This window comes from Bradyrhizobium sp. S3.3.6 (assembly GCF_040546905.1).
GTDB classification, from domain to species: domain Bacteria; phylum Pseudomonadota; class Alphaproteobacteria; order Rhizobiales; family Xanthobacteraceae; genus Bradyrhizobium; species Bradyrhizobium cytisi.
The window spans coordinates 223,429-279,376 of record NZ_JBEPOT010000010.1 but is presented as its reverse complement, the minus strand read 5'-3'; the positions used below and the strand labels follow the sequence as shown (position 1 = coordinate 279,376).

Sequence of the window (55,948 nt, the reverse complement as noted above, 5' to 3'; positions counted from 1 at the left end):
ATCTATCGCGGCTCGCTCGAGCTCGCGCCGGTTATCGCAAGTCTCTAAGTCCTGCTTTCGTTTTCCTGCCTTTGTTTCCCGGGAGTGATCCATGTCGTCTGAACCCCAAGCAGCTTCGGTCGCGCCTTCGCCGCAGCCGCAAATCGGCCCGTTCGCCCAGCTGATCTTCGGCTCGCGCTGGCTGCAAGTGCCGCTCTATGTCGGCCTCATCATCGCGCAGGCCGTCTATGTGCTGCTGTTCCTGAAAGAGCTCTGGCACCTGGTTGCGCACTCGTTCGACGCCAGCGAGCAGCAGATCATGCTGATCGTGCTCGGGCTGATCGACGTCGTCATGATCTCGAACCTCCTGGTGATGGTGATCGTCGGCGGCTACGAGACGTTCGTGTCCCGGCTCAACCTGAGCGGCCATCCCGACGAGCCGGAATGGCTCAGTCACGTCAACGCCAGCGTGCTCAAGATCAAGCTGGCGATGGCGATCATCGGCATCTCCTCGATCTCGCTGCTCAGGACCTTCATCGAGGCAGGCAATCTCGGTACCACCCGCAGCAACTTCACCGAGACCGGCGTGATGTGGCAGGTGCTGATCCACCTGACCTTCATCATCTCCGCGATCGGCATCGCCTGGGTCGACCGCCTCTCCGAAAATGGACATCGCAAGGAGAACGGTCACGCTTGAATGCGTGGCCCGGCCTGATCAGAGACGCCGGCTCCGTGCCAGCGGAAACGACGGCGGCGCTTCATCACGCTCCTTGCGGATAGGCCGCGCTCTCGCGGCGCTCGCGCTCGCCGAGTTCGCGTACGAGTTCCTGGAGGAAGGACTCGGTGAAAGCGGGCAGGGTGCGTTCGGCGCGGACATAGATGCCGAGATCCGACCACACCGGGCTTCCGCCGTTGTCGAGCGGCAGGAACACGAGCTGCGCGTCGCGCGACAGCCGGCCGATGCCGAGCTGGGTCTGGAAGGCGACGCCGACGCCGCGCGCGGCGAGCTCGCGCATCAGGTCAATCGAGTTGGCCTGGATCGCAGGCTCCGGCGTCTCGGAGAGCTGCGCGATCAAGGGCTGGAGCAGATGGTAGATCGACAGCTCCGGCAGCGCCTGGATGACGGGGAAGGCGAGGCATTGCTCCAGTGTCACCGTCTTGCGCCGCGCCAGCGGATGCTCGCGCGCAACGAGCGCGCCGAGGCGAAACCGTTTCAGCGCGACCTGCCGCAGGTCCGGAGGATGCCTGAGCGCGATGGCGATGCCGATATCGGCCTCGCCCCGGCGCAAGGCTTCGAGCACGTCGGAAGATCCCATGATTTCTGCGGTGAAGCTGACGCGCCGGGCACGGGTCCGGTGCGAGGCGATCAGATCCGGCAACACCGACTCCGTGATGGACTCGATGCAGGCGATGCTAACGGCGCCGTGCCAGGCGCCGGACAGGGACGCCACGTCCGAGCGGAAACGGTCGAGGTCCTGGAGCACGTTCATGACGTGGCGGGCGAGCATCTCGCCGACCGTCGTCAGGGTCAGGCCGCGCGCATTCCGCTCGAACAGAGGCGATCCAACCTCTTGTTCAAGCTTGAGAATCTGGCGGCTGACGGCGGACGAGGCGACGTTCAGGAGGCGCGCTGCGGCGCGGATCGAGCCGGTGCGGCGGACGGCATGGAAGTACTGGATGGATGGCGAGTGAAAGCGCATGAAACCCCCGGCGGCACTATAGCTGTTGCCGAAACGGCAGCAACATGTGCGAATTTCTCTGCCTTTTGAGAGCGCTGGTTTCGCCCTAGTGTCATGTGCCGTCGGGCCCTTTCGGGCCCGCGCGGCGATGCGCCCGCAACGATGCGGCAGGGGATTTTGGGGTGAACGAGAATATCGCTTGCGAGCTGGAGCACGGGCGGGATGCCCGTCTCGTCGATCGCCGCCGCGCTGCCGCCTATGTCGGCGTGACCGCCGGCCGCTTCGAGCAACTGGTGCGCGACAATGTCGTGCCGGCGCCGGTCATGGTCGACAACATGCGGCGCTGGCCGATCGCGTTGCTCGATGACGCCAGGGAAGCGGTCGGCAGCAGCATGCCGTTGCCGCCGGCGGCGAGGGCGGACGTCGAGACGCGTCCCAGCGAGCGCGACAGTGCGCCGTCTTTGCGTGAGCTGCCCGATCAGGCCTGGTTCGAGCAGCGCGCGAGCTTCGTGCAGCGCGTCCGCCGCTCGCTGCTCTCTGGCAACGAGATCCGCCTGCTGCGCGAGTTCAAGCTGCTCGGGCAGAACCAGATCAGCATGTACGGCTACTATGGCAGCTTCGAAGCGCTGATGGTGCGCGGCCACATCGTCGAGACCGACCGCAAGCCGCCATCGAGCCGTCCGCTGGTGACCTACCGCCTGACGGCGCAGGGCGAGCAGCTGATCACGGCGCTGAAGGACGAGCCGGTCTTCTGACCGGACGTAATAGTTCGGAGTCTCGCAGGCTGTCGAAATGCGATTCGATGTCCGGCTGCGTGTCGACGGCCGAGACAACGTGCCACCACGCCTCCAGCGCGCTGCGCTCGCAACTGACCTCTACGAGGATTTTCGTGAACGTGCGATGTCGCTCTTGAGCGCTTCCAGATCCTTGTGCACCGCGCGTGCGGCGTCGCGCTCGATCTTCCGGTAGCGCGCCACAAGCTTTTCGCCGAACGGCGTCAGCATTGCGCCGCCGCCGTTCTTGCCGCCGGCCTGGGGCTCGACCGCGGCATGTCCGCAGATTCGGTTGATCTCGTCCACGAGATCCCAGGCGCGCTTGTACGACATGTCCATGGCGCGGCCGGCCGCCGAGATCGAGCCTTGCGCGCGGATCTGCTCCAGAAGCTCGATCTTGCCGGGCCCGATCCGATCCTCGCCGTCGAGGTCGATGCGAAGGCTCAGCTGGGGAAGGGATTTGGCGCTCGCGCGCGACATGATGGGTCTCTTCGGCCAACTGCGGCGGAGATTGCCACTCTTGCCCGTCGCGGACAAGGTGAACGCGCCGGATATCCAGCATGGATCCCTTCCGGGCACCCTGGGGCATTGCGGCAACATCGGCGATTTTACGATTCAGGATCAGTACGTGTCCGCCGCAATCCAGGCGGCGATCGACGAGCGGATTCCCGTTGTGCTGTACCTCGACCCGTGACGCTGACTCCATCGTCGCCGCGAGCTTCGTTGCGGGCGGTACGCATTTCACAGCCTTCAATGGCGCCGTTGATGCCGCGAGGATGATCAAGGGGTGTTTGCTCCCTTGGCTTGGTCGTCCCCCACAAAAACGGTAGCACCTGGCGACGGCGTTCTTGATATTTCGCTGATCATCTTTGCAAGCTGTTTGAACTCGGCATCAGTGATGGGGCGTTCTGGCGTCGGTAACACCTCGTGTTGAGGGGGCCAGAGTTGGAGCACAAGAGGCCACCAGTGTGTGTTCGGCTTGAGATCTGAAAAGTACATGATCGAGCTGTCATCGAGTTTCGCGATCGGCACGTTCTCCTGTGAAGAGATTCCGTAGAAGAAGAGCCCGTCGAGACCGAGCGTCGTAGACTGGATGGTGTGATCTCTCGAAAAGGGCTTGTCAGGAGTGATCTTGGCAAGTGCTGAGTGATAGATCTCTAGGTGATGTTGTCCACCGGCCGCAAGATTGCCGATCCATAGCTTGACGTTTTCGGGCGGTCGCTGCGTCTCCATGAAGTCCCTTCGCTGGGCCGGCGATATGGCGACCCGGTCCTTTGCCAGGAATTCGGCGACCATCATGAGCATCGTTGCCCATTGAGCCAGGACCAATTGGCTATCCGAGGTCAGACCATCCCGCTTTCCTGCAAGGAGATTGATGATCAGTGGCTTGGCTTTGCCTTGAATGGCGGACATCCAACCATTGTTGCATGTGCTGCACACGCGCTTGATGACGATATCCTCGATGCTACCGAGGCGCGCCTGCTGTTTGATGATGAAAGTGCCTTCTTCATTTATGTCAGAGAGCCATTGCGAATGGCTGTTTTTGTCGTAGTTACGTACCTCCAATCGGCTCATCCACAAGGGCCAAAGGTGCTCGCCAGTCATACCGCGACCGTCGCAGAACATGCAGGTCCGTTTATCGGGTGTCGGAGTGGACATGGCGCCTCCTGTTTTTCGGCAATCGCATGATGGGCCAAGCGGCGGTTCTCTTAGGCCAGGCATCAAGTCTTCCGGACGAGAACATTCAGCATAGGCAGATGCTCGTAGGTGACACGCTGGCCTTGCGGTACGCCGAGCCGTTCAGCGAACAAACTGTCAACCGTTGGATGGAAGTTAAACTGATGCTGCATCAGCGGCGCCCGCTGGCTCTCGAGAAGAAGAGAGCATCGCTTGATCATCGTTTTTGCCGATAGAAGGTTGTCGACGTATTTCAGGGTCCCGCTCAGCTGGTCGCCCGGAAGGGACTCCCCTCCATCGGAGCTCGCAAACTCGGCCGGAAATCCCGAATTCGGAACACCGTTCGTCGCGGAAGGGCGCGTGAGCGGCACGTTGAAGTGGCCGAATACATCGGCCGGAAAATTCACGTAGGTCGAGTAGATACCGATTTTCCACCTGTCGAAGTCGAGCACCAAGATCGAGTGACCAAGCACGAAGGGCATGAGCACGTCGTGATTGGCGACGACAATGTGATAGATCAAACTCGCCATGTCCGCACGATTGAACTGGCCTATCCGCGCGAGAGAGTCTCGGGCTCGCGGTTTAGACAAATAGTGGGCCTCACCGAGATCAGGCAGCAGCATGCTGTAGACGAGGCAGAAAAGGGATTCCTTGGAGTCTTTGATGAATTGAGCGCTGGTGATCCGGCGTCCATCGGCCAAGCAAAATTCCCTGGTGATCGTCGTGCCGGCGCTATTGGGACTTCCGTGTATCGACAGTTTGTGCCGTCGAATCTCTATGTTCTTCGATCCAGCCTCCTCATCCTCAAAGTTCCTGGCGTTCTGCATCAAGATAGTCAAATCTCCGCTGTTGCGGTTCTGACGGACCGAAAACAGTGCGCGATCGACGCCCTCATAACCGACAACAACTCTGGTCTTGGGTTCCGATCCCATTTTGCGTTCCCCAGCTCCCGATTGATTTGCCGGAAAATAGAGCAAACTCACTGTGACCACCAGCGCGTGGCATCATCGCACCGCGTGCATCTCCAGAAACGCCTTCACGCCGGTCACGGTACCGGTATCCGATGGCACGTAGCCGGGCAGGGTGGCGACGGCGGCACGAAAATCGGCGCTGCGCATGATCTCGAGGATGCGTTGCATCGGCGCGGTCTCAAGGAAGGCGCGCTTGCAGACGAAGAAATAATCCTCGGTGAGGATGCGGATGAAGTCGAGGCCGAACTGGCGGGCGGCCGCCTCGACACCGAAGCTTGCATCGGCCATGCCGCTCGCGACGTAGGCTGCGACCGCCGCATGGGTGAACTCGATCTGCTGCGCGCCGTTGATCCTGCTTTCGTCGATGCTATGCGCGGCGAGCAATTGGTCGAACAAGAGGCGCGTGCCGGAATCATGGTCGCGATTGACGAAGCGGACGTTGGGCCGGGTGAGGTCATCAAGCGAGGCGATCCGCCGCGGATTGCCGCGCGCGACCATCAGACCCATCTCGCGCGTCACAAAACTGATGATGCGGTCCTCGCGCGGATCGAGCCATTCGCGCGCGGCCTTGATGCCCTGGGCGCGTAGCGCGCCATGCGGCAGATGCAGGCCGGAGAGGTCGCAGGCGCCCTGCGCCAGCGAGACCAGCGAATGCTGATTGCTGACATAGCGTAGATCGACGCCGATGCCCGGCTCGCGATCGAGGAATTCGCGCAGCTTGGCGACCGCAAAGCCGTGGCTGGCATGGACGCGGATCACGGAGGGCCGCTGTTCGAGGAACGGCTTGATCTCGCTCGCGAGCTCCTGGGCCAGGTTTTCGAGCTGCGGTCCGAGCCGGGCCTGCATGCGCTCGCCGGCCCACACCAGCCGCTCGCCGAATGGCGTCAGCTTCGAGCCCTTGCCGCGCCGGGTTTCGACCAGGGGCGTGCCGAAGAACTCGGTCCACTGCTCGATCAGATTCCAGACGTGCCGGTAGGACAGCTGCGCATCGCTGGCCGCGCTCGTGATCTTCCCGGTCTTCCGGATCTCGTTGAGCACGCCGATCATGATGACGGCGGTGCGCGGACTGCCTTCATGGCGAAACCGCCAGACAGCCTCGATCTCGATCTGAAGCATCGGCTCTCCTTATGAATTACGCTTCATATGCGGGGCGTCCATCGGCACATCATATCATATTTAACTCCAGCAAATAAGGGCTTAGCCTGGCATGCCAGAATCGGAGGAAATATGATGTCTGTTGCATATGACTTTGCCCACTCGCCGGCCAGCGAGTTCATGTCCCGGCCGCAGCATCTGCTCATCGACGGCCGCCGCGTCCCCGCGAGCTCAGGTCGCACCTTCAAATCTCTCAACCCCGCCACCGGGCGGGTCATCGCCACCATCGCCGAGGGCAACGAGGCCGATGTCGAGCACGCCGTGGCCGCCGCCCGCCGGGCCTTCGAAGGCCCGTGGCGCACGATGCGCGCCTCCGAGCGCGGCCAGATTCTGCTGCGCTGGGCGGACCTGCTCAAGCAGCACGCGGAACAAATCATCGAGCTCGAGTCGATCGACGCCGGCAAGCCGATCTCCGCGACGGCGCGCCAGGACTTTCCGGCTGCCGTCGACACGCTGATCTACTACGCCGGCTGGGCCGACAAGATCAGCGGCGACGTCGTGCCGGTCCGGGATGATGCCCTGACCTACACCGTGCGCGAGCCGGTCGGCGTGGTTGCGGCGATCGTGCCGTGGAATTTCCCGCTGATGATCGGCATGTGGAAGCTCGCACCAGCGCTGGCCTGCGGCTGCACCATCGTGATGAAGCCGGCCGAGCTGACCTCGCTATCGGCGCTGCGCATCGCGGAGCTCGCGCTCGAAGCGGGCCTGCCGGCGGGCGTCTTCAACGTCGTCACCGGTCCCGGACGTGTCGTTGGTGACGCGCTGGTCAATCACCCCGATGTCGACAAGGTCACCTTCACCGGCTCGCCCGGCGTGGGCCGTGGAATCATGAAGGCCGCGGCCAGCAACTTCAAGCGCGTCTCGCTCGAGCTCGGCGGCAAGTCGGCCAACGTCATTTTCGACGATGCGGATCTTGAAGCGGCTTCCAAGGCTGCGGCCTCCGGTATCTTCTTCAATGCCGGCCAGGTGTGCTCGGCCGGCTCCCGCGTGCTGGTGCAGGAGAAGGCCTATGACGAAGTCGTCGAACGTCTCGCCGCGCGCGCGAAGTCGATCAGAATCGGCGACCCGCTTGACCGCAAGACAGCGCTTGGTCCCGTGATCTCCGAGAAGCAGATGAAGTCGATCCTCGACTATGTCGATATCGGACGGGCAGAGGGCGCGACCCTCGTCACCGGTGGCGAGAAGGTCGGAGATCGCGGCTATTTCATCAGCCCAGCGGTGTTCGCGAATGTCGAACACGAGATGCGGATCTCACAGGAGGAGATCTTTGGCCCCGTCGTCAGCGTCATCAAGTTCAGGGACGAGGCCGATGCTTTACGGATCGCTAACGGCACGGCCTACAGCCTCGCTGCCGGCGTCTGGAGCCGCGATATCGGCAAGCTGCAGCGTTTCGCCAAGCGGGCGCGCGCCGGCACGGTCTGGATGAACACCTATGGCTACACCGACGTGCGCCTGCCCTGGGGCGGCGAGCGCGACTCCGGCCTCGGCCGCGAGCACGGCACTGCTGCGCTCGACAATTTCACTGAGCCGAAGGCTGTCTGGATGAATTTGGCCGTCTGATACCTCCCGAGCGGCCAATCCTGGAGCCCGCCTGATCCGTCCGGTCAGGCGGGCTCTCTTTTCGGGGATCGATAAAAGTGTCTGCAATCCGCTCACGCGCGGCAAACCCTGCGGACAAGAACCGAAGCGGCTTAAACCTCCGCTTTGGAACCGACATGCATCCTGCCTGCAAAAGGTTGGGGCATCAGCATGTCAGTTCTCAAGGAGATCGTCGCTGCGGTCGCAGGAGTCTACGCGCTCCTGTTCGTCTGCGACGCAGTGTTCGGCGTCGGCGAGGCGCGCTTCGACGACGCCTATTACAGCGCCAGCTACTACGCGCCGAAACCGAAGGAATTCCGCTTTGCCAGCGACACGCCACCGGCGACCCGCGTCAGCGAAGCCTTCGCGCAGTTCTCGGCGGCCGAAGCCAGGCCGAACAAGCGCTACTCGTCGCTGACGACGATCATCCGGTAATCGATTTTTCAGGTTTGCTCCGCTGTTCGACTACCGCCTGGATGCTGTCCCGCGCGTTGCGGGATCAGCAGCAGGCAGCCCACCATGAACGCCGCGATCACGGCCGAGGCCAGCGGCCGGCTCAGCGCGAGGCCGCCATGATCGAGCGGCTTGTCGAGGAAGTCGCCGACGGTCGCACCCAGCGGTCGCGTCAGGATGAAAGCGGCCCAGAACAACGTGACGCGAGAGACGCGGGTCCAGAAATAGAGTGCGGCGATGACGGCAAGCCCGGTTGCGAAGATCAGCGCGCCGCCGCGATAACCCATCTCGCCGGTATCCGCGATCCAGTCGCCGAGCGCGGTGCCGAGCGTCTGCGAGAAGGTGATCGCTCCCCAATAGAAGACCTCGACCCGCGGCGTGCTGACGCTGTTGACCGAGATCGTTCCCTCGGTGCGATACCAGAGACCAAGCACCAGCACGAGGCAGGTGAGAAGGAGCGTCGCGCCGCCGGTATAGCCGATGCCGAGCGAGCGGTCGGCGAAGTCGGCCATGGTGGTGCCGAAGGTCGTCGAGGCCACGATGGTCGTCCAGTACAGTGATGGATGGAATTTGCGCGCGCGGATCTGTGCGGCGACCAGCACGATCATCGCCGCCAGGAAAAGGCAGGTGCCCGCGAGATAACCCCAGTTCAGCGTCATTGTGACGGTGTCGCCGCCGGTCTCGCCGAGAGTCGTGGCGGCGATCTTGATGATCCAGAAGCCGAGTGTGACTTCAGGGACCTTGCTCTCGCTGACGAGGTTGCTCTTCGTGTAATCTTGCATGGTGTCCTCGTTGTCGTCTCAGGCCTTGGCGACGCTATCCATGATCGCGAGCAGATCGGCGATGGCCTGCTTGCATTTTGCAGCGTCCGGCGTGCCAGCGCGCAACGCCTCCAGCGCGCGATCGATCGCCTTGTCGACCGTGTGCCAGTCCGCCGCCGCACGCGGCTTCAATCCGGCTTCGGCCTCGTCCCATTTGGTCTCGAGATCCTTGATCCTTGTCTTGGCGCCGGGCAGGTCGCCCTTGTCGACCAGTGCGGCGACATCGACGACGATGCTGCGGAACGGCGTGAGATCGCCGAGCTTGGCGGTCGCGGCCTCCGCGAGCGGCACGAAGGTGAAGCGTTGGCTGGCATGCATGTTCGGTTCGCCCGTGAAGGTCGTCAGCAGGCAAACGACGACGGCGGGAATGAGTTTCATCATGTGGTTTCTCCTGGTGTGGCTCCTGCGTCCGTGCAGGCTGCGTTGAAACTGTGATTGGCGTTATTGCGCCGGACCGGCGCGGCGCGCGCCGTCGCCTTCGAACGTCACCCAGGCAACGAGGCCGACGATCACGGTGAGGAAGGCGATGCTGGTGTGGATCGTGCCGAGGCCCATGCCGCCATACTCGCGCGATTGTGACAGCAGATCGCCGAGCGAGGCGCCGAGCGGGCGAGTGAGGATGTAGGCGAGCCAGAAGGTGAGAACGGGATTGGCGCCGATGGTGTAGGAGAGGGCCACCGCCACGATCAGCGCGCCGAAGGCGACGACGCCGAGCTGAAAGCCGAGACCGAGTGCTTCGGTCGCAAGATCGCCGGCGGCGGTGCCGAGTGCGAAGGTGAACAGGATCGCGGTCCAGTAGAACAGCTCGCGTCGCGTCGTGACGATGCTGCGGATCGACAGTGTGCGTTCGACGCCGAACCAGACCGCAAAAGTCGCAGCCAGCGCGGAGGCGAAAACGGCGGTGCTGACATAAAGGCTGATCTCGAGCTTGTCTGTCAGCAGATCCGTGAGCTGCGTGCCGACGATACTGACGAGGACGACGGTGAGCCAGTAAATCCAGGGTACATAAGCGCGGCGGCTCAGTTGCAGCAGCAGCGCGGCGATCAGCAGGCCGGTCATGCAGATCGCTGTCAGGCTGGCGCCAAGGCCGACATGCACCGCGAGATAGTCGGCCCCGGTCTCGCCGACCGTGGTCGAGAGGATCTTGATGACCCAGAAGGTCGCGGTGACCTCCGGAACCTTGTTCAGCATCCGCCTTGCGCCAAAGCCTGAATGTTGCGACACGCCCAAATCTCCCAAAGCCGAAGTGATGTCGGAGCGTCGCGCAGGGGACTTAGCCCCGGCTTAGGGATGAGAAAATTCCGGGCAGGCTGGCCTTCGCCGCAATTTGGGCCTGCTGGCGTTTGCTAACTCTGCGCTAAGTCGGAATGGCCATGATCTTGACGGCCGGATGGCCAGCGGTTGAGGATCAAGTCTTGCGGGTTCTGCTGGTCGAGGACGACAGGATGATTGGCGCGGCGATCGAGCAGGCGCTGAAGGATGCCGCTTACGCCGTCGATTGGGTCAGGGACGGCGAGACCGCGCTGCTCGCCGCGGAAAGCGAATCCTACGAGGTGCTGCTGCTCGATCTCGGTCTGCCGAATACCGACGGCCGTGATATTTTGCGGCGGCTGCGTGCTGACGGCCGCAAGCTTCCCGTCATCATCGTGACGGCGCGCGATGCGCTTGACGACAGGATCGAAGGGCTCGATCTCGGCGCGGACGATTATCTCGTCAAGCCGTTCGAGATCCGCGAACTGCTGGCGCGGATGCGGGCGGTGCTTCGCCGTGAAGGCAGCGGTGCGCCCGCTGTGCTTGGCAACGGCAAGCTCAGTCTCGATCCTGCGACCCGCGAAGCCTCGCTCTACGGCCAGACGTCCATTCTGACCGCGCGCGAGTTCGCGCTGCTCCAGGCCTTGCTGACGCGGCCCGGGACTATCCTGTCGCGGAGCGAACTCGAGCGGCAGCTTTACGGCTGGAACGAGGAGGTCGAAAGCAATGCAGTCGAGTTCCTGATCCACTCCATCCGAAAGAAGCTCGGCACGGAGGCGATCCGTAACGTGCGCGGGATGGGATGGATGGTGGATCGGGGGCCATGACCAAGTCGTTGCGCGGCCGGCTGTTCATCAGCTTGACGACGATTGTCCTGCTGACAGGTCTTGTGGGGGGCGTGTTTGCGCACCGGTGGGCATTCGACGAAGCCATCGAGACCCAGGACTCCGTCCTGATCCAGATCGCAGATCTCGTTCGGGGCGGTGGTCTCACGGGAACTCAGGACCTCCATGGGGTCGATGAGGATTCCGAAGTCTGGTTGATGGAGCTGGGCAAGGCGCCGCAAGGCACGCCCGAGCAGCGCCAGCTGTGGCGGCTTCAGGACGGGATGCGCGACGCGACGCGAAACGGAAAGCCGATCCGCGTGGTGTTGCGGACGCGGTCCGACGGCAGCCGCTTTGCAGTGGCGCAGAGCACGGGCGTTCGTGATGAGATCGCGGGCGACATGGCGTTCCGTACCGTGCTTCCGATTGCAGCGCTCATCCCCTGCCTGATGCTGGTGATCGCCTTCGTCATCGCGAGATCGCTGCGCCCGATGGTGCGTCTGGCAGACGAACTCGATGCCCGGCCCGCGGATGACATGACGGCGCTCCCGCTTCACGGCCTCCCGAGCGAACTCAACCCGTTCGTGTCCTCGATCAACGGCTTGCTGCGCCGCGTGCACGACATGATGGAGCAGCAGCGCAGGTTCGTCGCCGATGCGGCGCACGAACTGCGGACGCCGCTCACCGCGCTGAGCTTGCAGGCCGAAAATCTCGATCAAGTCGAACTGCCGCCGGCCGCGCGCGAGCGCCTTGCGGCGCTTCGGCAGGGCATGCGTCGCAGCAAGCATCTCTTGGAACAGTTGCTGGCGCTGGCACGGCATGACGTAACGCCCTCCGATCGCGTCCAATGGGAGGTCGTGGAGCTCGATCGCACGGCGAGAAGGGTGATCGCTGATCTCTTGCGGGAGGCGATCGGCCGCGGCGTCGATCTTGGCTTCGCACGAGCTGAGCTTGTACCGGTGCGCGGTGAGCCTGTCATGCTCGCCGCCATGATCCGTAATCTCATCGACAACGCGCTCCGGTTCACGCCGGAAGGTGGCAGGATCGACGTGGCGATTTACCAGGACGACACGACGGCCGTGCTTCAAATCGAGGACACCGGGCCCGGCGTTTCCCCCGACGAGATCGGCCGGATTTTTGAGCCGTTCTTCCGTGGTCAGCGTCCGGAAGGCGATGGCGTCGGTCTCGGCCTCTCGATCGTGAAGCGGATCGTCGATCGGCTCGGTGGGACGATAGAAGCGGTGAACATGACGGAGGCTGGACGATCAGGGCTGCGGATCGTCGTCAAACTGCCCGCGGCCGCCTGACGATCACTCCCCCTGAATCCATTCCGCCAGGCCGCGCCACAGCGTGTCGCGGTGCTCGGTGCGGAAGAAACCGAAATGGCCGATCGCCTTGGCGCCGACGTCGGACGGCTTCACCGTCAGCACCTCCGGCTTGATCGCTGTGAAGCCTGCCGTGAGCAGCTCGACCGCCGGCCGCGTCGCCCAGGGATCGTCGGAGAAGCACAGCGCGCGCAGCTCGCCCTTGAATTTTGCGAAATTCGCCAGCGCCGGCAGTTTGGAATCGAACAGATAGCGCGGGCTCGAGACCCAGTCCGCCCATTGCAGGAAGACACCCTTGGGCAGATCCTCGCCGATGCCGACCCAGCCCGGCGCGTAGCCGAGTGCGTGGACCAGCGGAACGCCGACGAAATTCATGAATGCGAAGACGCGGTATTTCTCCGGCGACGTCATCAGCCGCCAGGTCGCGGCCTGCGAGGCCACGAACGCGGCGCGCGAGATGTCGGTGTTGTTCGCGATCAGCCCGAGCGCCTGGCCACCGAAGGAATGGCCGAAATAGGCAAGGGGGAGCGTGTTGTAACGCTCGCGCATCCAGCTCACCGCGGCGGTGATGTCGAGCGTGGCCCAGTCCGACATCGAGGCCTTGAAGCCGACCAGCGATTTCGGCTGGTTGTAGCCGACCATGGCCGGCAGGCGGGAGTCGCCGATGCCGCGATAGTCGTAAGTGAGGACCGCACAGCCGCGATGGGCGAGATAGGAGGCGAAGCCGCGATAGATTTTTCGCGGGACGGCGGTCGCCGAATTGATCAGGACGGCATGGCGCTTGGCGCCGCGCGGCAGGAACAGGGTGCCGGTCAGCGCATACCCGTCGGTCGCCGGGAAGCTGATCTCGTCGATGAAAACGTCGTCCAGTGCCGCGTCCATGGATCGAAGCTGTCTTGCCGGTTTCCTCTGCCACCCCCAGCAAATGCGAATTCGGCTTTGCCCGCAAGGGTTTGCCTTGCGGAATGGATTTACAACTGGCGGTGTCGCGCCAGCCTGTGTATAAGGCGGCCCTCGCAACCCACAGATCAGGTTGCACTTTTTGCTTCACGGAGAGATTGCGATGTCCGAGCGGTGGACGCCCGAGTCCTGGCGCAGCAAGCCGGTGCTACAGGTGCCCGATTATCCCGACGCCAAGGCTTTGGCCGACGTCGAGGCGCAGCTTGCAACCTTTCCGCCGCTGGTGTTTGCCGGCGAGGCGCGCAATCTGAAGAAGGCGCTGGGGCGCGTTGCGGCCGGCGACGCCTTCCTGCTGCAGGGCGGCGATTGCGCCGAGAGCTTTGCCGAGCACGGCGCCAACAACATCCGCGACTTCTTCCGCGTGCTGCTGCAGATGGCGGTGGTGCTGACCTATGCCGGCGCGGTGCCGGTGGTGAAGGTCGGCCGCATCGCCGGCCAGTTTGCAAAACCGCGCTCGTCGCCGACCGAGAAGATCGACGGCGTCGAGCTGCCGAGCTATCGCGGCGACATCGTCAACGACATCGCCTTCACCAGGGAAGCGCGCGTGCCGGATCCGCAGCGCCAGCTAATGGCCTATCGCCAGTCGGCCGCGACGCTGAACCTGCTCCGCGCCTTCGCCACCGGCGGCTTCGCCAACCTCGGCAGCGTGCATCAGTGGATGCTCGGCTTCCTCAAGGACTCGCCGCAGTCCCGCCGCTACAAGGAACTGGCCGACCGCATCTCGGACGCGCTCAACTTCATGCGTGCCTGCGGCCTCGATCTCGAAAGCCATCCCGAGCTGCGCGCTACCGATTTCTACACCAGCCATGAGGCGCTGTTGCTCGGCTACGAGCAGGCCATGACCCGCGTTGATTCCACGACCGGCGACTGGTACGCGACCTCGGGCCACATGATCTGGATCGGCGACCGCACCCGCCAGCTCGATCACGGCCACATCGAATATTTCCGCGGCATCAAGAACCCGATCGGCCTGAAATGCGGCCCGTCGCTCAAGCCCGACGAGCTGCTGAAGCTGATCGACGTGCTCAATCCTGACAACGAGCCGGGCCGGCTGACACTGATCAACCGTTTCGGCTCCGACAAGGTCGCCGACCATCTGCCGGGCCTGATCCGCGCCGTGAAGCGCGAGGGCAGGGTGGTGGTCTGGTCGTGCGACCCCATGCACGGCAACACCATCACCTCCACGTCGGGCTACAAGACGCGGCCGTTCGACCGCGTGCTGTCGGAGGTGAAGTCGTTCTTCACGATCCACGCCGCGGAAGGCACGCACGCCGGTGGCGTGCATCTGGAGATGACCGGCCAGGACGTCACCGAGTGCATCGGCGGCGCCCGCGCCATCACGGACGAGGATCTCAACGACCGCTACCACACGGTTTGCGATCCCCGCCTCAATGCCGAGCAATCCATCGACATGGCTTTCCTGGTCGCCGAACTGCTGAAGCAGGAACGCGTCGGCAAAGCCAAGCCGATGCCGTTTGCAGCGGGGCTCTAAAACCTTGCTGCGGATCTGGAAGGCCACGATCAACTCCCGCAACGGTCTGGCCTTTGCGTTCCGCTCGGAGCAGGCCGTCCGCGAGGAGATCTTTGCGCTGCTCCTGTCGCTGCCGGTGGCCTGGTTGGTCGCCGCCAGCGCGACGCGCGCGGTCGAGCTGGTCTGCTCGGTCGCCTTCGTGCTGGTGGTCGAGTTGCTCAACACCGCGATCGAGAAGCTCGCCGATCGCCTGACCATGGATCACGACAAGCAGATCGGGCGGGTCAAGGACATGGGCTCGGCCGCGGTCGGCGTCGCGCTGCTGATGGCCGGCGCGTTCTGGATCATCGCGATCATCGAGCGTCTGGGATTCCTCTAGCCACGAAATTGGAGTGCGGTGGCCATGACCGAACGTCTCGACGCATTCGCGGTCACGCTCGCCCAGCTCAATCCGACCATGGGCGATATCGATGGCAATGCCGCGAAGGTTCGCTCGGCACGCGAGCGAGCGATCGCCGATGGTGCCGATCTGGTGCTGTTTCCGGAATTGTTCATCGCCGGTTATCCGCCGGAAGATCTGGTGCAGAAGCCGGCCTTCCAGGCCGCCTGCCGTTCCGTCATCGAAGCGCTAGCGCGCGAGACCGCCGACGGCGGCCCGGCGCTGCTGGTCGGCACGCCCTGGGTCGAGGACGGCAAGCTCTACAATGCCTGTGCGCTGCTCGACGGCGGGCGCATCGCCGCGTTGCGCTTCAAATGCAATCTGCCGAATTACGGTGTGTTCGACGAGAAGCGGCTGTTTGCGCGCGGGCCAGCTGCTGGTCCGGTCACCGTGCGCGGCGTGCGGATCGGCGTGGCGATCTGCGAGGACATCTGGCTGGAAGAGTCCGAGGACTACGAGAACGTGATCGAGACGCTGGCCGAGACCGGCGCCGAGATCATTCTGGTCCCGAACGGCTCGCCCTATGGCCGCGACAAGAACGATGTGCGTCTGTCGGTGGCGGTCGCGCGGGTCACCGAGAGCGGCCTGCCTCTGGTCTATCTCAACCAGGTCTGCGGCCAGGACGAGCTCGTGTTCGACGGCGCGTCTTTCGCGCTCAATGGCGATTTCTCGCTTGCCGCGCAACTGCCCGCGTTCGAGGAGAACGTCACGACGTTGCGCTTCATCAGAAACGGCGGCGATTGGCGTTGCACGGGTCCGATCGCGGAGCAGCCCGAGGGCGATAAGGCCGACTATGCCGCCTGCGTGCTGGGCTTGCGCGACTACGTTACCAAAAACGGCTTTCCCGGTGTGCTGCTCGGCATCTCGGGCGGCATCGATTCCGCACTCTGTGCGGCGATCGCGGTCGACGCACTCGGCGCCGACCAGGTGCACGGCGTGATGCTGCCTTATCGCTACACGGCGGCACACTCGATTGCCGATGCGGGCGAGCTCGCCGGCCATCTCGGCATCCGCTACGAGGTGTTGCCGATCGCGGAGGCGGTGAATGGTTTCGAGACCATTCTGTCCGGCATCTTCAAGAACCTGCCGCCCGATATCACCGAGGAAAACCTCCAGGCCCGGACCCGCGGCACGCTGCTGATGGCGATCTCCAACAAGACTGGGCTGATGGTGGTGACGACGGGCAACAAGTCGGAAATGTCGGTCGGCTATGCCACGCTCTATGGCGACATGAACGGCGGCTTCAATCCGATCAAGGACATCTACAAGACGCAGGTGTTTCGATTGGCGGCGCTGCGCAATGCATGGAAACCGGACGGCGCGCTCGGACCGGGGGGCGAGGTGATCCCGCCCGATATCATCACACGACCGCCGACTGCGGAGCTGCGTGAGAACCAGACCGATCAGGACTCACTGCCGGCTTACGAGGTGCTCGACGCGATCCTGGAGCGTCTGGTCGAACGCGAGGAGCCACTCGACCAGATCATCGCCGCGGGCTTCGACCGCGAGACGGTGACCCGCATCGACCATCTGCTCAACGTCGCCGAATACAAGCGCCGCCAGGCCGCCCCCGGCGTGAAGGTGACGCGGAAGAACTTCGGCCGCGACCGCCGCTATCCCATCACCAACCGCTTTCGCGACAGAGGCGAGAAGTTGCCCGCGCCCGACGAGACGCTGGTCTCGCCCGGCAGCAAGGCGTCGATCGACGCGTTCGAGGGGTAGGCGATCCATTCCGCTGTCATCATCCGCGAAGGCGGATGATCCAGTACTCCGCGGCGGAAATCGCGAAAACCGACTGCTGCTGCGGCGTACTGGATGCCCCGCATTCGCGGGGCATGACACTGAGTTTGGAGCCGCTTACTTCTGCTGCTGCGGCAGGAAGCTCGGGCCGACCGAGCGGATCGGCTTGTTCTCCGACGCGGTCGCGGTGCTCGCGTCCGCAGGCGGCGTCGCGGCCGGTGTAGCCACCGTCGGCGCAGCGGCTGCGCCCTTCTTGGCATTCGCCGGCGCGCCCTTGGTGAGCTGCCGCTGCTGCATCTTCTTGGCGCTCTCCTCGGTGACGATGATGTCACCCTGCTGCTCGGCGGCCGCCTTGTCGTCGGCCGATTTCAGCGCATCGGCCCAGGTCTGGCCCGCCGCTTTGCACGAGCAGGACGGGTTGAACTCGCTGCGGAATTTGAAGGCGGTCGGCAGCGCCGTGTAGGGCTGGCCGCTGATCGAGACCGCGGAGCTCATGTCCTCGCCGGGATTGCGGTGGGCGTAGAGCGCGGCTTCGGCCGCCGGGCACAGCGCCTTGCAGGTCCTCTCGTCATCGGGGAAGCGCGCTGGCACGGTCGCAAACGAGATCGGGAAATACGCGCCGTCGCAGGTGCGCACGCAGACGGTGCGGTAGGTGCCGGATTGCGGGCCGCCGAGATCGGAGGGCGGCGCGCCCGGCGGATTGTTGGCGTTATTGCCGCCGAACAGATTGCTCAGGAAGTTGCCGCCCTGCGACTGCACGGCGTTGGCGTATTGCGGGCCGCAATTGTTTTGCGCGAGCGCAATCAGCACCGAACGGCGCTGGCTGTCGCGCTCAGGGCTGCCGCCGGCACCGCCGCCGCGCAGGCGTTCGAGATTGCCGGTGATCTGGTCGAGATTGGCACGCATCTGCTGGATCTGGGTGTTGACCGGACCGCATTGCGCCGACTGGCCGTTGAACAGCGAGAAGAAGCCAGAGGAATCGCAGCCCATGCGCTTGGCCTGCATGGTGACGCGGTCGAGCTCGGCTTGCTGGCGGGTCTGGGAATCCTGGTAGCGGCGGATCTGGTCGTCGCGCGCGGGATCGCCGCTCGCCCCACCGTTGAGCGCGGCGAGTTGTCCTTCGAGCCGCACGCACATCGGGTTCGGCCCGAGCCCTCCCTGGGTGGGCGGAGGCGGCGGTGCTCCGGGCGGGCCAGCCTGTGCAAAGGCGTCAGTGGCGAGCACGATCGCACTCAGAAGCACGGTGCAGGCAAGGAAGGAGCGGGGACGGGACAGGGACAAAAATTCAGGCATATCCGCCATTCTAGCGAGGTCACGGCCCCAAGTGACTTTTCAATGTGATTTGGGGGCCGAAGCGCGCCCTCCAATAGCCGCTTCCTGCGGCAGCGTCACGTCGTTTCAGGGGCGGTAAACGGGTCCTAAGGTCCGCCAGCTCCGAGCGAATTCAGCGCTGGCAGGTGATTGCGACATATTCATCGCAATGGCCATGGGAGCAGTTTGCGCCGGATTTGGGGACAGAGCCGGTAATTTCGTCGGGATCGACCCGGCGGTAGCTTGATGCCTGTGCAAAGTCCCGTGACTGGCAGTACATGCGGGCGACCTGCGCGCCGCACTTCTCGCCCTTGGCCAGGCACTGGTCGACGCCGTAGCCGTCGGCCTGGTTGGCGATGATGAAGACGCGGGTCTCGGCGAAAGCGCTGGATGCCGCGAGAAGAGAGGCACAGGAGACAAGCGCGAGCAGGGATCGCATGGGTGCACCGGGGGCTGGGGGGACCACCGGGTTCCGAATTAAACCCAAAAGGTTAAGGATGACGAACCATCAAGGCGGTGCGGCCGCGCATTGCGGAAATAAAGCGGCATTTTCGCGGCTCTCTTGACGAAAGGCGCCTTCGTGGCCCATATGTCGCCGCATGAACGGTCTCCTCGCCATCTGCATTATTTGCCGCGAGATTACGAGCTAGCGATTCGCTGGCTGGAGCCGTCTTTTCTCAAAACCATTGAGAGCACTGGACGCCCGGCCAACAGCCGACGGGTATCCATATGGAATTGCGCCTTTACGATACGATGACGAAGGAGAAGCGCACCTTCGTGCCGCTTAAGCCAGAGAACGTCCGCATGTACGTCTGCGGACCGACCGTCTACGACTTCGCCCATATCGGCAATGCGCGGCCGGTGATCGTGTTCGACGTGCTGTTTCGGCTGCTCCGCCATCTCTATGGCGAGGCGCACGTGAAGTATGTCCGCAACATCACCGACGTCGACGACAAGATCAACGATCGCGCCGCGCGGGATTTTCCCGGCTTGCCGCTGAACGAGGCGATCCGCAAGGTCACCGAGCAGACCGGCAAGCAGTTTCACGCCGACGTCGATGCGCTCGGCGCGCTCCGGCCGAGCGTCGAGCCGCGCGCGACCGAGCATATCGGCGAGATGCGCGAGATCATCGAAAGGCTCATTGCCGGCGGCTTTGCCTACGCTGCCGAGGACCACGTGCTGTTCTCGCCGCAGGCGATGAACGCGGCCAATTCCACGCTGCCGCGCTATGGCGCGCTGTCGAAGCGGTCGCTTGACGAAATGATCGCCGGCGCGCGCGTCGAGGTCGCGCCCTACAAAAAGGATTCGACCGACTTCGTGCTGTGGAAGCCGTCCAAGCCCGGCGAGCCGTCCTGGCCGTCGCCGGCCGGCATCGCCGCGCAGGGACGTCCGGGCTGGCACATCGAATGCTCGGCCATGGCCTGGAAGCATCTCGGCGAGCAGTTCGACATCCATGGCGGCGGCATCGATCTCGTGTTTCCGCATCACGAGAACGAGGTCGCCCAGACCTGTTGCGCCTTTCACCAGCAGCGCATGGCGAACTACTGGATGCACAACGGCTTTCTGCAGGTCGAGAGCGAGAAGATGTCGAAGAGCCTCGGCAACTTCATCACCATCCACGAGCTGCTCGCGGACTGGCCGGGTGAGGTGCTGCGCCTCAACATGCTGAAGACGCACTACACCTCGCCGATCGACTGGACCATGAAGTCGCTGGAGGAGAGCGCCAAGACGCTCAACGATTGGTATCGCTTTGCCGCTGACGTCGCTCCGTCAAAGCCGGCGGCGTCCGTGGTCGAAGCCCTGCTCGACGACCTCAATACGCCGCAGGCGATCGCGGCGCTGCATGGTCTGCGCAATTCGTCTGATGCGGCCGGTCTTTCCGCGTCGCTGCGTCTGCTCGGCTTCCTGTCCGAGAGTGTGGCGCAATGGGAGGGCCGCAAGCGCCAGGCGAGTGGCATCGATGCCGGCGAGATCGATCGCCTGATCGCGGAGCGCACGGCTGCGCGGGCGCGAAAAGACTTCAGGGAATCCGATCGCATCCGTGACGAGCTCGCGGCCAAGGGCGTCGTCATTAAGGACGGCAAGGATTCCGACGGCAAGCCGGTGACGACCTGGGAGCTCGCGTGATGGCACAAGCGCATCCCAAGCCCGGCTTGCGGCCGTTTTTGCCTGATGACGTTCCCATGCTGGCCGCGATCTTCGCCGCCAGCATCCAGGAGCTGACCGGCGACGACTACAGCGAGGCGCAGCAGGAAGCCTGGATGGCGGCGGCGGAGGACGAGGAGTTCGGCAAGCGGCTCGCGGCCGACCTGACCCTGATCGCGACGCTCGACGGCTCGCCCGTCGGCTTCGCCTCGCTGCGCGGCAAGGATCACATCCGTATGCTCTACGTTCATCCAGCCGTGGGACGGCAGGGCATCGCGACCATGCTGGTCGACGCGCTGGAAAAGCTCGCCGGCGGCCGTGGCGCGGAAAAATTGACGGTCGACGCCAGCGATACAGCGGAAGGCTTCTTCGCCAAGCGCGGTTATATCGCCATGCAGCGCAATAGCATCACCGTCAACGACGAGTGGCTCGCCAACACCACCATGCAGAAAACGTTCGGCACCGGACCCGCATCGGGAGCGCTGCAATGAGCAAGGAGCGTCTGTATCTGTTCGACACCACGCTGCGCGACGGTGCGCAGACCAACGGCGTCGACTTCACGCTGACCGACAAGCAGGTCATCGCGGCGATGCTCGACGAGCTCGGCATCGACTATGTCGAGGGCGGTTATCCCGGCGCCAATCCGCTCGACACCGAATTTTTCGGCAACAAGCCGAAGCTGAACCATGCGCGCTTCACCGCCTTCGGCATGACGCGGCGGGCAGGCCGCTCGGTCTCCAATGACCCCGGCGTCGCCGGGCTCCTGGACGCGAAGGCGGACGCGATCTGCTTCGTGGCAAAGTCCTCGGCGTATCAGGTACGCGTCGCGCTGGAGACGACGAAAGAGGAAAATCTTGCCTCGATCCGCGACAGCGTCGCAGCGGCAAAGGCCGCCGGCCGCGAGGTCATGCTCGACTGCGAGCACTTTTTCGACGGCTACAAGGAAGATTCGACCTTCGCGCTCGCCTGCGCCAGGGCCGCCTATGAGGCCGGCGCGCGCTGGGTGGTGTTGTGCGACACCAACGGCGGCACCATGCCGAACGAGATCGAGGCGATCGTCACCGAGGTGACCAAGCACATCCCCGGCGACCATCTCGGCATCCACGCCCATAACGACACCGAGCAGGCGGTGGCGAATTCGCTCGCCGCGGTGCGCGCCGGGGCGCGGCAGATCCAGGGCACGCTGAACGGACTCGGCGAGCGCTGCGGCAACGCCAACCTCTGCTCGCTGATTCCGACCTTGAAGCTGAAGCGGGAATTCGCCGACACCTTCGATATCTCGGTCACGCCGGAAAAGCTTGCAACGCTGGTCAAGGTCTCGCGTACGCTCGACGACATGCTCAACCGCGTGCCGAACCGCCATGCCGCCTATGTCGGCGAGAGCGCCTTCGTCACCAAGACCGGCATTCACGCCTCCGCCGTGATGAAGGATCCGCAGACCTACGAGCATGTGTTGCCGGAGACCGTCGGCAATCACCGCAAGGTGCTGGTGTCCGACCAGGCCGGCCGCTCCAACGTCATGGCCGAGCTCGACCGCGCCGGTATCGCTTACGAGAAGCGAGATCCGAAGCTGACCCGACTGGTCGAGGAATTGAAAGAGCGGGAGGCTGCCGGCTACGCCTATGAATCCGCCAACGCCTCGTTCGATCTGCTGGCGCGCCGCACGCTCGGAAAAGTGCCGCAATATTTCGAGGTCGAGCAGTTCGATGTCAATGTCGAGCAGCGCTACAACGCGCTTGGTGAGCGCGTCACGGTCGCCTTGGCCGTGGTGAAGGTCGACGTTGCAGGCGAGCATCTGATCTCGGCAGCCGAGGGCAACGGCCCGGTGAACGCGCTCGACGTCGCGTTGCGCAAGGATCTCGGAAAATACCAGAAGTACATTGAGGGCCTGACGCTGATCGATTACCGCGTGCGTATCCTCAACGGCGGCACCGGTGCGGTGACACGCGTCCTGATCGAGAGCGAGGATGAGAACGGCGATCGCTGGACCACGGTCGGCGTGTCCCCGAACATCATCGACGCCTCGTTCCAGGCGCTGATGGATTCGGTGATCTACAAGCTCGTGAAGTCGGGCGCGCCGGCGTAGGGCGCGGCGGCGCTACAAACGCCGTCATTGCGAGCGTAGCGAAGCAATCCAGACTGTCACCGCGGAAAGACTCTGGATTGCTTCGCTTCGCTCGCAATGACGAGGAGAGAGGGGAGCGCTAGCAATGATCGACCACATCTCCGTTGGCGTCAGCGAGCTCGAACGCTCCGCAAAGTTCTATGAAGCCACGCTCGCCGCCCTCGGCCTCACCCGCATCGTCACGCGGCCGCGCACGGTCGGCTTCGGCAAGGCCTATCCCGAGTTCTGGATCAATCTGCGCGAGGCCATGCCGCCTGTGCCGCCGGAGAGCGGCGTGCACATCTGCCTGCGGGCGAAGACAACGGCCGATGTCGATGCATTCCACGCTGCCGCGCTTGCGACCGGTGGCGCATCGGATGGCGCGCCGGGCATTCGCCCGCACGACCGCGTGCGCTACTACGCAGCCTTCGTCCTTGATCCCGACGGCAACCGGATCGAGGCGGTGACGTTTCCGAGCGAGTGAGGCTTAAAGCTTGCGCGCCACTTCCGGGGCGAGCTGCTTTTCCGCCTCGGCGAGCTGTGCCACGGCGGCCTTCAGCTTCGGCAAGATGTCCTCGACGCGATCGGCCTTGAGGATATCGACCGAGAGGCCGGCGCGGATGAACTCGGTCTGGCGCATATGCGACAGCAGCGAGAACAGCGGCTCCCAGAAATTGTCGAAATTGGCGAGCAGCACCGGCTTGGCGTGACGGCCGAGCTGCTTCCAGGTCAGCTGCTCGACCAGCTCCTCCAGCGTGCCGACGCCGCCCGGCAGCGCCACGAAGGCGTCGGAGCGCTCGAACATCAGCCGCTTGCGCTCGTGCATGTCGGGGGTGACGATCATTTCCTGCACGCGGGTCAGCGCATTCTCGCGCTTTCGCAGGAATTCGGGAATGATGCCGGTGACGGTGCCGCCGTGATCGAGCACGGAGGTCGCGACCGAGCCCATCAGGCCAAGCGAGCCGCCGCCATAAACCAGGCGGATGTTGCTCTCGGCGAGCGCCTTGCCGAATGCCTTGGCGCCTTCGGTGAAGTGGGGATTGGTTCCGGGACCGGAGCCGCAATAGACACAGACGGTTTTGATCGTGCTCATTGGCGCCATGATGCATTGCAGCGAATGGGCGTCAAGCCCAATCGGTGATTCGGACCGCCCGCAAATCTACCGGTAAATGGCGACAAACAATCGAAGATTCGCCATCTGGCGGGGTGCGCTGGCCCCCGGAAGCTTCTATATGACGAGCGAAAACAGTTAATCGCAACGCGCCCGCATCCGGCGGGCCTTCAGGTTTCTTGATGAGCCCACCTCATTCGCCAGACGTCCCCGACGTGCCTGATCCCTCAGGCGGACCGCTGGAGCGGGCCACCCTGATAGGCACACTGGCGCATCTGTGGCCCCACATCTGGCCGGGCGACCGCGTCGACCTGAAGATGCGGGTGGTCTGGTCGATGGTGCTGCTGCTCGCCGCCAAACTGATCACGTTGACGGTGCCGTTCAGCTTCAAATGGGCGACGGATGCGTTGACCGGCGCTAACACCGCGCCGGTGCAGCCTGACAATTGGCACCTCTGGGTGATCGCCTCGCCATTGCTGCTGACCGCGAGCTACGGCGTCATGCGCATCGTGATGGCGGTGCTGACGCAATGGCGCGACGGCATTTTCGCGCGCGTCGCCATGCACGCGGTGCGCAAGCTCGCCACCATCACCTTCGTCCACATGCACGAGCTGTCGCTGCGCTTTCATCTCGAGCGCAAGACCGGCGGCCTGACGCGCGTGCTCGAGCGCGGCCGCGAGGGCATCGAGGTCATCGTGCGCATGGTGATCCTTCAGTTGATTCCGACCATCGTCGAGGTCTCGCTGCTGCTGGCCGTGCTGCTGTGGCAGTTCGACTGGCGCTACGTGGTCGCAACCCTGATCACCGTCACGGTCTACATGTATTACACCTACGTCGCGACCGAATGGCGGATCGGCATCCGCCGCAAGATGAACGATTCCGACACCGAGGCGAACACCAAGGCGATCGACTCGCTGCTCAACTACGAGACCGTCAAATATTTCAGCGCCGAGGCGCGAGAGGCGCAGCGCTACGACCGTTCGGTGGCGCGCTACGAGGAGTCGAGCGTCCACGCCTACACTTCGTTGGCCGTGCTCAATACCGGGCAAGCCGTGATCTTCACGCTGGGCCTGACCGCGACCATGCTGATGTGCGCGATCGGCGTGCGCAACGGCACCAACACGGTCGGCGATTTCGTGCTGGTCAACGCCATGATGATCCAGCTCTACCAACCCCTGAACTTCATGGGCATGGTCTATCGCGAGATCAAGCAGGCGATCATCGACATCGAGAAGATGTTCGGCGTGATCGGCCGCGAGGCCGAGATCAAGGATGAGCCCGGCGCGCAGCCGTTGGTCGTCTCCGCCGGTACGGTGCGCTTCGAGGACGTGCGCTTTGCCTATGAGCCGGCGCGCCCGATCCTGAAAGGCATCAGCTTCGAGGTGCCGGCCGGCAAGACGGTCGCGATCGTCGGCCCGTCAGGTGCCGGCAAGTCGACCATCTCGCGGCTGCTGTTCCGCCTCTACGACATCTCCGGCGGAAAGATCCTGATCGACGGCCAGGACATCCGCGAGGTCACGCAGGCGAGCTTGCGCGCCTCCATCGGCATGGTGCCGCAGGATACGGTGCTGTTCAACGACACCATCCGCTACAACATCCGCTACGGCCGCTGGGACGCTGGCGATGCCGAGGTCGAGGAGGCGGCGCGGCTGGCGCAGATCGACCATTTCATTCGCATGGCGCCGATGGGTTACGAGACCCAGGTCGGCGAGCGCGGGCTGAAGCTGTCGGGCGGCGAGAAGCAGCGCGTCGCGATCGCGCGCACGGTGTTGAAGGCGCCGCCGATCCTGGTGCTGGACGAGGCGACCTCTGCGCTCGACACCCACACCGAACACGAGATCCAGGGCGCGCTCGACCGGGTGGCGAAGAACCGCACCTCGCTCGTGATCGCCCACCGGCTCTCGACCATTGTCGGTGCCGACGAGATCATCGTGCTGGACCAGGGCCGCATCGCCGAGCGCGGTACCCATGCCAGCCTGCTCGCGCAGGGCGGTCTCTACGCCAGCATGTGGAACAGGCAGCGCGAAGCCGAGGCTGCACGCGAGAAACTGGCCCGGATGGCCGACAGCAGCGAGGCGCCCAACCGGGAGCCGCCGGCGGTCGAGGACGCCCTCACGGCGCAAGCGGCCGCGGAGTGAGCTTGTCTCCGGTCCCAACTCTGGCCTAAACAACCCCGGTGCGCGAGACGACCCGCGCCATCAACCCCTGAGCGGCAGATAGCGATGTCCATTCTCGATTCGATCCAGCGTCAGATCCCGCCGATCCACAAGGAGGGCTATCCCTTCATCGGCGGCTTTGCGCTGGCAAGCCTCGTCCTGTTCTGGCTGTGGTCGCCGCTAGGCTGGATTGGCACCATCCTCACCGTATGGTGCGCGCTGTTCTTCCGCGATCCGGTGCGCGTGACGCCGGTGCGCGACGGGCTCGTGGTGTCGCCGGCCGATGGCCGTGTCTCGATGATCACCATGGCGCTGCCGCCGGCCGAGCTCGGGCTCGGCGACCGTCCGCTGCCGCGCGTCTCGGTCTTCATGAGCGTGTTCAACTGCCATGTGAACCGCAGTCCGATCGCGGGCAGGGTGGACCGCATCGCCTATCGGCCGGGCCTCTTCATCAATGCCGAGCTCGACAAGGCGAGCGAGGACAATGAGCGCAATTCGCTGGTCATCTCGACGCCGCAGGGCCGTATCGGCGTGATCCAGATCGCAGGCCTCATCGCCAAGCGCATCGTGTGCTTCGTTAGGGAAGGGCAGGCGGTCGGCGCCGGTGAGCGGTTCGGCCTGATCCGGTTCGGCTCGCGGCTCGACGTCTACCTGCCAGTCGGCACCAAGGCGCTGGTCTCGGAAGGGCAGACGGCGATCGCCGGCGAGACCATCCTGGCCGATCTCACCGGAGACGACCCGAACCGCTCCTATCGCGCCAATTAACCAAGAAGCCGCTGTCGGGGGCCTTCCGCCGCAATGGCGGAAGGGGAAATGGCTTGCTATATCTCGCCTGCAGGTGAGGACGCGCCAATGACGCCCTACGACTACAGAGATCCCGATGTTCGCCGCCGGCGGTTCCGCCCGATCCCGGTGCGGATGCTGGTGCCCAACGTCATCACGCTGCTGGCGATCTGCGCCGGCCTGACCTCGATCCGGCTGTCGATCGAGGGGCGTATGTCGCTCGCCGTCTACGCCATCGTGTTCGCGGCCGCGCTCGACGGCATCGACGGCCGCGTCGCGCGCCTGATCAAGGGGCAGTCCAAATTCGGTGCCGAGCTCGACAGCCTTGCCGATTTCGTCAATTTCGGCGTCGCGCCCGGCCTGATGCTGTACTTCTGGCAGCTGCACGAGCTCGGCAATGCCGGCTGGATCGCCGCCATGGTGTTTGCGATCTCCGGCGGCTTGCGGCTCGCGCGCTTCAACGCCACCATGGACGATCCGAACAAGCCCGCTTTCGCCGCCAATTTTTTCACCGGCGTGCCCGCGCCGGCCGGCGCTATCACCGTGCTGCTGCCGATCTACGTCGCCTTCCTCGATCTCGGTCGCGCACCGGCGGCGGTGACAGCGGCCTATACGCTCCTGATTGCCTTCCTGATGGTCTCGCGCCTGCCGGTGTTCTCCGGCAAGACCAAGCGGATGCGCGTGCCGCCGGAGCTGGTGCTGCCGGCGTTCGTCGCGGTGATCTTCTTCATCGCGCTTGTGATCGCCTATCCCTGGCACGTGCTCTCGATCGGCACGGTACTCTATCTGCTTGGCCTGCCGCTCGGCTACAAATCCTATCGCGACCAGGCGCGTGCGATGGAAGCCATCGCCCCTGCGGGGAGCGAGGTCTCGTCGCCGCCCTCGGCGCCGACAATGGCGAGCCTGTCCGAGCCGCCGCACGACGACGACCGGCCCGGACGGCTGCACTGAGCGATCGCGCGCGGATATCTGCCATGAGTGCGCCCGAGTTGGGTTGAGACCCGATCTCGGCTATATCGCCCTGTGCCGGCGGCATCGCGTCAATCAGCCGCCAATCTGGGAGATAACGCCGTGACCAATACCGCGACCGGGCCGCTGCCCGCTTCCGTCCTCGAAGCGCTGGGCCGCTACGACACGCCGACGATCTGCAACGCCATGGAGATCGTGGCGCCCGAGCGCCGCCTGATCGGCTACACCACCAAGCAACTGGTCTGCCCGTTCCCGGATTTGCCGCCGATCGTCGGCTACGCCCGCACCGTCGCGATCCGCGCGGTGTTGAAATCGTCGCTGCCGGCCGAAGAACAGTCGAAGCGCCGCATCGAATATTACGAATATGTCGGCACCGGCCACGGGCCGCGCGTCGCGGTGATCCAGGACATCGACGGTCCCGACGTCGGCTACGGCGCGTTCTGGGGCGAGGTGCAGAGCAACGTGCACAAGGCGCTTGGTTGCCTCGGCGTCGTCACCGACGGCTCGATCCGCGACATCCCGCAATGGGCCCCGGGCTTCCAGGCGCTGGCCGGCTCGATCGGCCCGTCGCATGCATGGGTGCACGCGGAGAGCTTTGGTGGCGAGGTGCGCGTCGCCGGCATGACCGTGAAGTCCGACGATCTGATCCACGCCGACCAGCATGGCGCCATCGTGATCCCGCTCGACATTGCCGCGAAGCTCCCCGAGGCCGCCGAGCTCTGCGGCCGCCGCGAGACGCCGATCCTCGAGATCGCGCGCAGCCCGGACTTCTCGCTCGAGAAGCTCAAGGCCGCGCTGAAGCGCTCGGCGGAGATCCACTAGTCTCGGAGTAGCTCCATGGACGTGCTCGGCAAGACGGTTCTGATCACAGGCTCGACCGATGGTGTCGGGCGCTATGTCGCAAGCCGCCTTGCCGCCGAGGGCGCACGCGTTCTGATCCATGGTCGGAGTGTCGAGCGTGCAAAATCACTGATCGACGAGATCGTGAAGGCCGGCCACACTGCGCCGACCTTCTATCAAACCGATCTGTCGTCGATGGCAGGCACGCGCGCGCTCGCCGACGCCGTGACGCGCGATCATCAGCGTCTCGACGTCTTCGTCAGCAATGCCGGCATCGGCTCGCAGAACGGCGGTCCGCAGCGTCAGGAGAGCCGCGACGGTCACGAACTGCGCTTTGCCGTGAACTATCTCTCGGGCTTTCTGCTCGTCCATCTGCTGCTGCCGTTGCTGAAGGCTGCAGCACCTTCGCGCATCGTCAATGTCGCGTCGCTCGGCCAGCATCCGATCGATTTCGACGACGTCATGATCACGAAGGGCTACAGCGGCTCGCGCGCCTATGCGCAGAGCAAGCTGTCGCAGATTATGTTCACCATCGATCTCGCGGCCGAGCTCAAGGACGTCGGCATCACCGTGAATTCGTTGCATCCGGCGACCTATATGAACACCACGATGGTACGCGCCGGCGGCATCACGCCGATGTCGACGGTGGAGCAAGGTGGTGCTGCCATCCTGCATCTGGTCCAGGGCGACGATGTCGCGGGCAAGAGCGGCCTGTTCTTCAACGGCATGAACGAGGCGCGCGCCAATCCGCAGGCCTATGACGCCGATGCGCGCAGGCGCCTGCGCGCGCTCAGCCTGGAGCTGACAGGACTGTCGTCCTGACGCGCCTCATTCATGGTTAGCAGAACGTTGAGATTGGTGTCGCAGAACGGCAAAGCCGCCGTCATTTCCGCGCACCGCGCCGCTCCGTCGCATCGGCTGAACTTAACCTTTACGCGGCTTTAAGGGCGGGTCTTTAGGGTTTCCGATGCGGTTCGGGGTTGGACCGCGCCACCGGCCAGGACGGCCGTTGTTGCGTTCGCTTTGGAGACTCCCATGGATATTATGACGGGCGCCGGCCTCTTGGCGGGCATGATCGTCATCGCGACGATGGTGTTTCTCGGCGGCGATCTGCACATGTTCATCAGCGATCATGCGATGATCATCATCTTCGGAGGATCGGCCGCAGCGACCATGATCCGCTTTCCGCTCTCGGCGCTGATGCACGGCCTGCCGCTTGGCGCCAAGTTCGCCTTCACGATGAGCCGTCTGTCGGCCCATGATCTCGTCGACGAGCTCGCCCGCATCGCCGAGATCGCGCGCAAGCAGGGCCCGGTCGGCCTGGAAAAGGTCGAGACCGACGAGCCGTTCCTCGCCAAGGGCATCCGCTACGTCGCCGACGGCTACGATCTCGATTTCATCAGGGATAATCTGGAGCGCGACCGCGACAATTTCCTGCTGCACCTCAACGAGGGCAGCAAGATCTACCGCGCCGTCGGCGACTGCGCGCCTGCATTCGGCATGATCGGAACGCTGATCGGCATGGTGCAGATGTTTTCGAACATGTCGGATCCCTCGAAGCTCGGCCCGTTCATGGCGACCGCCCTGCTGGCAACTCTCTATGGTGCGTTGGTAGCGAACCTGCTCTGCCTGCCGATCGCTGATAAGCTGCATGGCAAGCTGATCGACGAGGAAACCAATCGCACGCTGATCATCGACGGCATTCTGATGATTCGCGACTCCAAGAGCCCGACTTTGGTGCGCGAAATGCTTCTGGCCTATCTGCCCGAGAAGCACCGCCACGCCGAAGGCGAGCCGGTTCCGGCGTAACGCCGGACGTCGGGACCTGACCGATGGCAAAGAAGAAACGCGAAGAAGCACATGGCGGCCATGGCTGGTTCGTGACGTTTGCGGATCTGATGGCGTTGCTGCTGGCGTTTTTCGTGATGCTGGTCGCATTCTCCACCCAGGACGCCAACAAGCTGAAGATCGTCGCAGGCTCCATGCGCGAGGCCTTCGGCGTCCAGAGCGAAGCGCGCTACGCCGGCATCATCGAATCCGACGGCCTGCCGACCCGCGCGCGGCTGAAGAACGTCGACCACATCCAGCCTGAGGAGGCCTCCAACACGCCGACACCGGACCAGGAGGATCGCGACAAGACGTCCGGCGCCAAGATCAAGGTCGACCGCAACTTCGCGCTCGCCGCTGCCTCGCTGCGACAGGCCTTGCAGGACCTGCCGGAGCTGACCGAGATGTCCAAGCACATCATGTTCGAGGAGACCAAGCAGGGCCTCAATCTCGAGATCGTCGACCAGGACGGCCGCTCGATGTTCGCTGACGGCTCCAAGGTGCCCTACGACCGCACCCGCCGCCTGATCGAGAAGCTCGCGGTGCCCCTCAAGGCGACCCCCTTGCGCGTCTCGATCGCCGGCCACACCGCGGCCGGCTTCGTGCCGACCCGCAGCGACTACGGTGCCTTCGACCTGTCGGCTGACCGCGCCAACGCCGTGCGCCAGATCCTCGAGCGCGAGGGCCTGCCGCCGTCGCATATCTTCGCCGTCTCCGGCAAGGCGGACACGCAGCCGCTGTTCCCGGACGATCCGTCGCTGGCGGCGAACCGCCGCGTCACCATCACCTTGATGCGTGAGGATCCGCCGCTGCCGCCGAACTTGAAGCCCTAAACCTCTTGCGCTACCATTTTACCTGAGGCTATTCGTCGCGAAGACGACGAACGTGGCCGCGCCGTTACAGCATCTCGCTCCGCGCCTGCTATGGTGGGGGGCCGATTGACAGGCGCGCCGGAAGCTTCAAAAGGCGCCGGATCAATTCCAGGGACGAAGCGTTTTCCACCCTCATGACGGCGAGCATCACATCGACCGAGACCCAGGAAGGGCCGGTCACCTCCGGCTTTTGGTCCCTCACGCTCGGGAGCATCGGTGTCGTCTTCGGCGACATCGGCACCTCGCCACTTTACGCGTTCCACGAGGCGGTCAGGGGCGCGGCCCATGGCGAGCCGGTGACGCGGATCATGGTGCTCGGCGTGCTCTCGCTGATCCTGTGGGCGCTTCTGATCGTCGTCACCGCCAAATATGTCCTGCTGCTGCTGCGGGCCGACAATAACGGGGAGGGCGGCACGCTCTCGCTTATGGCGCTCGGCCAACGCGCGCTGGGGCGGCGGAGCTGGTTCCTGCTCGCGCTCGGCGTGGTCGGCGCCTCCATGTTCATCGGCGATTCCATGATCACGCCGGCGATCTCGGTGCTGTCGGCAGTCGATGGCCTCAAGCTCGCGACGCCGGCGTTCGAGCACTATGTCGTGCCGCTGACGGTGCTGATCCTGGTGCTGCTGTTCGCGGTCCAGAGCAAGGGGACCGCGCTGGTGGCTTCGGCCTTCGGGCCGGTGATGGTCATCTGGTTCACCATCCTGGCGGTGCTGGGCGTCATTCACATCGCCGACGATCCGTCGGTGCTGGCCGCGATCAATCCCTATTATGCGTTCCAATTCCTGCTGTCGCACGGCACGATCGGCCTGGTAACGCTCGGCGCGGTCTTCCTCGCCGTAACCGGTGGCGAGGCGCTCTATGCCGACCTTGGCCATTTCGGCCGCAAGCCGATCCAGTCGGCCTGGATGTTCTTCGTGCTGCCGTCGCTGCTGATCAATTATTTCGGGCAGGGCGCACTGGTGCTTTCCGATCCAAGCGCGATCGAGCATTCGTTCTATCGCATGGTGCCGGAGCATCTGTTGCTGCCGCTGGTCGGCCTTGCAACCGCGGCCACCGTGATCGCGAGCCAGGCGGTGATCACCGGCGCCTATTCGCTGGTCTATCAGGCGGTGCAGCTCGGCCTCCTGCCGCGCTTCGAGGTGCGCTACACCTCCGAGAGCCATGCCGGCCAGATCTATCTGCCGCGCGTCAACCGGCTGCTGCTGATTGGCGTGATGCTGCTGGTGCTGTTGTTCCACACGCCCAGCAATTTGGCTTCGGCCTATGGCATCGCGGTCTCCACCACCATGGTTGCCGATGGCATCATGGGTTTTGTGGTGATCTGGAAATTGTGGAACTGGCGCGCCGCGACGGCTGCGGTCGTGATCCTGCCCTTCGTCATGGTCGACATGACCTTCTTCAGCGCCAACCTGCTGAAGCTGCTCGAAGGCGCCTGGGTGCCGCTGCTGTTCGGTGCGGCGATGGCAGGGACGATCTGGACCTGGCGGCGCGGCTCGGGAATTCTGATCCAGAAGACGCGCCGGATCGAGGTGCCGCTGGACGATTTGATCCGCAGCCTGGAGAAGCGGCCGCCGCACATCGTCAAGGGCACGGCGGTGTTTTTGACCAGCGATCCCGCCTTCGTGCCGACCGCGCTCCTGCACAATCTCAAGCACAACAAGGTGCTGCACGAGCACAACGTGATCCTGACCATCGAGACCGCACACACGCCGCGGGTCGATCTCTCCGAGCGCTTCAAGATGGAGAAGATCAGCGAGAAGTTCTCCAAGGTCCGGCTGCGCTTCGGCTTCATGGAGCAACCGAACGTGCCCAAGGCGCTCGCGATTGCGCGCAAGCAGGGCTGGCAGTTCGACATCATGTCGACGTCGTTCTTCGTGTCTCGGCGCTCGCTGAAGGCGTCGGCGCAGTCGGGCATGCCGCTCTGGCAGGATCACCTGTTCATCGCGCTCAGCCGCTCAGCCAACGATGCCACCGACTATTTCCAGATTCCGACCGGGCGGGTGGTTGAAGTCGGAACCCAAGTCACCATTTGAGCCTTCCATAGGGACGCAATTGGCGGACCCATGCGGATTTGCATGCCAAGGGCCCAAAATCGGGCTAGGCTATGCCACCAGCGCAGGACTATAAGCCGCGCGCGCTCCTCCGCCATTGTGCAGTGAAGCATTTTTAGAGGCCACCAGGCTCTCCCATGACAAGTGACGTAGCAGTTCCCGCCCCGGAAACGGCGGCGGCCAATGGGCATGGCGACGCCCACACTACCGCCGGTTTCGGTGCGCTCACGCTCGGCAGCATCGGCGTGGTCTACGGCGACATCGGCACCAGCCCGCTCTACGCGTTCCGCGAGGCGGTGATGGCGGCCTCGGGCGCGGAAGGCGCGCCAACGTCGGCGGCTGTTCTCGGCGTGGTGTCCCTGATCCTGTGGGCGCTGATCGTCGTGGTGACGCTCAAATACGTCGTGATCCTGCTCCGTGCCGACAACAACGGCGAGGGCGGCACGCTGGCCTTGATGGCGCTGGCTCAGCGCGCTGTCGGCACCGGCGGGGCGACCATCGTCCTGCTCGGCATCATCTCCGGCGCCTTGTTCTACGGCGATGCCGTGATCACGCCGGCGGTCTCGGTGCTATCGGCCCTCGAAGGCATGAAGGACGTCACGCTGCGGTTCGAGCCCTATATCGTTCCGCTGACCGTGGTGATCCTGGTCGTCCTGTTCGCCGTGCAATCGCGCGGCACCGCCCGCGTTGCAGCGTTCTTCGGACCCGTGATGTGCGTCTGGTTCGCGGTGATCGCGGTCGCGGCGATCCATCCGATCATCGAGCAGCCGCAGGTGCTGTTGGCGCTGAACCCGTTCTACGCGGTGTCCTTCATGTTCCACCACGGCATCATCGGCTTCGTGACGCTGGGTGCCGTGTTCCTGGCCGTTACCGGCGCCGAGGCGCTCTATGCCGATCTCGGTCATTTCGGCAAGCGGCCGATCCAGACCGCCTGGCTGTTCATCGTGCTGCCGTCGCTGGCGCTGAATTATCTGGGGCAGGGTGCTCTCGTCCTCGGCGATCCCGGCGCGATCGAGAGTCCGTTCTTCCAGCTCTTCCCGCAAGGCATTATTCGCGGCTGCATGGTCGTGCTGGCCACGGCCGCCACCGTCATCGCGAGCCAGGCCGTTATCACCGGCGCCTATTCGCTGACGCGGCAGGCGATCCAGCTCGGGCTGCTGCCCCGATTCGAAATTCGCCATACCTCTGAAGCTCATTCCGGCCAGATCTTCATCCCGCGCATCAACCAGCTGCTGCTGGTCGCGGTGATCATGATGGTGCTGCTGTTCCGCTCCTCCAGCGCGCTCGCCTCCGCCTACGGTATCTCCGTGACCGGCACGATGGTCGTCACGGGGATGATGGGATTTGTGGTGATCTGGAAGGCCTGGAAGTGGTCGCCGTGGTCGGCGGCCGCCCTGATCGCGCCGTTCCTGTTCCTCGACCTGACCTTCCTGGCCGCCAATTTGCTCAAGGTGTTCGAGGGCGGCTGGGTGCCGCTGGCGCTCGGCGCACTCATGATCCTCATGATGTACACGTGGCGCCGCGGCAGCCGGCTCTTGTTCGAGAAGTCGCGCAAGCTCGAATTCCCGCTCGCCGACCTCGTGGCGATGCTGGAGAAGCGGCCGCCGCAGCGAGTGCCCGGCACCGCCGTATTCCTGACCAGCGACCCCCTGAGCGCACCGACCGCGCTGATGCATAGTCTGAAACACTACAAAGTGCTTCACGAGAAGAATGTCATTCTCACCATCGAGACCGCGCAGACACCGCGCATCGATCCGGCCGAGCGGGTCAAGCTGGAGCAGATCAGCCCGACCTTCTCCAAGGTGACGCTGAAGTTCGGCTTCATGGAATCGCCCAACGTGCCGAAGGCGCTGGCGATCGCCCGCAAGCTCGGCTGGCAGTTCGACATCATGTCGACCTCGTTCTTCCTGTCGCGCAGGGCGCTCAAGCCCGCCGCTCATTCCGGCATGCCGCGTTGGCAGGACCGGCTGTTCATCTCGCTCAGCCGCTCCGCCAACGATGCCACCGACTATTTCCAGATCCCGAGCGGCCGCGTGGTCGAGGTCGGTACGCAGGTCACGATCTAGGCTGGCGATGATAGGCCGGGATTCAAAGCGCACTTCAAGTCGCTGCAATTTAGCTTTAACTTGCGCAAGGCAGCTCAAGCCTTTGTAGCGCTTGATTTTCGGTGTCTGAGAGGCGAGGTTGCCCGCCGGCCGGGATCGCCCCGGCGGCGCCCTGCGACGTTGGAGGATGATGTGGCAAATCAAGTACAGGATCTGACCCCGGACGAAGTCTCCAAGGGTGTCGCGGAAGGGCGCTATCTTCTCGTCGACGTCCGTGAGCCGAACGAGGTCGAGGCCGAGGCCTACCCTTACGGCGTGGTCGTGCCGCTCTCGACCTTCGATCCCAAGACGATCCCGGATCCGCAGGGCAAAGAGGTCGTGTTTGCCTGCCGCTCGGGCAAGCGCTCGGTCACGGCCTCGCTGGCGGCGCAGGCGGCGGGCCTGGCTTACGACAAACATCTGGCCGGCGGCATGCTCGGCTGGAAGGCGGCGGGCCTTCCCAGCAAGGTCGGTGGCTAACGACGCGATGACCAAGAGCTCTTCGCTGAACAAGGTCTTCGCCGATCTTCCCGTCACCATCTTCGAGGCGATGTCGCAGGCCGCGCGCGACAACAACGCCATCAATCTCGGTCAGGGCTTTCCTGACGATCCCGGCCCCGAGGACATCCGCCGCGCCGCCGCCGACGCCACGCTCAACGGCTACAACCAGTATCCGTCGATGATGGGCATCCCGGAACTGCGCCAGGCAATCGCGGCCCATTACGGCCATTGGCACAACCTCAAGCTCGATCCGATGAGCGAGGTGATGGTGACCTCCGGCGGCACCGAGGCGCTGACCTCGGCCATCCTGGCGGTGGTGCAGCCCGGCGACGAGGTGGTCTGCTTCCAGCCGGTCTATGATTCCTATCTGCCGATCATCCGTCAGGCCGGCGGCATTCCGCGGCTCGTGCGCCTTGAGCCTCCGCATTGGCGGCTGAATGAGGACATGCTGAAAAACGTCTTCAATTCAAAGACCAAGGCAGTGCTGTTCAACAATCCCCTGAATCCCTCCGCGGTGGTCTATCCGCGCGAGGACCTCGAGCTCTTGGCGCGCTACTGCCAGGAGTTCGACGTCATCGCGATCTGCGACGAGGTCTGGGAGCACGTCACCTTCGACGCGCACAAGCACATCCCGCTGATCACCATCCCCGGCATGCGCGACCGCACCATCAAGGTCGGCTCGGCCGGCAAGATCTTCTCGCTGACGGGCTGGAAGATCGGCTTCGTCTGCGCCGCGCCGCCGCTCTTGCGCGTCGCCGCCAAGGTGCACCAGTTCCTGACCTTCACGACCGCGCCGAACCTCCAGGCCGCCGTCGCCTACGGCCTCGGCAAGCCCGACGAGTACTTCCTGTCGATGCGCCAGGATCTGGCCCGGAGCAGGGACCGCCTGACCAAGGGGCTGGAGAGCCTCGGCTTCCCCGTGCTGAAGTCGCAGGGCACCTACTTCCTCACCGTCGACCTGTCGCCGCTCGGGCTCAACGAGAGCGATGCCGAGTTCTGCTGGCGCATCGTCAGGGATTACAAGGTCGCCGCGATTCCGGTCTCGGCGTTCTACGAGCAGGACCCGGTGACCTCGGTGGTCCGCTTCTGCTTTGCCAAGAAGGACCAGACGCTGGACACCGCGCTGGAGCGGCTGTCGGACGCGGTGCGCGGACGCAAGAGGTAGACCTAAGATGACGAACGTCAGCCGCTTCGGGCTTTGCCTTGGTTTAGCAATCGCCGCAGCGCTGACGTTGCTCTCGCCTCCGGCGGGAGCCGAGGAGCGGGTCGTCAACTTCTACAACTGGTCGAACTACATGGCGCCTGACGTCCTTGAGGCCTTCACCAAGGAGACCGGCATCAAGGTGGTCTACGACACGTTCGATGCCAACGAGACGCTGGAGACGCGCCTGATGGCCGGCAAGTCCGGCTACGACGTCGTGGTGCCCACCGCCTATTTCCTGCAGCGCCAGATCAAGGCGAACATCTTCCAGAAGCTCGACAAGTCGAAGCTGCCGAACCTCGCCAACGCCTGGCCGATGGTGACCAGGAATCTGGCGACCTACGATCCCGGCAACGAGTTTGCCGTGAACTACATGTGGGGCACGACCGGCATCGGCTACAACGTCGCCAAGGTGAAGCAGATTCTCGGGCCCGACGCCAGGATCGACAGCTGGGACATCGTCTTCAAGCCGGAGAACCTCGCGAAGTTCAGAGACTGCGGCGTGCACATGCTCGACTCCGCCGACGACATCTTTCCGGCGGCGCTGAACTATCTCGGGCTCGATCCGAACTCGACCAAGCAGGCTGATCTGGAGAAGGCCGCCGACATCGTCGCCAAGGTTCGCCCGTCGGTTCGAAAATTTCACTCGTCCGAATATCTGAGCGCACTCGCCACCGGCGAGATCTGTTTCGTGGTCGGCTGGTCCGGCGACATCATGCAGGCGCGCGCCCGCGCCGCCGAAGCCAGGAAAGACAATAGCAGCGGCATCGAGATCGGCTATGCGATCCCGAAGGAGGGCGCGCAGATGTTCTTCGACAATCTCGCGATCCCCGCGGATGCGAAGAACGTCGGGGAAGCCTACGAGCTGATCAACTATCTCTATCGCCCGGATGTCGCCGCCAAGAACTCGGACTTTTTGTCTTATGCCAACGGCAACCTCGCCAGCCAGAAGCTGGTCGATCCGAAAATCTTGAACGACAAAAATATCTATCCGGACGACGCGACGCTCGCAAAGCTGTTCGTCATCACCGCCCGCGACCCGGCGACCCAGCGCATCATCAACCGGCTCTGGACCAAGGTGAAGACGGGGCGGTGAGGGGGCCGCCACCGTCGTTGCGAGCGAAGCGAAGCAATCCAGAATCCCTCCGCGGCGGCAGCCTGGATTGCTTCGCTTCGCTCGCAATGACGAAACAAGATCACCGCCACCTGCGGTGCAGCCACAACCACTGCTCGGGATGCTCGCGCACCCAGCCTTCCACCACGCTCGTGATCGCCTGCGTCGTGCCTTGGATGTCGATCTTGCCGTCGGCATCGCGCACCGGCGGGACTTCTTCGGTCAGCTCCGCGGCGAAGCGGCCGCCGGGCTTGCGGATGACGCGCACGCCGTGGATCGGGCATTCGACCTGGCGCAACAGGCGCGCCAGCATCGGATTGGCGCGGGTCTTGCGGCCGAAGAAGGTGACCTCGACGCCGTTGGTGAGGTACTGATCGATCAGCATGGCGACATGCTTGCCGTCCTGCAGCGCCTGCGCGAGCCGCAAGGGGGCGTCGCGGCCCGCGGGGATCAGCGTGCCCATGTTGACCTGACGCATCTCCTGGATGATGCGGTCGGCGGATGCGATGTTCGGGCGACGGTAGAGGATCGCGGCGTCCAGTCCATGCGCGACGGCGGCGATCGCCGGCAATTCCCAATTGGCGAGATGGGAGGTGAAGATCAGTGCCGGCTTGCCGTCGTCCCTGATCTGGTCGAACAGCTCGATGCTGCGCTTGGGCAGCTCGACCCGGCTGTTCTCGGGATGCTCGCGGTCGTAGTCCCAGACGTGGTCCATATGGGCGAATTCGGCGCCGACGCGGCCGAGATTGTCCCACACGCCCATCAGGATCTGCTCGATCTCTTCCGGCGACTTCTCGGGAAAGGCGGCGGCGAGGTTGGCGCGGCCGATGCGGTGCTCGCGCAGACGCGGGCCGATGGTCTTGGTGACGCGCGCGAAAAAGTCCGAGGTCTTGACCGGATCGAAATAGCGCGTGGTGCGCAGCATGCCGACGGTGGCAGCCCCGATCAGCGTTCCGCCGAGCGATTTGGCAGCCTGCTTCGCGGCCACCCGCGCGCGGGCCTTAATGCTTAGCGCCATGCGTCCGGTCAGGCCGGTTCGCGGGTCAGGATCAGCGATGCGTTCTGGCCGCCGAAGCCGAACGAGTTCGACATCACCGCCGTGACGCGGGCATCGCGCGCCTTGTTGCCGACCACGTCGAACAGGATCGTGGGATCCGGATTGTCGTAGTTGATGGTCGGCGGAATGCGCTGATGCTCCAGCGTGAGCAGCGAGAAGATCGCCTCGACCGCGCCCGCGGCCGAGATGGTATGGCCGACCATCGACTTGTTGGAGGTGACCGGAATCTTCTGCAGGAGATCGCCGAACACGGCCGATGTCGTGTTGTACTCCATCTTGTCGTTCTCGGGCGTCGCGGTGCCGTGCGCGTTGATGTGGTCGATCTGGTCCGGCGTCATGCCGGCATCGGCCAGCGTCTTGTTCATGCAGCCGATGATCGGCTTGCCGTCGGGAGACGAGCGGGTGCGATGGAAGGAATCGGTGAGCTCGCCGCAGCCGGCGATGACGCCGAGGATTTTTGCGCCACGCGCGGTCGCCGCCTCATAGCTCTCCAGCACCAGCGCGCCGGCGCCTTCGGCCATGACGAAGCCGTCGCGGTTCTTCGAGAACGGGCGGGAGGCCGCCTGCGGCGGATCATTCTGGGTCGACAGCGCCGAGAGCAGCGAGAAGCGCACCAGCGCCTCCGGATTCACGGTGCCGTCGGTTGCGACGCACAGAGCGGCATCGGTCTCGCCGCGGCGGATCGCCTCCACGCCGAGCTGGATCGAGGTGGCTCCGGATGCGCAGGCCGTCGACAGCGAGATCGGCGAGCCCTTGGTGCCGAAGGCCTCGGCAAGATGCGCGGCCACCGAGCCGAACATGAAGCGATGGTGATAGGCGCTGTACTTGCCGCCGCCGGAAATGCGCAGCAGATCGTCATAGGTGAAGTCGGGGGCGCCGACGGCGCGGCCAAGCTCGCGACGCTGCGGCCACTCGACCTCGACCGGCGCAACCGCGAGGAAGAGGGGGCCCGGAAAATCGCCCCTGGCGCCGATGCCGGCCTGCTCGAGGGCTTCCTGGGTGACGAGCTCCGCCATCCGCTCGGAGAGGCCGGTGGAGGAGAACGGATCGACGCTGACGAAATCCACCGTCCCGGCCATCGTGGTCTTCAGGCCGTCGATCGGAAAGCGCGTGATGGTGCGGATGCCGGATTCGCCCGCAACGAGCTTCGACCAATTGTCGGCCTTGCCGGCGCCGAGCGAGGTCGTGATGCCCATGCCGGTGACGACGACAACGGGACGCCCGAGTTTGTCGCGTGGTGCAGTCATGTGTCCCCCAAACGAATGAGCTAAACTGCCTCGACCAGCGCCATGCCTTCGCCGCGCCAGTGTCCGGCTCCCACCACTACGATCTGGGTGGGCGCCCCCTGCATTTCAATCTCGGTCCCGGTCGAATCGTTCGGCGGGAACAGCGCGCCGCGCGAGATCGCGAGCGCCGCGAGCGCAATGCCGAGCGGGAATTGCGTTTCCATGGTGTGCCCGAACATCGTGCCGGTCGAACGCACCGGGAAGTCGGCGTGCTTCTTCAGGAAGCCGCGCTCCTCCGACGTCGCCGGCTCCGCGCCGGTTGCGCCCGAGATGATCGCGCCCTTGCCATCGCGCTTCGGCAGCTTGGCCCAAAGCTTCTCCAGCGTCGCTTCCATGTCACCGGCCTGCTTGCGGCGGGCCAGATCCGTCACGACGCTCGACAGCTTTGCGAACGGTTTTGCGCCACGCGCTTCGGCGTGCGCCTTCGATTCCAGCACCAGGAAGGCGCCGGCCGAGCCGAGCGCGAAGCCGGCGTGGTCCTTGCGCTGCCACACGGGAGCGAACTTGTCCTTCAGATTGAAGTCGCCGAATTCGTAGAGGACCATGAGGTCCTTGCGCTCGCCATTATGCGAGCCGCCGACCAGCGCAATGTCGCTCTCGCCAGAGCCGATGCGCGACAGCGCGATGCGGGCGGCATCGGCGCCCGCAACCTCTTCGCCCATGAAGGTGCGCGAGGTGCCGCCGAGACCGTTGACGATGGCAATGTTGCCGGCGAGCAGATTGGAGAGCTGGGCCAGAAACAGCGTCGGCCGGAGATCGCTCATCAGCCGCTCGTTGAGGAAGCCGGGTGCATTGGCGCCCTTGGCTTCGGCGGTCAGCACGCCGGTGTCGACGTTGAGATCGCGCTCGCCACCGCCAGCGGCGACCACCATGTCGATCTTCGACAGGATATCCTTGTTGCCCTTGATGCCGGCCGAGTCGAGCGCCAGGCCCGCGGCATAGACGCCGATGCGCTGCCAGGCTTCCATCTGGCGCTGGTCGCCCTTCTTGGGGATCTGGCTGTCGAAGGTAACAGGCAGCAGCGGGTGGACGATGTAGGGCGCAAAGCCCTTCTCGTCCACATTGATGCGCTTCTCCTGAAGCGCGGCCCAGTTGGCGTCCAGACCTTCGCCGAGCGAGGTGGCAAGGCCAATGCCGGTGATCCAGACTTCCGTCTGGCCGGGCTTCGAAGCAGTGTCGGTCATGGCGATACGGCCTGTTGCGGAAAGCCGACGCGTTTTGCGACCGCGTCCATGTATCCGCGCATATCCGAATTGGGGAAGGGGATCAGCGTGAAGGTGAGCGTCGAATTCGCGCGCAGCTTGCCGCCGACCCTGATCTTGGCTTCGGTCATGGCGTAGCCCGAGCCTTCATGGACGAGGCTCGCCTCGATGCTCATGAGCTCGCCCGGCAAAACCGAGCCGCGCACCTTGGCTTCCTTGACGGCGGCGAGAATCGGCATGCGCTCGAATTTCAAGACGCCAAGCAGGAGGAAGCCCGAGGCCTGCGCCATCGATTCGATCAGGAGCACGCCGGGCATCAGCGGATAGCCCGGGAAGTGCCCCTCGAAGATTGTGCTCTCCTTGGGGACCTGGGCCTCGACGACGATCTTCTTCTCGTCGACGTTGAGGTCGACGATGCGATCGATCATGTGGAAGTATTCGAGTTGCATGATCGCCCGATCAGGCGCTCGCGCCCTTGGCGGCAACCAGCTCGTCGATGCGCGCGCACAGGTTCTTCAGCACGAAATACTGCTCGGTGGTCGCCTTGCCGTCGTTGACTTCCTGGGTCCATTTTTCCAGCGGCAGCTTGATACCGAACTGCTTGTCGATTGCGAACGCGATGTCCAGGAAATCGAGGCTATCGATGCCGAGGTCATCGATGGCATGGCTATCCGGCGTGATCGTGTCGCGCGGGATGTCGCAGGTTTCAGCGATGATCGTAGCGACCTGATCGAATGTGGAGGACATCACTAAGCCTTTGATATATTGTTGGTATTTGTCAGGTGGTCCAGAGTGGAACGGCAGGCGGGCATCGCGCCCCGAGTGACGCCCTCACCCCCTCTGGCCGGGTCGAAAGCCCGTATATCGGAGCGCCGCCCCGAGTTCAATGGAGCCGGACAGGGTGGGGACAGGCCTGGGGATGCCGATCCGGGAGGCCCCACCGGCGATGACCTGCCGGTGGGAAGGCTTCCGGCGCCAAGGTCCGTCGACAAGGCCCGTCGACAAGGCCTGCCTAGATGTGCGGGGTCGTGACCTTGACGCAGTCCCGCCGGCCCATCAGCACGCAATCCTGGGTCCGGCGCAAATCGGCGATGCTGACGGCGAGCCAAATCCCGATCGCGGTCAGCGCGATGGTGAAGGCGAGCGCGGCGATATTGGCGAGCATGCGATGGCGGAAGTCGTCCGGCTGATCGCGGGGCTGTTCGTAACGGGACAGGTCGAGCGGTTCGGGAGCCGTTGCGTGCAGCGGCTGTACGACGCCGCCGCCCCGGTGGATCAGGGGGGAGGCTGTCTTGCGCGGCCTGAACTGGAGCACCCGGTGCTCGTCGTCCGAGGTTATGGGCCGCTGGGATTTCATGGGGCGGGGATCACTCCGAAGCAGCGGTTTCTAGATAGCATAGGCGACACAGGCCTTGCAGGAAAAATCTTCTCAACGCGCACGTGCATTGCGCATTCGCACTATCTTTCCTGATCATTTTTCAGGCGCTCTTGACCGCCGCGAACGCTCGTCGGATCGGGTTGTCATTCCGGCCTCGGGGTCATGCTGGTTGCGCTGCAACAACAACCGGGACGATGGCGCAGCATGCTCCGAACGCATATTGCCGCCGCAGCGCCCATGGCATAATCGGGAACCTGGACCGCAAGCCGCCACCAGACGAGAGGCCCTCGACCATGACCACCACCAACGCGCGCGAGCCGAGAGTGCACCCGGTGTCGATCCTGTCGCTTCGGCCGACGCAGATGACGGTCGGCATGCGTGAGGTCAAGGAGAAGCGCAAGCGCTGGCGCGAGCACGGCAAGAAGAAGCAGTCCGACCTGCTTGGCACCCATATGATCCCGGTCGTCGCCGGACCAGACGGGCGCTACTACGTCATCGATCACCATCATCTTGGCCGCGCGCTGCACGACGAGGGCATCAAGGAGGTGCTGGTGACCGTCGTCGGCGATCTCCGCATGGTCGACCGCGAAGCGTTCTGGGGCGTCATGGACAACAAGCGCTGGGTCTATCCCTACGACTCCAAGGGCGAGCGACGTCCATTCCGCGATCTGCCGAAATCTGTCGCCGACCTCAAGGACGATCCCTATCGCAGTCTCGCCGGCGAGCTTCGCCGCATGGGCGGCTTCGCCAAGGACACCACGCCGTTCTCCGAGTTTCTCTGGGCCGACTTCCTGCGCCGCAAGCTGACGCGCAAGGCGGTCGATGCCAATTTCGACAAGGCACTGGAGAAGGCGCTGGCCGCGGCCAAGAGCAAGGACGCAGTCTATTTGCCCGGCTGGTGCGGCCCGGCGTCGGACGATTGAGGCGCTGGCGCTCGCATCAGTCGCGACCTTATGAGTTGGTTACGACATGCGCCCCGATAGGCTAGTTCCGATCACAGCCGCTTGAGCGACATCATTTTCCGCGCCGACGAAACCGTCCTGAAACAGAGCTACCCCATCTCTTGTGCTTCGAACTCACACAGGAGGCGAAAATGCGCCGTCTGGTTTTCATAATTGCCCTGCTCGCAGTGGCTTCAGCCGGAATCTCTGCCTCGTTCGCCGCAGTTCACCAGGCCAGGACACCGACCTTCGCCGAGCGTTTTGCGCCGGCGCTTCCGCTGATGGTGAAGCACTAGCCGCGTCGCATCTCGTTGCTGCAAGCAACGCCGCGGCGGAATCACTTCGGATGCTGCAGGGTGGGCGAGGACAGCAATTGCTCGATGTCGGCGGCTGCGTCGCCGTCGCGGGCCTTCTGCAGCAGCGCGTGGCGCTGCCGGCGTCCTTAACTTTTGTTGGAACCGGGGCGGTGGCTCCCGGGTTTCCCTGTGACGGCGCTATTGCGCTTTCAAAGTCCAATCCGGGTCCCATACTCACGACCGGAGCCAACCCGACGTGCCCAGCGATGAGATCCGCGCGGCGCTCATCAGGCGCTTGTGCATCTCGTCCGCGATCGCGGACGAGGACATCAAGGAGATAGAAGCCCTGCCGATCTCGGTGCGGCAGTACCCCGCCGAGACGGCGGTGGTGCGCGACGGCGAGCGCGCGACCGATTGCTGCCTGATCGCGGATGGATTCTGCGCGCGCTCCAAGACGATCGCGAGCGGCAAGCGGCAAATCCTTTCGCTGGACATCCCCGGCGAAATCCCGGACCTGATGAGCCTGTTCCTGCATGTGATGGACCATGATCTGTCGACGCTGACGCCGGCGACGCTCGGCTTCATCAGCCACGAGGCGCTGCTAAAGCTGCATCGCCGCAGGCCTGTTCTCGCCGAGATGTTCTGGCGCGACACGCTGATCGACGCGGCGATGTTCCGCGAATGGATCGTCAATGTCGGCCAGCGGCCCGCGCCCGCGCGGCTTGCGCATGTCATGGTCGAATTGCGCGAACGCCTGAGGATCATCGGGCGCGTCGACGAGGGCAGCTTCGAGATGCCGCTGACCCAGGAGCAGATCGGCGAAGCGCTGGGCATTACCGCGGTGCACGCCAATCGTGTGATCAGGCAGTTGCGCGAGGAGGGCATCGTCGAGCTGTATCGCGGACGCGTCACCGTGATCGACGAGCGGAGGTTTCTGGAATTGGCGGATTTCGACGACCGTTATCTGCACCAGTCGCCAACGCTTTGATGGATGTCCTTTACGACTCCCGCTGCCTCCAATCATCGAGGGTCGGCGTCGCCATATCGAAACGATCGCGAATGGTCGAGCAGGTGCTGCCGCCCAGCCTTGCAACGGCATCGAGCCGCGCCGGATCGATGTGCAGGCGCTCGGCGTCGACGACATCGGCGTGATAATGCGCGAACAGGATCTCGCCCATGATGATCTGCCGCGACTTGCCGAGCTCCAGCGTGATGTGGCGGCGGCATTCGAACGCGGCCGGCGCCTCCTTGATCCAGGGCGACGCCACGGTCTTGCCGGGCATCGCGGTCAGGCCCGCGGCCTTTAGTTCGTCATGCTCCGGCGAGAACGGCACGGCGCAGACATGCATCGCTTCGGCGATTGCGTGCGAGACGATGTTGACGGTGAACACCTCGGTCAGGCGGATGTTGAGACCGGTATCCTTGAACCGCATATCCGGATGGTTCTCGACGCCGAGCGCAAGGATCGGCGGATCGGCCGACAGGCAATTGAAGAAGCTGAACGGTGCCGCGTTGATCCGCCCGTCCGGATCGACCGTCGTCACCAGCGCGATCGGCCGCGGCACGACCGTGCCGATCAGCAGCTTGTATTTGTCGCGCGCCGACAGTTCGCGGAAGTCGAACGTCACGTCGCCGGGGTCGTGAGCACCGCTGTCCATCATGCCTCTCAGGTCCGAACGGCAATCGAACCAGCGACCACCGCGAATTTTTTCGGAACAATTATCAGCGCTTCAGACCAATATGCGAGCGGAAGATCTGAGCAAAGGCCGCTACGTTTTCCGCTGGTCCTCGTGCGGCTCGTCCTTGCCGCCAAGCGCGCGGTGCACGTGGCGCTCGATGCGCCGGCCGACCGTGAGCAGCACAAAGGCCAGCGCCAGCGCGACTGCGACGATCTTCCATTGCCCACCACCGCAGACCACGCCGAGGCAGGCGGCAAAGAAGGCGCAGGCGGCGCTGGTCAAACCGCGGACACGAAACCGCTCGCTCTCATGGACGATGACGCCGGCACCGAGGAAGCCGATGCCGGTGAGGATGCCCTGGATGACCCGGCTCGTCGCATCGGCGGCCTTGCCGGGCTCCGCGAGTTGCAGCGCCAGCAGGACCATTGTCGCGGTGGACAGGCCGACGATGCCGAGCGTCTTCAGCCCGATCGGCTTGCCATTCAGGTCGCGGTTGAGCCCGATCGCGCTGCCGGCGAGCGTCGCGACGCCGAGGCGCAGCAGGATTTCGGACCAGTCGAGCTCCGTCATTTTTTCGGCAGACGTCCCATCAGGTAAAACTCCTCGTTCGGCCGCATGCCGGTGAAATTCGCCAGCCGGTTCGACAGCGCGAAGAAGGCGGAGATCGCGGCGATGTCCCAGATGTCGTCGTCGCTGAAGCCGTGGGGACCGAGGCTTGCGAAATCCTCCTCGGAGACGCGCTGCGCGTCCGCCGAGATCTTCATCGCGAAATCGAGCATCGCCCTCTCGCGCGCCGTAATGTCGGCCTTGCGGTAGTTGATCGCGACCTGGTCGGCGATCACAGGATTTTTGGCGCGGATGCGCAGGATCGCGCCATGGGCGATCACGCAATATTGGCACTGGTTGGCCGCCGAGGTTGCCACCACGATCATCTCACGCTCGGCCTTGGTGAGGCCGCCGTCCTTCTCCATCAGCGCGTCGTGATAGGCGAAGAACGCGCGGAACTCGTCGGGCCGGTAGGCCAGCGTCAAAAACACGTTGGGCACGAAACCGCTCTTTTCCTGCACGGCGAGGAGACGCGTGCGGATGTCGTCAGGAAGCGTGTCGAGAGCGGGTGCGGGGAAGCGTTGCGCAGGCTTTATCATGGGCATGGATTCCGGCTAGGGGCCGGCAACCATAGTCGATGCGGGAGGCGGGCTCAACGTGCCGGTCTGCGCCCCGGACGCGGCGCAGCGCTTCTTCAGCGGTGCGCTGCAGGGCCGGGGCCCTTATTTCCGAGAAAGCAGTGTGTGCGGCATGGGTCCCGGCTCTGCGCAGCAACGCAAGAGCGTTGCAGCGCGTCCGGGACACGAGAGTTACCGCAGTGGCTTCTTCAGCAGCGAGAAGCGGTCCGGATCGAGGCCCATCGAGGGCTGCAGCATCGGTGTCTCGGCCGGCGCCAGCGTCTTGGCCGGCGGCGCCTGGAACACCGGGTCGTTCGGGACGTCGCGCTGCGAGGTCGCACCGCGCCAGCGCTCGAGCACGGCACCGACGAAATGCATGTCGTGACCGGAGGTGACCGACGGCACGCTCGAGATGGTGGCTTCGCCGCGCGGCAATTGATGCGGCGGCACCTCCTTGAAGCGCAGCCGTGTCGGCAGTGCGACGCCTTCGCCGAACGCCAGCACCTCGCGGGTGCCGAGCGATGGCACGAAGGACAGCAAATTCGCAGCCGCATCCGACACCGCGGCGCGCAGCAGCGCCTGGTCGCGCTCGTTGGCAAGACGCATCGTGAACAGCGTGTTGCACTGGGAGATGATGGTGGCGTCGAGCTCGGCGGGGCGCTGCGTGATCAGGCCGAGATAGACGCCGTATTTGCGGCCTTCCTTGGCGATGCGCGACACCGCCTTGCGGGTCGGGCCGAAACCGACATTGCGGTCGGCTGAGGCATAGCGGTGGGCTTCCTCGCAGACGAACAGCATCGGCGAGACGCCGTCGCTCCACAGGCCGAAATCGAAGGCCATGCGGCAAAGAACCGAAACGACGGAATCGATGACCTCAGCCGGGAAGCCGGCGAGCTGCATCACCGTCATCGGCTTGCCGTTGGCGGGCAGGCGGAACAGATGGCTGATCACTTCGGCCATGGTGTCGCCGCCGACATTGGCGTTGTCGAACATGAAGGCGTAGCGCGGATCGTTGCGGACCGCCTCGATGCGCGAGATCAGCTTGTGATAGATGATGCGCGAGGACCGGTTTTCCAGCTTACCCATGCGCTCGTCGATCAGCGAGATCAGATCGACCAGGCGGTACGGCACCGGCGTATCGACGGTGAAGCCGATCTGCTTGGGATCGATGCGCTTCAGGCCGAGGCGATCGGTGTTCTGGTATTGCGTATAGATGCCCTTGGCGATCGGAATGACTTCGGCGAGGACGTCGAGCTCCTCGGGCACGCCGGCGCGGCCGCCGAACAGCACGTCGACGATTTCCTCGAAATTGAACAGCCAGAACGGCAGCTTCAGGTTTCGCGGGTTGAGCACCAGCGCGCGGTCGCCGAAGCAGCGGCCATATTCGTTGTGCACGTCGAGCAGGAAGATGCGCAGGTTGGGCCGCGCTTTCAGGATCTCGTTGAGCAGCAGCGATACGCCGGTGGATTTGCCGACGCCGGTCGACCCCAGCACCGCGAAATGCTTGGAGAGCATTTCCTCGATATCGACATAGGCGACGACGGAGCGGTCCTGCTGGAGGAAGCCGACATTGATCTGGTCCGAACCGGTCGGCGCGTAGATGGTGCGCAGCTCCTGGCTGGTGATCAGGTCGACGGAATCGCCGATGGTCGGATAGTTGGTGACGCCGCGCTGAAACTTGGCCTTGTCGGCGGCGTTGAGGATTTCGCCGAGCAGATCGACCGACGCGATCGCGATCAGATTGTCGGTGCTCGAGAGATTTTCGCAGGACACCTCGGCGATCATGGCGACGATGACCGAGCTGGCGCAGCGGATGCTGACGAAGCGGCCGACGGTGGCCCGAACCTCCGAGACCGGCATCTGGCTTGCGGCCAGAAGCCCGACCCGGGCGAGCGACCCGCGAACCGAAATCACGCGTCCAAAGGATGTCACGATGGATGAACCTGGAAAGTCCGAGGAGTTTAACGCCGACTATGCGAGGCGGGGCTGGACAAACGGTTAAACGGCAGGCGCGGGGGCTTTGTTAAATCTGCGACAATTCGGTTGGTAGGTTTGTTCCCAATGCATGCTCGTCGGCGAAATCGGCCGGGAAATGCTGCTTCGCGGGGCCTTCGGGCGCAGAAACGAATTAAGGAAGATTTTACCATTCGGGCAGTCCGTCCGCCATTCGGCGGGACGGCCGTTCACGGCGGCGACGGCGCTCGTCCCGGGCAGGGCACACCTTGGTTTGTTGACGAGACCTAATCATTTGTACATTAGTACAAATGAACCCAGCAGCCTCGGTGCCGCCCCGGCGCATGCGCCAATTGCACCTGGCGCCAGATTGCGCGATTCCGGGAGACGGATCGCAAGCCACATTTTGGAGGAACCCCATGCAGCCCGAACCGATCCTCGATCTCGCTCATCTCGGCCACATGGAGCTGCTGACGCCGAAGCCTGACGAGAGCCTGAAATTCTTCGTCGACGTCATGGGCATGACGGTCAGCGGGCAGAAGGGCGAGTCGGTCTACTTGCGCGGCTGGGACGATTACGAGCGCTATTCGCTGAAGCTGACGGCGTCGAAGACCTCAGGCATGGAGCACATGGCGCTGCGCGCGCGCAGCCAGCAGGCGCTGGAGCGTCGCGTCGCCGCGCTCAAAGGCTCGGGCTTCGACATCGGCTGGATCGACGGCGACATGGGGCAGGGGCCGACCTTTCGCTGCCGCGACCCCGACGGCCACATCGTCGAGCTCTATTACGAGACCGAATGGTATCAGGCGCCACCGGAGCTCAAACCCGCACTCAAGAACCAGGCGCAGCGCTTTCCCGCGCGCGGCGTCAATGTCCGCCGGCTCGATCATCTCAATTGCCTTGCCGTCGACATCAAGGCCAACCGCGAGTTCTTCGAGAACTATCTCGGCTGCCGTCTGACCGAGCAGATCGTGCTCAATGACGGCCGGGAAGCCGCGATGTGGCTGACCATGTCGAACAAGAGCTACGACTTCGCCTATTCGCTCGACCATTCCGGTACGCCCGGCCGCTTCCACCACGTCACCTACGCGCTCGACAGCCGCGAGGAGATTCTTCGCGCTGCAGATATCTTCCTGGAGAACGGCATTCACATCGAGACCGGCCCGCACAAGCATGCGATCCAGCAGACCTTCTTCCTCTATGTCTACGAGCCCGGCGGCAACCGCGTCGAAGTCGCCAACGCCGGCGCCCGCCTCATCCTTGCACCGGACTGGAAGCCGATCGTGTGGACCGAAGAAGAGCGCAAGAAGGGCCAGGCCTGGGGCCTGAAGACGATCGAATCCTTCCACACCCACGGCACGCCGCCGGTGGAAATGAAGAAGCACGCTTAATGTGTTGACGCACGGATGCGCGCGATCGTCTCGCGCACGCCGGTCCAGGCCGGCTTGTCCGGCGCGAACTGATTGCGCAGGAAGCTGACGAGCTCCTCGACCTGGCTGTCGCTCATGCTGCCCCTGAACGCCGGCATGTAGCCGAGGTCGCTCGATGCGGGCTCAGCGATGCCGTGCAGGATCACCTGCACGAGATTGTCCGATGTCGCACTGTGCAGATTGCTGTTGACCGCGAGCGAGGGACGGCTGCCGAACAGCGGCAGGCCGCCGACCTCGTGGCAGACGGCGCAGGCGCCCTGATAGAGCCGTGCGCCGCTGGACGAGGCGACGGTGACCTGCGTCGCGCGCTCCAGCCTCGCTGCCAGGGCGGGCGCGTCGGCCGTCGTGTCGTTGAACGAGCCGAGATAGACAGCCATCGCGCGGATGTCGGGGTCGGGCAGCGCTTTGAGATCCCTGACAACAGGCGCCATCGGCCCGGCGGCGACGCCGTGGTAGCGCGAATGGCCGGTGCGCAAATAGGCGAACAGCTCGTCCCCGCTCCATGGGATCGGCGCGTGGGAGAGCGAGGTCAGCGGCGGCGCCTCCCAGCCCTCGGCAGAGCCGCCGGCGAGATAGGCCTGGCGCTGCTCGGCGCCGAGCGCATTGCGCGGCGAATGGCAGCCGCTGCAATGTCCGAGGCTCTCGACCAGATAGGCACCGCGATTCCACTGTTCGGATTTGGCGGGATCTGGCTTGAACTCCTTGGTCTGGTGGAACAGCGCATTCCACCCCGCGAGCAGCGGGCGCAGATTGAAGGGGAAGGCCAGATTGTTCGCCGGAGCTCTCGCGCGCGCCGAGGGCTGCGCCATCAGATAGGCGTAGAGCGCCTGCATGTCGGCATCATCAGTCTTCGAGAAGTGCGTGTACGGGAAGGCGGGATAGAGCTGCCGTCCGTCGCGATGCAGCCCGTCGCGCATCGCGCGCTCGAAGGCGGGATAGGACCAGGCGCCGATGCCGGTCTCGACATCGGGCGTGATGTTGGTCGAATAAATCGTGCCGAACGGCGTCTCCAGTGCGCGACCACCGGCGTTGAGCACGCCCGTGAGGCTGGTGTGGCACTCCGCGCAATTGCCGAGGGCCGCAAGCTGCTGGCCGCGCGCGATTGTCGCGGCGGAATAGACTGATGCATCGGGCCGCGCGATCGGCGCAATGACGCGCCCGGGCAGAAGCGCCGCGCCGATGCCGATCGCGGCGGTGCAGACGGCCGCGATGGTCGCGAAAATGCCGACGCGTTTGGCGAAGGGATTTTCCCAGATGGCCGACGGCGGCTGCGCCGCGGGAGAAGGCAAGGCCTGCGGCGTCGCCGGCACGTCGCCCTGCAATCCCCGGAGGATACGTTCCGGCGTGAACGGCGGCTCGCGGAAGCGCACGCCGGTGGCATCGAAGATCGCGTTCGCGATCGCCGCCGCGCTCGGCACCGAGGCGGACTCGCCGACGCCGAGCGGCGGCTGGTCCGGCCGCGGCAGAATCAGCACGTCGATCTTGGGCACGTCGGGGAAGGGCATGATCGGATAGGCGCCCCATTCCCGCGCCGCCACTGCGCCGCGCTCGAACGAAACCTGCTCCATCAACGCGCGGCTGGTGGACTGGATGACGTTGCCGTGGATCTGGTGGCGCACGCCGTCCGGATTGATCATCAATCCGGAATCCTGTCCGGCGACGACGCGGGTGACGCTGACGTCGCCGGTAGTCTTATTCACCGCGACGTCGGCGACCCACGCCGACCAGGCTGCGCCATAGCCCGGAAATTTGCTGTGAACATAGAGCGCATAGGCAAAGCCGCGCCCGTGCACGACCTCGCCGTCTTTCTCCTCGCGGACCGGCCGCGGCGTCCAGCCCGCGCGCTCGGCCACCGCATGAACGAGATCGACGGCGCGCTGGTCTTTGAGATAGCGCAGGCGATATTCAATGGGATCGACACCGGCCTCGGTCGCGGCCTCGTCGATATAGGATTCATGCGCAAACGTGTTCGGCAGCGCCGAGACGCCGCGAAACCAGGACGCGCGCACGATCGGCGCCATGTCATGTGCGACAACGCGCATGTTGTCGTAATCATAGGGCGGGATCGCGGTGCGGTCGCCCATCTCGAGCGTGGCAGGTTCAGGCGAGATTCGGCCGGTCAGCAGTAGCGCGAGCGTCGGTGCCGCGTTCGACGGATAGCGCGTGGCGAGATCGTAACCGGCGATGCCGCCGTCGGCATCGAGGCCGCCGTTGACGTCGATGAGCTGCGCGGCGCCCTTGGGCTCCCAGGCGTGCTCCTGCTCGCGCGTCAACTGCACGCGCACAGGCCGGCCGACCGCGCGGGATAGCAACAGCGCGTCGGCGCTGACGTCGTCGGCGCAATTGCGGCCGTAGCAGCCGGCGGCCTCGAGCCGGATGATCTCGACCTCACTCTCCGGACGCTCGATGAGCAGAGCGAGATCGCTGCGCAGCAGGTGCGGATTCTGCGTGCCCGACCAGACGCGGACATTGCCATCCCGGAAATCTGCGACCGCGCAGGACGGGCCGATCGAGGCGTGCATCTGGTATGGCCAGACGTAGGTGCGCTGCATCGGCTTGGCCGCGCCTGATATCGCCGTATCGACGTCGCCCTTGTCGATCAGCGTGCGCGGCGTCGACGGATGGGCGCGTAGCGCGGTCTCGACATCGGCGAGATCGGCGAGCTCTGGCGTCGGCTTCCAGGTCACCGCGAGCTGTTCCGCCGCGCGAACAGCATTCTCCTCCCGCTCGGCGACCACGCCGACGAAATCGCCGATGCGGACGACGGCCACAAGGCCGGGGATGTGGCGCACGGAAGCTTCGTCAACCGCGATCAGGCTGGTGCCGACGAACGGGCCGGCATCGACGCCGGAGTAGGGCGGGCGCACCACGCGGCCGTGCAGCATGCCGGGCAAGCGAATGTCGTGGACGAAGGTCAGCTCGGCGGTGGCCTTGGCGGGAAGATCGACGCGCGGCAGCGACTGGCCGACGATGGCGTAGTCGCTGGCGGCCTTGACGGCGACGTCGTCGGCGAGTTCGAGGCGAATGGTCTCGCCGCCGATCAGCTCGCCATAGCTGACGCTGCGATTATGGCCGCGGACGAGGCCGTCTTCGATGCTGAGATCGGCAGCCGGGAGCTCCAGCCGCTCGGCCGCGCGCGCGATCAGGAAGTGGCGCGCCTGGGCTGCGGCCTTGCGCAGTGGGACGGCAGTGATCTGGATGGTCTCGCTCGCAATCGTCGCGCCCTGGTTCGGCACGATGGCGGTGTCGCCGAGCACCACGACCACACGCGCAAAGGAGACGTCGAGCTCTTCGGCGACGATCTGGCCGAGTGCGGTACGGATGCCGGTACCGAGATCGACATGGCCGTTATAGGCCGTGACCGACCCTTCTGCTGTGATGCGGACAAAGGTTTCGGACGTAACTTCGTCCACGGTGCGGACGACGACGAGCGAACCCCGCTCAGCTCCGTTCGAGAGAGGCGAGGCCATCAGTCACCGGCCTCGGCAAGCTGGCCCGATGCGCGCATCACGGCGCGCAGGATTTCGACGTGCGTGCCGCAGCGGCAGAGATTGTAGCGCAGCGCGGCGAGCGCTTCCCGCTCGGTTGGTTGCGGGTTGATCGCAAGCAGCGCCTTGGTGGTCATGATCATGCCGTTGAGGCAGTAGCCGCATTGCGCGGCCTGCTCGGCGATGAAGGCCTGTTGCACCACATCAGGCTTGTCGCGCGTTCCGAGCCCTTCGAGCGTGACTATGTCGCGCCCGGCGCAGCCGGCCACTGGAATGACGCAAGAGCGTGCGGCCGCGCCGTCGATCAGGACAGTGCAGGTGCCACATTCACCGAGGCCGCAACCATATTTTGGGCCGTTGAGGCCGAGATCATTGCGCAGCACATAGAGCAGCGGCGTCTGGCGCTCTGCCGTGACGTCGTGGATCCTGCCGTTCACGGTGAGGCGGATCGGTGCCTGCGTCATCCTCGTTCCCAAACCCTGCGATCGCAAAAATTGTACGTCGCGACGATACCGTTTGTACACAAACGTGCAAGCGGCCATGCCGCAGTGCAGCGCAGCTGCCCGCTTTGTGGACAAGGCAGGGAGGCAAATGAGGTTTTATTCGGCAGGCGCTCGTTTTCCTTCGCGGCGCCGCTTGACAGCACTCAGGACCGCGCGCAACATCGTTCGTATACGAATGATAACCGCCGCTGGCTTTGACATGGTGATGGAAACAACGAGCGCTGCCATCGACAAGATCCGCTGCGATGCCTGTCCAGTGATGTGCTACATCAAGCCGGGCGCGGCGGGCGCTTGCGACCGCTATGCCAATCACGACGGCAAGCTTGTCCGCGTCGATCCGCACATCATCCTCGAACGCACGGTTTCGCAGGGCGGCAAGCTCGTGCCGTTCAGCCGCACCGAAGACTGGGACGGCAAGATCGTCCATGAGCCCTCCACCTTCGTGACCGCGATCGGCGCGGGCACGACCTATCCCGATTACAAGCCAGCGCCGTTCATCGTCTCCTCCGAGATCGACGGCGTCGACATGGTGACCGTGGTCACCGAGGGCATCTTCTCCTATTGCGGCATCAAGGTGAAGATCGACACCGATCGCTATCTCGGCCCGGAAACCGCAACCGTGCGCGCGCAGGGCGAGGCGATAGGTCACGTCACAACCAGCGAATACGGCTCGCAGATGCTGTCGCTCGGCGGCGTGCATCATCTCACCGGCGGCTCCAAGAAGGAGGGCCGCGTCACCTGCGACACGTTGATGGACCTCGCCAATTGCAAGGCGGTGGAGCTCACCATCGACGGTGGCGCGAGCGTGGTGGTGCAGGCCGGCCGGCCCCCGATCGTCAATGGCGTGAAAGAAGAGCGCATGCGTGTCGGCTGCGGCTCAGCGACGATCGGCATGTTCGCCAAGCAATGGCACGGCAAGGTCGATGAAGTCGTCGTGGTCGATGACCACATCACCGGCGTGCTCAGCGAGCACCAGGCCGGCAAGCTGCTCGACATCGCCGATACCGGCATCAAGATGAAGGGCCGGCGCTCGACGCCCGGCCGCTATTTCCAGGTCGCCGATCCCGGCACCGGCTGGGGCGGCACTGACATCTCCGATCCGCTGGCGATTCTCGGCCCGTTCGATGCGAAGGAGGCCAAGCCCGGCCTCTCGATGCTGATGGTCTCCACGACCGGCGAGCATTCCTCTTACTACGTGCTCGACGAAACCTTGAAGCCGGTCGAAACGGAGATGCCTGATGACCTGAAATTCTCGGTCGAGCGCATCCAGGAGAATTGCGAGCCCGCGCTGTGCACCGTGCTGTTCATGGCCGGCGCGGGGGGGTCGTTGCGCGCCGGCGTCACCGACAATCCGGTGCGGCTGACGCGCTCGGTGAAGGACGCGTTGACGCGTGTCACCAGCGGCGGCGC

Annotated in this window: 55 protein-coding genes and 1 pseudogene (2 of these 56 running past the window's edge); 32 read left to right on the top strand and 24 right to left on the bottom strand. The window is 64.4% G+C overall.

The genetic code is table 11. The annotated features are described in order from the left end of the window. Positions 1-48, top strand: the 3' portion of a protein-coding gene (locus ABID59_RS26890) for a TerC family protein (protein WP_354033842.1). 591 nt of this gene lie to the left of the window's left edge; only the last 48 of its 639 coding nucleotides appear in the window; the start codon falls outside the window, past its left edge; it ends in the stop codon at positions 46-48. A 43-nt stretch (positions 49-91) separates the two neighbouring features. Next, entirely contained in the window at positions 92-676 is a 585-nt protein-coding gene (locus tag ABID59_RS26885) for a TIGR00645 family protein (protein ID WP_148753158.1), read from the top strand. Between the two features lie 64 nt (positions 677-740). On the opposite strand, the gene ABID59_RS26880 is transcribed toward ABID59_RS26885, so the two are convergent. Next, the gene (locus tag ABID59_RS26880; protein WP_354085388.1) at positions 741-1,679 is read right to left on the bottom strand and encodes a LysR family transcriptional regulator; all 939 of its coding nucleotides are present in this window, start codon (positions 1,677-1,679) and stop codon (positions 741-743) included. 161 nt (positions 1,680-1,840) lie between these two features. On the opposite strand from ABID59_RS26880, the gene ABID59_RS26875 reads away from it, so the two are divergent. Further along, on the top strand, positions 1,841-2,413 hold the full coding sequence (locus ABID59_RS26875) for a hypothetical protein (protein ID WP_354085387.1): 573 nt from the start codon (positions 1,841-1,843) through the stop codon (positions 2,411-2,413). Between the two features lie 120 nt (positions 2,414-2,533). Here the strand turns inward: ABID59_RS26875 and ABID59_RS26870 are convergent, their stop codons facing one another. After that, the gene (locus tag ABID59_RS26870) at positions 2,534-2,911 is read right to left on the bottom strand and encodes a winged helix-turn-helix domain-containing protein (RefSeq protein WP_354085386.1); all 378 of its coding nucleotides are present in this window, start codon (positions 2,909-2,911) and stop codon (positions 2,534-2,536) included. On the opposite strand from ABID59_RS26870, the gene ABID59_RS26865 reads away from it, so the two are divergent. After that, entirely contained in the window at positions 2,892-3,125 is a 234-nt protein-coding gene (locus ABID59_RS26865; protein WP_354085385.1) for a hypothetical protein, read from the top strand. The genes ABID59_RS26870 and ABID59_RS26865 overlap by 20 nt on opposite strands. 86 nt (positions 3,126-3,211) lie before the next feature. Here the strand turns inward: ABID59_RS26865 and ABID59_RS26860 are convergent, their stop codons facing one another. The 3 genes from ABID59_RS26860 to ABID59_RS26850 all read right to left on the bottom strand — a co-directional run bounded on the left by ABID59_RS26860 (position 3,212) and on the right by ABID59_RS26850 (position 6,195). Then, positions 3,212-4,090, bottom strand: a complete 879-nt coding sequence (locus ABID59_RS26860; RefSeq protein ID WP_354085384.1) for a hypothetical protein — start codon at positions 4,088-4,090, stop codon at positions 3,212-3,214. A gap of 62 nt (positions 4,091-4,152) precedes the next feature. Then, entirely contained in the window at positions 4,153-5,091 is a 939-nt protein-coding gene (locus tag ABID59_RS26855) for a hypothetical protein (RefSeq protein ID WP_354085383.1), read from the bottom strand. A gap of 21 nt (positions 5,092-5,112) precedes the next feature. Next, on the bottom strand, positions 5,113-6,195 hold the full coding sequence (locus ABID59_RS26850; RefSeq protein WP_354033846.1) for a substrate-binding domain-containing protein: 1,083 nt from the start codon (positions 6,193-6,195) through the stop codon (positions 5,113-5,115). Positions 6,196-6,309: 114 nt separating this feature from the next. Between ABID59_RS26850 and ABID59_RS26845 the strand changes: the two genes are divergently transcribed. Both ABID59_RS26845 and ABID59_RS26840 read left to right on the top strand, forming a co-directional pair. Continuing rightward, positions 6,310-7,794, top strand: coding sequence for an aldehyde dehydrogenase family protein (locus ABID59_RS26845; RefSeq protein ID WP_354085409.1), 1,485 nt, complete (start codon positions 6,310-6,312; stop codon positions 7,792-7,794). A 189-nt stretch (positions 7,795-7,983) separates the two neighbouring features. Continuing rightward, positions 7,984-8,247, top strand: a complete 264-nt coding sequence (locus tag ABID59_RS26840) for a hypothetical protein (RefSeq protein WP_354033848.1) — start codon at positions 7,984-7,986, stop codon at positions 8,245-8,247. An 8-nt stretch (positions 8,248-8,255) separates the two neighbouring features. Here the strand turns inward: ABID59_RS26840 and ABID59_RS26835 are convergent, their stop codons facing one another. The 3 genes from ABID59_RS26835 to ABID59_RS26825 form a co-directional block, all read right to left on the bottom strand. Next, positions 8,256-9,047: a COG4705 family protein gene (locus ABID59_RS26835; RefSeq protein WP_354085382.1), complete on the bottom strand. Its 792-nt coding sequence runs from the start codon at positions 9,045-9,047 to the stop codon at positions 8,256-8,258. An 18-nt stretch (positions 9,048-9,065) separates the two neighbouring features. Beyond that, entirely contained in the window at positions 9,066-9,404 is a 339-nt protein-coding gene (locus ABID59_RS26830) for a hypothetical protein (protein ID WP_246230039.1), read from the bottom strand. Between the two features lie 123 nt (positions 9,405-9,527). Beyond that, positions 9,528-10,277, bottom strand: a complete 750-nt coding sequence (locus ABID59_RS26825) for a COG4705 family protein (RefSeq protein ID WP_354085408.1) — start codon at positions 10,275-10,277, stop codon at positions 9,528-9,530. Positions 10,278-10,501: 224 nt separating this feature from the next. Here ABID59_RS26825 and ABID59_RS26820 point away from each other — a divergent pair, with 224 nt between their 5' ends. Both ABID59_RS26820 and ABID59_RS26815 read left to right on the top strand, forming a co-directional pair. Further along, positions 10,502-11,164 (top strand): response regulator transcription factor, encoded by a 663-nt coding sequence (locus ABID59_RS26820; RefSeq protein WP_148753150.1) that lies wholly within the window; start codon positions 10,502-10,504, stop codon positions 11,162-11,164. 8 nt (positions 11,165-11,172) lie between these two features. Beyond that, the gene (locus tag ABID59_RS26815; RefSeq protein ID WP_354085381.1) at positions 11,173-12,468 is read left to right on the top strand and encodes an ATP-binding protein; all 1,296 of its coding nucleotides are present in this window, start codon (positions 11,173-11,175) and stop codon (positions 12,466-12,468) included. A 3-nt stretch (positions 12,469-12,471) separates the two neighbouring features. Here ABID59_RS26815 and ABID59_RS26810 read toward each other — a convergent pair whose 3' ends face one another. Continuing rightward, complete coding sequence (locus ABID59_RS26810; protein WP_354085380.1) at positions 12,472-13,368, bottom strand: alpha/beta hydrolase family protein; 897 nt, start codon at positions 13,366-13,368, stop codon at positions 12,472-12,474. Between the two features lie 181 nt (positions 13,369-13,549). Here ABID59_RS26810 and ABID59_RS26805 point away from each other — a divergent pair, with 181 nt between their 5' ends. From ABID59_RS26805 to ABID59_RS26795, 3 genes are read left to right on the top strand one after another with little or no spacing between them, the layout of a single operon-like run. Further along, complete coding sequence (locus ABID59_RS26805; RefSeq protein WP_354085379.1) at positions 13,550-14,938, top strand: class II 3-deoxy-7-phosphoheptulonate synthase; 1,389 nt, start codon at positions 13,550-13,552, stop codon at positions 14,936-14,938. A 4-nt stretch (positions 14,939-14,942) separates the two neighbouring features. Further along, a complete protein-coding gene (locus ABID59_RS26800) occupies positions 14,943-15,296 on the top strand; it encodes a diacylglycerol kinase (protein ID WP_354085378.1) in 354 nt (117 codons plus the stop codon). Positions 15,297-15,320: 24 nt separating this feature from the next. After that, positions 15,321-17,078, top strand: coding sequence for an NAD+ synthase (locus ABID59_RS26795; RefSeq protein ID WP_354085377.1), 1,758 nt, complete (start codon positions 15,321-15,323; stop codon positions 17,076-17,078). A 135-nt stretch (positions 17,079-17,213) separates the two neighbouring features. Here ABID59_RS26795 and ABID59_RS26790 read toward each other — a convergent pair whose 3' ends face one another. Together ABID59_RS26790 and ABID59_RS26785 are read right to left on the bottom strand one after the other, a co-directional pair. Next, positions 17,214-18,398, bottom strand: a complete 1,185-nt coding sequence (locus ABID59_RS26790) for a DUF2865 domain-containing protein (protein ID WP_354085376.1) — start codon at positions 18,396-18,398, stop codon at positions 17,214-17,216. A gap of 142 nt (positions 18,399-18,540) precedes the next feature. Continuing rightward, the gene (locus ABID59_RS26785; protein ID WP_354085375.1) at positions 18,541-18,846 is read right to left on the bottom strand and encodes a hypothetical protein; all 306 of its coding nucleotides are present in this window, start codon (positions 18,844-18,846) and stop codon (positions 18,541-18,543) included. A 290-nt stretch (positions 18,847-19,136) separates the two neighbouring features. On the opposite strand from ABID59_RS26785, the gene cysS reads away from it, so the two are divergent. From cysS to ABID59_RS26765, 4 genes are all read left to right on the top strand, one after another. Then, complete coding sequence (gene cysS / locus ABID59_RS26780) at positions 19,137-20,534, top strand: cysteine--tRNA ligase (RefSeq protein ID WP_354085374.1); 1,398 nt, start codon at positions 19,137-19,139, stop codon at positions 20,532-20,534. Next, the gene (locus ABID59_RS26775) at positions 20,534-21,043 is read left to right on the top strand and encodes a GNAT family N-acetyltransferase (RefSeq protein ID WP_354085373.1); all 510 of its coding nucleotides are present in this window, start codon (positions 20,534-20,536) and stop codon (positions 21,041-21,043) included. The genes cysS and ABID59_RS26775 overlap by 1 nt, the downstream gene beginning before the upstream one ends. Beyond that, entirely contained in the window at positions 21,040-22,638 is a 1,599-nt protein-coding gene (gene cimA / locus ABID59_RS26770; RefSeq protein ID WP_354085372.1) for a citramalate synthase, read from the top strand. Before ABID59_RS26775 ends, cimA begins: the two co-directional genes overlap by 4 nt. 124 nt (positions 22,639-22,762) lie before the next feature. Continuing rightward, the gene (locus ABID59_RS26765; protein ID WP_354085371.1) at positions 22,763-23,140 is read left to right on the top strand and encodes a VOC family protein; all 378 of its coding nucleotides are present in this window, start codon (positions 22,763-22,765) and stop codon (positions 23,138-23,140) included. Between the two features lie 3 nt (positions 23,141-23,143). Here the strand turns inward: ABID59_RS26765 and ABID59_RS26760 are convergent, their stop codons facing one another. Beyond that, positions 23,144-23,749, bottom strand: coding sequence for an LOG family protein (locus ABID59_RS26760; RefSeq protein ID WP_187435059.1), 606 nt, complete (start codon positions 23,747-23,749; stop codon positions 23,144-23,146). A gap of 200 nt (positions 23,750-23,949) precedes the next feature. On the opposite strand from ABID59_RS26760, the gene ABID59_RS26755 reads away from it, so the two are divergent. From ABID59_RS26755 to ABID59_RS26700, 12 genes and pseudogenes are all read left to right on the top strand, one after another. Beyond that, a complete protein-coding gene (locus ABID59_RS26755) occupies positions 23,950-25,905 on the top strand; it encodes an ABCB family ABC transporter ATP-binding protein/permease (RefSeq protein WP_354085370.1) in 1,956 nt (651 codons plus the stop codon). Positions 25,906-25,962: 57 nt separating this feature from the next. Continuing rightward, positions 25,963-26,688: pseudogene (locus ABID59_RS26750) on the top strand (phosphatidylserine decarboxylase); the annotation flags it as partial. An 87-nt stretch (positions 26,689-26,775) separates the two neighbouring features. Further along, a complete protein-coding gene (locus tag ABID59_RS26745) occupies positions 26,776-27,657 on the top strand; it encodes a CDP-alcohol phosphatidyltransferase family protein (protein ID WP_148753181.1) in 882 nt (293 codons plus the stop codon). 120 nt (positions 27,658-27,777) lie between these two features. Continuing rightward, the gene (locus ABID59_RS26740) at positions 27,778-28,497 is read left to right on the top strand and encodes an RraA family protein (protein WP_354085369.1); all 720 of its coding nucleotides are present in this window, start codon (positions 27,778-27,780) and stop codon (positions 28,495-28,497) included. 15 nt (positions 28,498-28,512) lie between these two features. Then, positions 28,513-29,337 carry an SDR family NAD(P)-dependent oxidoreductase gene (locus tag ABID59_RS26735; protein WP_354085368.1) on the top strand — a complete coding sequence of 275 codons (825 nt, stop codon included), beginning with the start codon at positions 28,513-28,515 and terminating at the stop codon, positions 29,335-29,337. 213 nt (positions 29,338-29,550) lie between these two features. Continuing rightward, positions 29,551-30,324 carry a motility protein A gene (locus ABID59_RS26730; protein WP_148753133.1) on the top strand — a complete coding sequence of 258 codons (774 nt, stop codon included), beginning with the start codon at positions 29,551-29,553 and terminating at the stop codon, positions 30,322-30,324. A 23-nt stretch (positions 30,325-30,347) separates the two neighbouring features. Beyond that, positions 30,348-31,175 (top strand): OmpA/MotB family protein, encoded by an 828-nt coding sequence (locus tag ABID59_RS26725; protein WP_148753132.1) that lies wholly within the window; start codon positions 30,348-30,350, stop codon positions 31,173-31,175. A 173-nt stretch (positions 31,176-31,348) separates the two neighbouring features. Beyond that, on the top strand, positions 31,349-33,247 hold the full coding sequence (locus ABID59_RS26720; protein WP_354085367.1) for a potassium transporter Kup: 1,899 nt from the start codon (positions 31,349-31,351) through the stop codon (positions 33,245-33,247). Positions 33,248-33,402: 155 nt separating this feature from the next. Next, complete coding sequence (locus ABID59_RS26715) at positions 33,403-35,331, top strand: potassium transporter Kup (RefSeq protein WP_148753130.1); 1,929 nt, start codon at positions 33,403-33,405, stop codon at positions 35,329-35,331. 171 nt (positions 35,332-35,502) lie between these two features. Continuing rightward, the gene (locus ABID59_RS26710; protein ID WP_148753129.1) at positions 35,503-35,829 is read left to right on the top strand and encodes a rhodanese-like domain-containing protein; all 327 of its coding nucleotides are present in this window, start codon (positions 35,503-35,505) and stop codon (positions 35,827-35,829) included. Between the two features lie 7 nt (positions 35,830-35,836). After that, the gene (locus ABID59_RS26705; protein ID WP_354085366.1) at positions 35,837-37,015 is read left to right on the top strand and encodes an aminotransferase; all 1,179 of its coding nucleotides are present in this window, start codon (positions 35,837-35,839) and stop codon (positions 37,013-37,015) included. Between the two features lie 7 nt (positions 37,016-37,022). Continuing rightward, complete coding sequence (locus tag ABID59_RS26700; protein WP_354085365.1) at positions 37,023-38,147, top strand: polyamine ABC transporter substrate-binding protein; 1,125 nt, start codon at positions 37,023-37,025, stop codon at positions 38,145-38,147. A gap of 100 nt (positions 38,148-38,247) precedes the next feature. Here the strand turns inward: ABID59_RS26700 and ABID59_RS26695 are convergent, their stop codons facing one another. The 6 genes from ABID59_RS26695 to ABID59_RS26670 form a co-directional block, all read right to left on the bottom strand. After that, positions 38,248-39,183, bottom strand: coding sequence for a lipid A biosynthesis lauroyl acyltransferase (locus ABID59_RS26695; RefSeq protein WP_354085364.1), 936 nt, complete (start codon positions 39,181-39,183; stop codon positions 38,248-38,250). Between the two features lie 8 nt (positions 39,184-39,191). Further along, positions 39,192-40,469: a beta-ketoacyl-ACP synthase gene (locus ABID59_RS26690; protein ID WP_148753122.1), complete on the bottom strand. Its 1,278-nt coding sequence runs from the start codon at positions 40,467-40,469 to the stop codon at positions 39,192-39,194. A gap of 20 nt (positions 40,470-40,489) precedes the next feature. Continuing rightward, the gene (locus ABID59_RS26685) at positions 40,490-41,692 is read right to left on the bottom strand and encodes a beta-ketoacyl-ACP synthase (RefSeq protein WP_354085363.1); all 1,203 of its coding nucleotides are present in this window, start codon (positions 41,690-41,692) and stop codon (positions 40,490-40,492) included. Next, complete coding sequence (locus tag ABID59_RS26680; protein WP_354085362.1) at positions 41,689-42,159, bottom strand: 3-hydroxyacyl-ACP dehydratase FabZ family protein; 471 nt, start codon at positions 42,157-42,159, stop codon at positions 41,689-41,691. Before ABID59_RS26680 ends, ABID59_RS26685 begins: the two co-directional genes overlap by 4 nt. A 10-nt stretch (positions 42,160-42,169) precedes the next feature. Next, on the bottom strand, positions 42,170-42,457 hold the full coding sequence (locus tag ABID59_RS26675; protein ID WP_007592476.1) for an acyl carrier protein: 288 nt from the start codon (positions 42,455-42,457) through the stop codon (positions 42,170-42,172). A gap of 265 nt (positions 42,458-42,722) precedes the next feature. Next, on the bottom strand, positions 42,723-43,067 hold the full coding sequence (locus tag ABID59_RS26670; protein WP_148753119.1) for a hypothetical protein: 345 nt from the start codon (positions 43,065-43,067) through the stop codon (positions 42,723-42,725). Between the two features lie 314 nt (positions 43,068-43,381). On the opposite strand from ABID59_RS26670, the gene ABID59_RS26665 reads away from it, so the two are divergent. The 3 genes from ABID59_RS26665 to ABID59_RS26655 all read left to right on the top strand — a co-directional run bounded on the left by ABID59_RS26665 (position 43,382) and on the right by ABID59_RS26655 (position 45,313). Beyond that, on the top strand, positions 43,382-44,011 hold the full coding sequence (locus tag ABID59_RS26665; protein ID WP_354033881.1) for a ParB-like protein: 630 nt from the start codon (positions 43,382-43,384) through the stop codon (positions 44,009-44,011). Between the two features lie 170 nt (positions 44,012-44,181). Next, positions 44,182-44,325, top strand: a complete 144-nt coding sequence (locus tag ABID59_RS26660; protein ID WP_187435057.1) for a hypothetical protein — start codon at positions 44,182-44,184, stop codon at positions 44,323-44,325. Between the two features lie 256 nt (positions 44,326-44,581). Next, positions 44,582-45,313, top strand: coding sequence for a Crp/Fnr family transcriptional regulator (locus tag ABID59_RS26655; RefSeq protein WP_354085361.1), 732 nt, complete (start codon positions 44,582-44,584; stop codon positions 45,311-45,313). A gap of 10 nt (positions 45,314-45,323) precedes the next feature. Here ABID59_RS26655 and ABID59_RS26650 read toward each other — a convergent pair whose 3' ends face one another. From ABID59_RS26650 to ABID59_RS26635, 4 genes are all read right to left on the bottom strand, one after another. Further along, positions 45,324-45,983, bottom strand: coding sequence for a flavin reductase family protein (locus ABID59_RS26650; RefSeq protein WP_148753180.1), 660 nt, complete (start codon positions 45,981-45,983; stop codon positions 45,324-45,326). A 111-nt stretch (positions 45,984-46,094) separates the two neighbouring features. Continuing rightward, positions 46,095-46,574, bottom strand: coding sequence for an MgtC/SapB family protein (locus ABID59_RS26645; protein ID WP_148753115.1), 480 nt, complete (start codon positions 46,572-46,574; stop codon positions 46,095-46,097). Then, complete coding sequence (locus tag ABID59_RS26640) at positions 46,571-47,149, bottom strand: peroxidase-related enzyme (protein WP_148753114.1); 579 nt, start codon at positions 47,147-47,149, stop codon at positions 46,571-46,573. Before ABID59_RS26640 ends, ABID59_RS26645 begins: the two co-directional genes overlap by 4 nt. A 210-nt stretch (positions 47,150-47,359) precedes the next feature. Further along, entirely contained in the window at positions 47,360-49,099 is a 1,740-nt protein-coding gene (locus ABID59_RS26635; RefSeq protein ID WP_354085360.1) for an ATP-binding protein, read from the bottom strand. A 440-nt stretch (positions 49,100-49,539) separates the two neighbouring features. On the opposite strand from ABID59_RS26635, the gene ABID59_RS26630 reads away from it, so the two are divergent. Continuing rightward, positions 49,540-50,508, top strand: a complete 969-nt coding sequence (locus tag ABID59_RS26630; RefSeq protein WP_354085359.1) for a catechol 2,3-dioxygenase — start codon at positions 49,540-49,542, stop codon at positions 50,506-50,508. On the opposite strand, the gene ABID59_RS26625 is transcribed toward ABID59_RS26630, so the two are convergent. Continuing rightward, on the bottom strand, positions 50,505-54,017 hold the full coding sequence (locus ABID59_RS26625) for a molybdopterin cofactor-binding domain-containing protein (protein WP_354085358.1): 3,513 nt from the start codon (positions 54,015-54,017) through the stop codon (positions 50,505-50,507). The genes ABID59_RS26630 and ABID59_RS26625 overlap by 4 nt on opposite strands. Next, on the bottom strand, positions 54,017-54,499 hold the full coding sequence (locus tag ABID59_RS26620; RefSeq protein WP_354085357.1) for a (2Fe-2S)-binding protein: 483 nt from the start codon (positions 54,497-54,499) through the stop codon (positions 54,017-54,019). The genes ABID59_RS26625 and ABID59_RS26620 overlap by 1 nt, the downstream gene beginning before the upstream one ends. Positions 54,500-54,737: 238 nt before the next feature. On the opposite strand from ABID59_RS26620, the gene ABID59_RS26615 reads away from it, so the two are divergent. Next, a protein-coding gene (locus tag ABID59_RS26615; RefSeq protein WP_354085356.1) for a 6-hydroxynicotinate reductase crosses the window boundary here: on the top strand, positions 54,738-55,948 show its 5' portion. The gene runs 247 nt beyond the window's last position; only the first 1,211 of its 1,458 coding nucleotides appear in the window; its start codon is at positions 54,738-54,740; its stop codon lies beyond the right edge, outside the window.

What these genes read in the sequence shown, in the direction of transcription:
- ABID59_RS26690 (WP_148753122.1), bottom strand. Translation starts at nt 40,469, where the DNA reads ATGACTGCACCACGCGACAAACTCGGGCGTCCCGTTGTCGTCGTCACC.
- cimA (WP_354085372.1), top strand. Translation starts at nt 21,040, where the DNA reads ATGAGCAAGGAGCGTCTGTATCTGTTCGACACCACGCTGCGCGACGGT.
- cysS (WP_354085374.1), top strand. Translation starts at nt 19,137, where the DNA reads ATGGAATTGCGCCTTTACGATACGATGACGAAGGAGAAGCGCACCTTC.
- ABID59_RS26660 (WP_187435057.1), top strand. Translation starts at nt 44,182, where the DNA reads ATGCGCCGTCTGGTTTTCATAATTGCCCTGCTCGCAGTGGCTTCAGCC.
- ABID59_RS26805 (WP_354085379.1), top strand. Translation starts at nt 13,550, where the DNA reads ATGTCCGAGCGGTGGACGCCCGAGTCCTGGCGCAGCAAGCCGGTGCTA.
- ABID59_RS26880 (WP_354085388.1), bottom strand. Translation starts at nt 1,679, where the DNA reads ATGCGCTTTCACTCGCCATCCATCCAGTACTTCCATGCCGTCCGCCGC.
- ABID59_RS26850 (WP_354033846.1), bottom strand. Translation starts at nt 6,195, where the DNA reads ATGCTTCAGATCGAGATCGAGGCTGTCTGGCGGTTTCGCCATGAAGGC.
- ABID59_RS26645 (WP_148753115.1), bottom strand. Translation starts at nt 46,574, where the DNA reads ATGACGGAGCTCGACTGGTCCGAAATCCTGCTGCGCCTCGGCGTCGCG.
- ABID59_RS26695 (WP_354085364.1), bottom strand. Translation starts at nt 39,183, where the DNA reads ATGGCGCTAAGCATTAAGGCCCGCGCGCGGGTGGCCGCGAAGCAGGCT.
- ABID59_RS26700 (WP_354085365.1), top strand. Translation starts at nt 37,023, where the DNA reads ATGACGAACGTCAGCCGCTTCGGGCTTTGCCTTGGTTTAGCAATCGCC.
- ABID59_RS26830 (WP_246230039.1), bottom strand. Translation starts at nt 9,404, where the DNA reads ATGCATGCCAGCCAACGCTTCACCTTCGTGCCGCTCGCGGAGGCCGCG.
- ABID59_RS26775 (WP_354085373.1), top strand. Translation starts at nt 20,534, where the DNA reads ATGGCACAAGCGCATCCCAAGCCCGGCTTGCGGCCGTTTTTGCCTGAT.
- ABID59_RS26685 (WP_354085363.1), bottom strand. Translation starts at nt 41,692, where the DNA reads ATGACCGACACTGCTTCGAAGCCCGGCCAGACGGAAGTCTGGATCACC.
- ABID59_RS26670 (WP_148753119.1), bottom strand. Translation starts at nt 43,067, where the DNA reads ATGAAATCCCAGCGGCCCATAACCTCGGACGACGAGCACCGGGTGCTC.
- ABID59_RS26720 (WP_354085367.1), top strand. Translation starts at nt 31,349, where the DNA reads ATGACGGCGAGCATCACATCGACCGAGACCCAGGAAGGGCCGGTCACC.
- ABID59_RS26795 (WP_354085377.1), top strand. Translation starts at nt 15,321, where the DNA reads ATGACCGAACGTCTCGACGCATTCGCGGTCACGCTCGCCCAGCTCAAT.
- ABID59_RS26625 (WP_354085358.1), bottom strand. Translation starts at nt 54,017, where the DNA reads ATGGCCTCGCCTCTCTCGAACGGAGCTGAGCGGGGTTCGCTCGTCGTC.
- ABID59_RS26885 (WP_148753158.1), top strand. Translation starts at nt 92, where the DNA reads ATGTCGTCTGAACCCCAAGCAGCTTCGGTCGCGCCTTCGCCGCAGCCG.
- ABID59_RS26765 (WP_354085371.1), top strand. Translation starts at nt 22,763, where the DNA reads ATGATCGACCACATCTCCGTTGGCGTCAGCGAGCTCGAACGCTCCGCA.
- ABID59_RS26675 (WP_007592476.1), bottom strand. Translation starts at nt 42,457, where the DNA reads ATGTCCTCCACATTCGATCAGGTCGCTACGATCATCGCTGAAACCTGC.
- ABID59_RS26715 (WP_148753130.1), top strand. Translation starts at nt 33,403, where the DNA reads ATGACAAGTGACGTAGCAGTTCCCGCCCCGGAAACGGCGGCGGCCAAT.
- ABID59_RS26705 (WP_354085366.1), top strand. Translation starts at nt 35,837, where the DNA reads ATGACCAAGAGCTCTTCGCTGAACAAGGTCTTCGCCGATCTTCCCGTC.
- ABID59_RS26630 (WP_354085359.1), top strand. Translation starts at nt 49,540, where the DNA reads ATGCAGCCCGAACCGATCCTCGATCTCGCTCATCTCGGCCACATGGAG.
- ABID59_RS26640 (WP_148753114.1), bottom strand. Translation starts at nt 47,149, where the DNA reads ATGATAAAGCCTGCGCAACGCTTCCCCGCACCCGCTCTCGACACGCTT.
- ABID59_RS26785 (WP_354085375.1), bottom strand. Translation starts at nt 18,846, where the DNA reads ATGCGATCCCTGCTCGCGCTTGTCTCCTGTGCCTCTCTTCTCGCGGCA.
- ABID59_RS26810 (WP_354085380.1), bottom strand. Translation starts at nt 13,368, where the DNA reads ATGGACGCGGCACTGGACGACGTTTTCATCGACGAGATCAGCTTCCCG.
- ABID59_RS26650 (WP_148753180.1), bottom strand. Translation starts at nt 45,983, where the DNA reads ATGGACAGCGGTGCTCACGACCCCGGCGACGTGACGTTCGACTTCCGC.
- ABID59_RS26730 (WP_148753133.1), top strand. Translation starts at nt 29,551, where the DNA reads ATGGATATTATGACGGGCGCCGGCCTCTTGGCGGGCATGATCGTCATC.
- ABID59_RS26725 (WP_148753132.1), top strand. Translation starts at nt 30,348, where the DNA reads ATGGCAAAGAAGAAACGCGAAGAAGCACATGGCGGCCATGGCTGGTTC.
- ABID59_RS26825 (WP_354085408.1), bottom strand. Translation starts at nt 10,277, where the DNA reads ATGCTGAACAAGGTTCCGGAGGTCACCGCGACCTTCTGGGTCATCAAG.
- ABID59_RS26735 (WP_354085368.1), top strand. Translation starts at nt 28,513, where the DNA reads ATGGACGTGCTCGGCAAGACGGTTCTGATCACAGGCTCGACCGATGGT.
- ABID59_RS26620 (WP_354085357.1), bottom strand. Translation starts at nt 54,499, where the DNA reads ATGACGCAGGCACCGATCCGCCTCACCGTGAACGGCAGGATCCACGAC.
- ABID59_RS26680 (WP_354085362.1), bottom strand. Translation starts at nt 42,159, where the DNA reads ATGCAACTCGAATACTTCCACATGATCGATCGCATCGTCGACCTCAAC.
- ABID59_RS26870 (WP_354085386.1), bottom strand. Translation starts at nt 2,911, where the DNA reads ATGTCGCGCGCGAGCGCCAAATCCCTTCCCCAGCTGAGCCTTCGCATC.
- ABID59_RS26755 (WP_354085370.1), top strand. Translation starts at nt 23,950, where the DNA reads ATGAGCCCACCTCATTCGCCAGACGTCCCCGACGTGCCTGATCCCTCA.
- ABID59_RS26840 (WP_354033848.1), top strand. Translation starts at nt 7,984, where the DNA reads ATGTCAGTTCTCAAGGAGATCGTCGCTGCGGTCGCAGGAGTCTACGCG.
- ABID59_RS26845 (WP_354085409.1), top strand. Translation starts at nt 6,310, where the DNA reads ATGTCTGTTGCATATGACTTTGCCCACTCGCCGGCCAGCGAGTTCATG.
- ABID59_RS26760 (WP_187435059.1), bottom strand. Translation starts at nt 23,749, where the DNA reads ATGAGCACGATCAAAACCGTCTGTGTCTATTGCGGCTCCGGTCCCGGA.
- ABID59_RS26835 (WP_354085382.1), bottom strand. Translation starts at nt 9,047, where the DNA reads ATGCAAGATTACACGAAGAGCAACCTCGTCAGCGAGAGCAAGGTCCCT.
- ABID59_RS26745 (WP_148753181.1), top strand. Translation starts at nt 26,776, where the DNA reads ATGACGCCCTACGACTACAGAGATCCCGATGTTCGCCGCCGGCGGTTC.
- ABID59_RS26860 (WP_354085384.1), bottom strand. Translation starts at nt 4,090, where the DNA reads ATGTCCACTCCGACACCCGATAAACGGACCTGCATGTTCTGCGACGGT.
- ABID59_RS26790 (WP_354085376.1), bottom strand. Translation starts at nt 18,398, where the DNA reads ATGGCGGATATGCCTGAATTTTTGTCCCTGTCCCGTCCCCGCTCCTTC.
- ABID59_RS26665 (WP_354033881.1), top strand. Translation starts at nt 43,382, where the DNA reads ATGACCACCACCAACGCGCGCGAGCCGAGAGTGCACCCGGTGTCGATC.